General features: G+C 73.4%; 59 protein-coding genes and 1 tRNA gene (2 of these 60 cut by a window edge). 37 read left to right on the top strand and 23 right to left on the bottom strand.

Annotation, left to right across the window (positions count from 1 at the left end; all coding sequences use genetic code 11):
• The 6 genes from ACA361_RS28215 to ACA361_RS28240 form a co-directional block, all read right to left on the bottom strand.
• On the bottom strand, positions 1–725 hold the 5' portion of the coding sequence (locus ACA361_RS28215) for a PucR family transcriptional regulator (protein WP_375016772.1). It extends 457 nt beyond the left edge of the window; the window shows 725 of its 1,182 coding nt (coding positions 1–725); it begins with the start codon at positions 723–725; its stop codon lies off the left edge, out of view.
• Between the two features lie 110 nt (positions 726–835).
• Positions 836–1,858: an alpha/beta hydrolase gene (locus tag ACA361_RS28220; RefSeq protein ID WP_375016774.1), complete on the bottom strand. Its 1,023-nt coding sequence runs from the start codon at positions 1,856–1,858 to the stop codon at positions 836–838.
• Between the two features lie 87 nt (positions 1,859–1,945).
• The gene (locus tag ACA361_RS28225) at positions 1,946–3,118 is read right to left on the bottom strand and encodes an acyltransferase (RefSeq protein WP_375016775.1); all 1,173 of its coding nucleotides are present in this window, start codon (positions 3,116–3,118) and stop codon (positions 1,946–1,948) included.
• Positions 3,102–4,064 (bottom strand): alpha/beta hydrolase, encoded by a 963-nt coding sequence (locus ACA361_RS28230; protein WP_375016777.1) that lies wholly within the window; start codon positions 4,062–4,064, stop codon positions 3,102–3,104. Before ACA361_RS28230 ends, ACA361_RS28225 begins: the two co-directional genes overlap by 17 nt.
• A gap of 117 nt (positions 4,065–4,181) precedes the next feature.
• Positions 4,182–4,865: a response regulator gene (locus tag ACA361_RS28235; RefSeq protein ID WP_375016779.1), complete on the bottom strand. Its 684-nt coding sequence runs from the start codon at positions 4,863–4,865 to the stop codon at positions 4,182–4,184.
• Positions 4,862–6,202, bottom strand: coding sequence for a sensor histidine kinase (locus ACA361_RS28240; protein WP_375016781.1), 1,341 nt, complete (start codon positions 6,200–6,202; stop codon positions 4,862–4,864). The genes ACA361_RS28235 and ACA361_RS28240 overlap by 4 nt, the downstream gene beginning before the upstream one ends.
• Positions 6,203–6,284: 82 nt before the next feature.
• On the opposite strand from ACA361_RS28240, the gene ACA361_RS28245 reads away from it, so the two are divergent.
• From ACA361_RS28245 to ACA361_RS28255, 3 genes are all read left to right on the top strand, one after another.
• Positions 6,285–7,307: a PHP domain-containing protein gene (locus ACA361_RS28245; RefSeq protein ID WP_375016782.1), complete on the top strand. Its 1,023-nt coding sequence runs from the start codon at positions 6,285–6,287 to the stop codon at positions 7,305–7,307.
• Positions 7,308–7,426: 119 nt separating this feature from the next.
• The gene (locus ACA361_RS28250; protein ID WP_375016784.1) at positions 7,427–8,287 is read left to right on the top strand and encodes a sigma-70 family RNA polymerase sigma factor; all 861 of its coding nucleotides are present in this window, start codon (positions 7,427–7,429) and stop codon (positions 8,285–8,287) included.
• Between the two features lie 4 nt (positions 8,288–8,291).
• Complete coding sequence (locus ACA361_RS28255) at positions 8,292–8,642, top strand: DoxX family protein (RefSeq protein WP_375016786.1); 351 nt, start codon at positions 8,292–8,294, stop codon at positions 8,640–8,642.
• Between the two features lies 1 nt (position 8,643).
• Here the strand turns inward: ACA361_RS28255 and ACA361_RS28260 are convergent, their stop codons facing one another.
• Positions 8,644–10,539 carry a WD40 repeat domain-containing protein gene (locus ACA361_RS28260; RefSeq protein ID WP_375016788.1) on the bottom strand — a complete coding sequence of 632 codons (1,896 nt, stop codon included), beginning with the start codon at positions 10,537–10,539 and terminating at the stop codon, positions 8,644–8,646.
• A 149-nt stretch (positions 10,540–10,688) separates the two neighbouring features.
• Here ACA361_RS28260 and ACA361_RS28265 point away from each other — a divergent pair, with 149 nt between their 5' ends.
• Complete coding sequence (locus ACA361_RS28265) at positions 10,689–11,237, top strand: dihydrofolate reductase family protein (protein WP_375016789.1); 549 nt, start codon at positions 10,689–10,691, stop codon at positions 11,235–11,237.
• A 265-nt stretch (positions 11,238–11,502) separates the two neighbouring features.
• Positions 11,503–11,889: an alpha/beta fold hydrolase gene (locus tag ACA361_RS28270; protein WP_375016917.1), complete on the top strand. Its 387-nt coding sequence runs from the start codon at positions 11,503–11,505 to the stop codon at positions 11,887–11,889.
• Between the two features lie 101 nt (positions 11,890–11,990).
• Here the strand turns inward: ACA361_RS28270 and ACA361_RS28275 are convergent, their stop codons facing one another.
• Positions 11,991–13,322, bottom strand: a complete 1,332-nt coding sequence (locus tag ACA361_RS28275) for a tannase/feruloyl esterase family alpha/beta hydrolase (protein WP_375016791.1) — start codon at positions 13,320–13,322, stop codon at positions 11,991–11,993.
• Between the two features lie 299 nt (positions 13,323–13,621).
• Between ACA361_RS28275 and ACA361_RS28280 the strand changes: the two genes are divergently transcribed.
• The 5 genes from ACA361_RS28280 to ACA361_RS28300 are packed head-to-tail and all read left to right on the top strand — an operon-like array spanning position 13,622 to position 18,178.
• On the top strand, positions 13,622–14,389 hold the full coding sequence (locus ACA361_RS28280) for an ABC transporter ATP-binding protein (protein ID WP_375016919.1): 768 nt from the start codon (positions 13,622–13,624) through the stop codon (positions 14,387–14,389).
• Complete coding sequence (locus tag ACA361_RS28285) at positions 14,376–15,077, top strand: ABC transporter ATP-binding protein (RefSeq protein ID WP_375016793.1); 702 nt, start codon at positions 14,376–14,378, stop codon at positions 15,075–15,077. The genes ACA361_RS28280 and ACA361_RS28285 overlap by 14 nt, the downstream gene beginning before the upstream one ends.
• A gap of 13 nt (positions 15,078–15,090) precedes the next feature.
• Positions 15,091–16,326, top strand: a complete 1,236-nt coding sequence (locus ACA361_RS28290; RefSeq protein ID WP_375016795.1) for an ABC transporter substrate-binding protein — start codon at positions 15,091–15,093, stop codon at positions 16,324–16,326.
• Between the two features lie 11 nt (positions 16,327–16,337).
• The gene (locus ACA361_RS28295; protein WP_375016796.1) at positions 16,338–17,195 is read left to right on the top strand and encodes a branched-chain amino acid ABC transporter permease; all 858 of its coding nucleotides are present in this window, start codon (positions 16,338–16,340) and stop codon (positions 17,193–17,195) included.
• Positions 17,192–18,178, top strand: coding sequence for a branched-chain amino acid ABC transporter permease (locus ACA361_RS28300; RefSeq protein WP_375016797.1), 987 nt, complete (start codon positions 17,192–17,194; stop codon positions 18,176–18,178). The genes ACA361_RS28295 and ACA361_RS28300 overlap by 4 nt, the downstream gene beginning before the upstream one ends.
• Before the next feature lie 4 nt (positions 18,179–18,182).
• Here the strand turns inward: ACA361_RS28300 and ACA361_RS28305 are convergent, their stop codons facing one another.
• Complete coding sequence (locus tag ACA361_RS28305; RefSeq protein WP_375016799.1) at positions 18,183–18,794, bottom strand: hypothetical protein; 612 nt, start codon at positions 18,792–18,794, stop codon at positions 18,183–18,185.
• A 173-nt stretch (positions 18,795–18,967) separates the two neighbouring features.
• Here ACA361_RS28305 and ACA361_RS28310 point away from each other — a divergent pair, with 173 nt between their 5' ends.
• Together ACA361_RS28310 and ACA361_RS28315 are read left to right on the top strand one after the other, a co-directional pair.
• Positions 18,968–19,858 (top strand): helix-turn-helix domain-containing protein, encoded by an 891-nt coding sequence (locus ACA361_RS28310; protein WP_375016802.1) that lies wholly within the window; start codon positions 18,968–18,970, stop codon positions 19,856–19,858.
• A gap of 21 nt (positions 19,859–19,879) precedes the next feature.
• Positions 19,880–20,080, top strand: coding sequence for a DUF397 domain-containing protein (locus ACA361_RS28315; RefSeq protein ID WP_375016921.1), 201 nt, complete (start codon positions 19,880–19,882; stop codon positions 20,078–20,080).
• A gap of 16 nt (positions 20,081–20,096) precedes the next feature.
• Here the strand turns inward: ACA361_RS28315 and ACA361_RS28320 are convergent, their stop codons facing one another.
• Both ACA361_RS28320 and ACA361_RS28325 read right to left on the bottom strand, forming a co-directional pair.
• Positions 20,097–21,974, bottom strand: a complete 1,878-nt coding sequence (locus ACA361_RS28320; protein WP_375016804.1) for a helix-turn-helix domain-containing protein — start codon at positions 21,972–21,974, stop codon at positions 20,097–20,099.
• A gap of 22 nt (positions 21,975–21,996) precedes the next feature.
• Positions 21,997–22,746: a 3-hydroxybutyrate dehydrogenase gene (locus tag ACA361_RS28325; RefSeq protein ID WP_375016923.1), complete on the bottom strand. Its 750-nt coding sequence runs from the start codon at positions 22,744–22,746 to the stop codon at positions 21,997–21,999.
• Positions 22,747–22,973: 227 nt separating this feature from the next.
• On the opposite strand from ACA361_RS28325, the gene ACA361_RS28330 reads away from it, so the two are divergent.
• The 3 genes from ACA361_RS28330 (at position 22,974) to ACA361_RS28340 (ending at position 25,170) form a co-directional block, all read left to right on the top strand.
• The gene (locus ACA361_RS28330; protein ID WP_375016806.1) at positions 22,974–23,924 is read left to right on the top strand and encodes an alpha/beta fold hydrolase; all 951 of its coding nucleotides are present in this window, start codon (positions 22,974–22,976) and stop codon (positions 23,922–23,924) included.
• A gap of 60 nt (positions 23,925–23,984) precedes the next feature.
• Positions 23,985–24,689, top strand: a complete 705-nt coding sequence (locus ACA361_RS28335) for a helix-turn-helix transcriptional regulator (RefSeq protein ID WP_375016808.1) — start codon at positions 23,985–23,987, stop codon at positions 24,687–24,689.
• A gap of 100 nt (positions 24,690–24,789) precedes the next feature.
• A complete protein-coding gene (locus ACA361_RS28340; RefSeq protein WP_375016809.1) occupies positions 24,790–25,170 on the top strand; it encodes a VOC family protein in 381 nt (126 codons plus the stop codon).
• Between the two features lie 174 nt (positions 25,171–25,344).
• Here ACA361_RS28340 and aceE read toward each other — a convergent pair whose 3' ends face one another.
• Complete coding sequence (gene aceE / locus ACA361_RS28345; RefSeq protein ID WP_375016811.1) at positions 25,345–28,155, bottom strand: pyruvate dehydrogenase (acetyl-transferring), homodimeric type; 2,811 nt, start codon at positions 28,153–28,155, stop codon at positions 25,345–25,347.
• Between the two features lie 308 nt (positions 28,156–28,463).
• On the opposite strand from aceE, the gene ACA361_RS28350 reads away from it, so the two are divergent.
• The 6 genes from ACA361_RS28350 to ACA361_RS28375 all read left to right on the top strand — a co-directional run bounded on the left by ACA361_RS28350 (position 28,464) and on the right by ACA361_RS28375 (position 31,950).
• Positions 28,464–28,670 carry a DUF1918 domain-containing protein gene (locus ACA361_RS28350; protein WP_375016813.1) on the top strand — a complete coding sequence of 69 codons (207 nt, stop codon included), beginning with the start codon at positions 28,464–28,466 and terminating at the stop codon, positions 28,668–28,670.
• Positions 28,671–28,761: 91 nt separating this feature from the next.
• The gene (locus tag ACA361_RS28355; protein ID WP_375016815.1) at positions 28,762–29,169 is read left to right on the top strand and encodes a secondary thiamine-phosphate synthase enzyme YjbQ; all 408 of its coding nucleotides are present in this window, start codon (positions 28,762–28,764) and stop codon (positions 29,167–29,169) included.
• 190 nt (positions 29,170–29,359) lie between these two features.
• Positions 29,360–29,788 (top strand): DUF3052 domain-containing protein, encoded by a 429-nt coding sequence (locus ACA361_RS28360; protein ID WP_366619911.1) that lies wholly within the window; start codon positions 29,360–29,362, stop codon positions 29,786–29,788.
• A 151-nt stretch (positions 29,789–29,939) separates the two neighbouring features.
• A complete protein-coding gene (locus ACA361_RS28365) occupies positions 29,940–30,401 on the top strand; it encodes a peroxiredoxin (RefSeq protein ID WP_375016817.1) in 462 nt (153 codons plus the stop codon).
• 55 nt (positions 30,402–30,456) lie between these two features.
• Positions 30,457–30,804, top strand: coding sequence for a hypothetical protein (locus tag ACA361_RS28370; protein WP_375016819.1), 348 nt, complete (start codon positions 30,457–30,459; stop codon positions 30,802–30,804).
• Between the two features lie 84 nt (positions 30,805–30,888).
• Positions 30,889–31,950 (top strand): potassium channel family protein, encoded by a 1,062-nt coding sequence (locus ACA361_RS28375; protein WP_375016821.1) that lies wholly within the window; start codon positions 30,889–30,891, stop codon positions 31,948–31,950.
• A 146-nt stretch (positions 31,951–32,096) separates the two neighbouring features.
• Here ACA361_RS28375 and ACA361_RS28380 read toward each other — a convergent pair whose 3' ends face one another.
• Positions 32,097–33,089: a phosphoribulokinase gene (locus ACA361_RS28380; RefSeq protein ID WP_375016823.1), complete on the bottom strand. Its 993-nt coding sequence runs from the start codon at positions 33,087–33,089 to the stop codon at positions 32,097–32,099.
• Positions 33,090–33,251: 162 nt separating this feature from the next.
• Here ACA361_RS28380 and ACA361_RS28385 point away from each other — a divergent pair, with 162 nt between their 5' ends.
• Both ACA361_RS28385 and ACA361_RS28390 read left to right on the top strand, forming a co-directional pair.
• A complete protein-coding gene (locus ACA361_RS28385) occupies positions 33,252–33,908 on the top strand; it encodes a response regulator transcription factor (RefSeq protein WP_366619901.1) in 657 nt (218 codons plus the stop codon).
• On the top strand, positions 33,905–35,101 hold the full coding sequence (locus ACA361_RS28390; RefSeq protein ID WP_375016825.1) for a histidine kinase: 1,197 nt from the start codon (positions 33,905–33,907) through the stop codon (positions 35,099–35,101). Before ACA361_RS28385 ends, ACA361_RS28390 begins: the two co-directional genes overlap by 4 nt.
• An 11-nt stretch (positions 35,102–35,112) precedes the next feature.
• On the opposite strand, the gene ACA361_RS28395 is transcribed toward ACA361_RS28390, so the two are convergent.
• The gene (locus tag ACA361_RS28395) at positions 35,113–36,288 is read right to left on the bottom strand and encodes a saccharopine dehydrogenase family protein (RefSeq protein WP_375016827.1); all 1,176 of its coding nucleotides are present in this window, start codon (positions 36,286–36,288) and stop codon (positions 35,113–35,115) included.
• 98 nt (positions 36,289–36,386) lie between these two features.
• Here ACA361_RS28395 and ACA361_RS28400 point away from each other — a divergent pair, with 98 nt between their 5' ends.
• Entirely contained in the window at positions 36,387–36,554 is a 168-nt protein-coding gene (locus ACA361_RS28400) for a hypothetical protein (RefSeq protein WP_375016829.1), read from the top strand.
• A 68-nt stretch (positions 36,555–36,622) separates the two neighbouring features.
• Here the strand turns inward: ACA361_RS28400 and ACA361_RS28405 are convergent, their stop codons facing one another.
• A complete protein-coding gene (locus ACA361_RS28405) occupies positions 36,623–37,504 on the bottom strand; it encodes a LysR substrate-binding domain-containing protein (protein WP_375016831.1) in 882 nt (293 codons plus the stop codon).
• A gap of 111 nt (positions 37,505–37,615) precedes the next feature.
• Here ACA361_RS28405 and ACA361_RS28410 point away from each other — a divergent pair, with 111 nt between their 5' ends.
• From ACA361_RS28410 to ACA361_RS28425, 4 genes are all read left to right on the top strand, one after another.
• The gene (locus tag ACA361_RS28410; RefSeq protein ID WP_375016833.1) at positions 37,616–39,058 is read left to right on the top strand and encodes a form I ribulose bisphosphate carboxylase large subunit; all 1,443 of its coding nucleotides are present in this window, start codon (positions 37,616–37,618) and stop codon (positions 39,056–39,058) included.
• A 32-nt stretch (positions 39,059–39,090) separates the two neighbouring features.
• The gene (locus ACA361_RS28415; protein ID WP_375016835.1) at positions 39,091–39,510 is read left to right on the top strand and encodes a ribulose bisphosphate carboxylase small subunit; all 420 of its coding nucleotides are present in this window, start codon (positions 39,091–39,093) and stop codon (positions 39,508–39,510) included.
• Between the two features lie 53 nt (positions 39,511–39,563).
• Entirely contained in the window at positions 39,564–40,496 is a 933-nt protein-coding gene (cbbX, locus tag ACA361_RS28420) for a CbbX protein (protein ID WP_375016837.1), read from the top strand.
• 73 nt (positions 40,497–40,569) lie between these two features.
• A complete protein-coding gene (locus ACA361_RS28425) occupies positions 40,570–41,472 on the top strand; it encodes a proteasome assembly chaperone family protein (protein WP_375016838.1) in 903 nt (300 codons plus the stop codon).
• Here the strand turns inward: ACA361_RS28425 and fes are convergent.
• Positions 41,469–42,707: an enterochelin esterase gene (gene fes, locus ACA361_RS28430; protein WP_375016840.1), complete on the bottom strand. Its 1,239-nt coding sequence runs from the start codon at positions 42,705–42,707 to the stop codon at positions 41,469–41,471. The genes ACA361_RS28425 and fes overlap by 4 nt on opposite strands.
• A gap of 154 nt (positions 42,708–42,861) precedes the next feature.
• On the opposite strand from fes, the gene ACA361_RS28435 reads away from it, so the two are divergent.
• A tRNA-Val gene (locus tag ACA361_RS28435) sits at positions 42,862–42,933 on the top strand.
• 68 nt (positions 42,934–43,001) lie between these two features.
• Positions 43,002–43,193: a helix-turn-helix domain-containing protein gene (locus ACA361_RS28440; protein WP_375016842.1), complete on the top strand. Its 192-nt coding sequence runs from the start codon at positions 43,002–43,004 to the stop codon at positions 43,191–43,193.
• Positions 43,194–43,254: 61 nt separating this feature from the next.
• Here ACA361_RS28440 and ACA361_RS28445 read toward each other — a convergent pair whose 3' ends face one another.
• From ACA361_RS28445 to ACA361_RS28455, 3 genes are all read right to left on the bottom strand, one after another.
• A complete protein-coding gene (locus tag ACA361_RS28445) occupies positions 43,255–43,485 on the bottom strand; it encodes a hypothetical protein (RefSeq protein ID WP_375016844.1) in 231 nt (76 codons plus the stop codon).
• Positions 43,486–43,557: 72 nt separating this feature from the next.
• A complete protein-coding gene (locus ACA361_RS28450; protein ID WP_375016846.1) occupies positions 43,558–44,382 on the bottom strand; it encodes a hypothetical protein in 825 nt (274 codons plus the stop codon).
• A gap of 42 nt (positions 44,383–44,424) precedes the next feature.
• Positions 44,425–44,670, bottom strand: a complete 246-nt coding sequence (locus tag ACA361_RS28455; protein WP_375016848.1) for a hypothetical protein — start codon at positions 44,668–44,670, stop codon at positions 44,425–44,427.
• A gap of 189 nt (positions 44,671–44,859) precedes the next feature.
• Between ACA361_RS28455 and ACA361_RS28460 the strand changes: the two genes are divergently transcribed.
• The 4 genes from ACA361_RS28460 (at position 44,860) to glnII (ending at position 48,520) form a co-directional block, all read left to right on the top strand.
• Positions 44,860–45,015 (top strand): hypothetical protein, encoded by a 156-nt coding sequence (locus ACA361_RS28460; protein ID WP_375016851.1) that lies wholly within the window; start codon positions 44,860–44,862, stop codon positions 45,013–45,015.
• A gap of 2 nt (positions 45,016–45,017) precedes the next feature.
• Entirely contained in the window at positions 45,018–46,379 is a 1,362-nt protein-coding gene (locus ACA361_RS28465; protein WP_375016853.1) for a glycosyltransferase, read from the top strand.
• Positions 46,380–46,452: 73 nt separating this feature from the next.
• Positions 46,453–47,322 (top strand): endonuclease, encoded by an 870-nt coding sequence (locus tag ACA361_RS28470; protein WP_375016855.1) that lies wholly within the window; start codon positions 46,453–46,455, stop codon positions 47,320–47,322.
• A gap of 184 nt (positions 47,323–47,506) precedes the next feature.
• Positions 47,507–48,520, top strand: coding sequence for a glutamine synthetase (gene glnII / locus ACA361_RS28475; protein ID WP_375016857.1), 1,014 nt, complete (start codon positions 47,507–47,509; stop codon positions 48,518–48,520).
• Between the two features lie 66 nt (positions 48,521–48,586).
• Here the strand turns inward: glnII and ACA361_RS28480 are convergent, their stop codons facing one another.
• Positions 48,587–48,958 (bottom strand): DUF2203 domain-containing protein, encoded by a 372-nt coding sequence (locus tag ACA361_RS28480; RefSeq protein ID WP_375016859.1) that lies wholly within the window; start codon positions 48,956–48,958, stop codon positions 48,587–48,589.
• 190 nt (positions 48,959–49,148) lie between these two features.
• Between ACA361_RS28480 and ACA361_RS28485 the strand changes: the two genes are divergently transcribed.
• A complete protein-coding gene (locus tag ACA361_RS28485; protein WP_375016861.1) occupies positions 49,149–49,415 on the top strand; it encodes a hypothetical protein in 267 nt (88 codons plus the stop codon).
• Positions 49,416–49,480: 65 nt separating this feature from the next.
• Positions 49,481–50,110, top strand: coding sequence for a hypothetical protein (locus ACA361_RS28490; RefSeq protein WP_375016863.1), 630 nt, complete (start codon positions 49,481–49,483; stop codon positions 50,108–50,110).
• 3 nt (positions 50,111–50,113) lie between these two features.
• Here ACA361_RS28490 and ACA361_RS28495 read toward each other — a convergent pair whose 3' ends face one another.
• Genes ACA361_RS28495 through ACA361_RS28505 form a run of 3 tightly spaced genes read right to left on the bottom strand, consistent with a single transcriptional unit; the run spans position 50,114 to position 53,270 of the window.
• Positions 50,114–50,938 (bottom strand): hypothetical protein, encoded by an 825-nt coding sequence (locus ACA361_RS28495; protein ID WP_375016865.1) that lies wholly within the window; start codon positions 50,936–50,938, stop codon positions 50,114–50,116.
• 45 nt (positions 50,939–50,983) lie between these two features.
• Positions 50,984–51,481 (bottom strand): universal stress protein, encoded by a 498-nt coding sequence (locus ACA361_RS28500; RefSeq protein ID WP_375016866.1) that lies wholly within the window; start codon positions 51,479–51,481, stop codon positions 50,984–50,986.
• Positions 51,482–51,494: 13 nt separating this feature from the next.
• The gene (locus ACA361_RS28505; protein WP_375016868.1) at positions 51,495–53,270 is read right to left on the bottom strand and encodes a RelA/SpoT family protein; all 1,776 of its coding nucleotides are present in this window, start codon (positions 53,268–53,270) and stop codon (positions 51,495–51,497) included.
• Between the two features lie 320 nt (positions 53,271–53,590).
• On the opposite strand from ACA361_RS28505, the gene ACA361_RS28510 reads away from it, so the two are divergent.
• Positions 53,591–54,292: the 5' portion of an alpha/beta hydrolase gene (locus ACA361_RS28510; RefSeq protein ID WP_375016870.1), read on the top strand. Its footprint extends 348 nt past the window's final position; only the first 702 of its 1,050 coding nucleotides appear in the window; the start codon lies at positions 53,591–53,593; its stop codon lies off the right edge, out of view.

The raw sequence follows: 54,292 nt of genomic DNA on the forward strand, positions 1-54,292 counted from the left end.
CGGGCGGCCGCCAGCGGATCGTCGGCCCCGCCGACGATCACCACGACGCGGCGGCCCTGCACGCCGGCCAGCACGTCCACCCGGGCCCGCCGGGCGGCCAGCTGCATCTGGTCGATGGTGACCTCGGGCTCCTCCTCCTCGGGGGTGTACCCGGCGATCACGGTGACCGGCTTGGACGTCCAACCGAGCGCGGCGGCCCAGGAGTGCATGCCGTCGTCGACCTCGCCGCGCAGCACGGCGTTCACGACCAGGGCCTCCAGCCGGGCGTCCCAGGCGGCGCGGGTCTCGGCGGCGCGGGCGTAGACCTGGGCGGCGCCGAACGCCACGTCCCGGGTGTAGCGCAGGATCGCCTCGCGCAGCTGCGGCTCGCCGCCGGGGGCGGCCAGCTCGTCCAGCCGGGTCTCCACCACATCGATGATCACCCGGACCATGTCGATGGTGTGCTGGAGCTTGATCGCCCGCAGCAGCTCGCGGGGGGCGGTGCCGAACACCTCGCCGGCGATCGCGGGCCGGGTCCGCTCGGCGTTCTTGAACCACTCGACGAACGCGGCGATGCCCGCCTGCGCCACCAGCCCGATCCAGGACCGCTGGTCCGGCGGCATCCGCCGGAACCAGGGCAGCTGCTCCTCCATGCTGGCCAGCGCGGCGGTGCCGAACGTGCCCATCGCCTTCTCCAGGCGTTCGGTCGTCTGCTCCCGGATCTCGGCCTCGCTCGCGGTGTCCACGTCCCCAGAGTGCCACCATTCCGGGCGTGACCCGTCCCGAACCCCGAGAAGCTCCGGCGGAGAAACCCCTTGTGAGACGGGGGGTACGACAGATTCCGGACGGGCCGGAGTCACGCCCGGGTGACCTGGGTCACCTGATCCGGCCGGCCGAGCGCGATGCCGGCCAGATTGCGCAGCGACGGCGATCCGGGCGCCAGGTAGTCGCTGTGCCCGCCGCCCCCGGCCCGGAAGACGCGCGCGCCGAACTCCGGCGACACCGGGTCGGGCCCGAGGCCGAGGCCGAGGACGCGCACGTGCGGGACGTCCTCCGTCCAGTCGGACGCGCCGCGCCCGGCCCAGACGCGGGCGGCGCGGCCGAGCCCGTACGCCGACCGGGCGGCGGTGCCGGGGCTGCCGAACAGCGCGATGTCGGTGACCCGCCGCCGGCCGGCCGCCTCCGGGCCGCGCCCGTCGAGCCCGGCGCGGCCGCACACGACCGAGCCGTAGCTGTGGCACAGCAGGGCGACCGAGGCGCGCGGGCCGGCCTCGTGCAGGTCGCCGAGGAAGCGGCGCAGCTCGCGGCCCCCGCGGGCGGCGCGCTCGTCGGTGAGCACGTCGCCGCTGAACGTGCGCGGCGCCGCGTACCCGAGCCAGGCGACCACCGCGAGGCCGGGGCCCGGCTCGACCCCCGCCGCCTGCCGGTAGAGGGAGCGCGCGCCGCCGCCGGGCGTGGACCACGGCTTGCCCGCCCGGTCGTCGAACGTGGCCAGCGTGGTGTCGGCGCCGGGGACGAGCACGGCGATCCGGCGCGCCCGCGCCAGGTCGCCGACGACCTCGACCGCCCGGCCCCGGCCGCGCGGGTCGAAGTACAGGAAGCGCCGTCCCGGCCGGAGGAAGCCGCCGAGCGCCCGGGCCCGCTCCCGGTCGCCGATCTCGTGCGCGGTGCGCAGCGCCGCCTCGATGGCGCGGCGCTCGGCGGCGTACCGGGCGTCCAGCGTTGACGGGGCGAGTTCGGGTACGGGCGGCGGCGGGGCGTACGGGGCGGCGTGGCCCGTGCCCGCGGTGGCCAGCATGATCCCCGCGATCGTCGCGAGGCCGGCGAGGGCCCGTCGCAGCCGTCGGGCACGCTGGGGCGTCTGGCGGGGCGGCGGCATGGTCCGCCTTTCTACCGGATGCCCGGCGGTGGTCGGGGCATCCGGGGGTCGTCCTGCGTGTTCTCGGATGAGATGTACGGACCGCCCTCAAGGTTGGGATCGGGCCCCGCCGCGCGGCCGCTCGAAGCGGTGGGCGAGCGCCCAGAACGCGGCCAGCGCGGCGGCGAAGGCCGGCAGCCAGCCCAGCCGGGCCAGCGCCCAGCCGGCGTCGCCGGGCACCGAGTGCAGCCCCGGGACCGCGCCGAAGAGGAGCAGGCCGCCGACCGTGACGGCCATCATCGCGGTCTGGTGCCACAGGAAGACGGTCATGGCCGACATGTTGGCCAGCGCGACCGCGGCCCAGGGGCGCGGCCGCTCCATCCAGCGCCGCAGCGGCTCGCGGAGCAGCAGCGCCAGCCCGGCCTGCGCGATCCCGAACGCGACGGCCGCGAGCGTGGGCGGGTTGAGGTTGGAGACCTCGGCGCCCGGGACCCCGACCATGCTCGCCGGGTACCCCGCGTACAGGACGAGCGCGGCGGTGGCGGCGGCACCGCCGGCGAGCATGGCCGCGCCGGTGCGGCGCGCGGCCAGCGCCCCGTTCGCCCAGGCGATCCCGAGGTAGAAGGGGACGAGCCAGCCGGTGAGGAGGGTCGCCCAGCCGAGCCACTGCGGCCCGCCGAGGCCGAAGCGGGCGGCGTCGACGGCGGCGGTCGCGGCCAGCGGCAGCAGCACGCCGGCGACGCCGAGCCGGTTCCAGAGGGCGGTGAACAGCGGGGTGAGCGCCGTCAGCGCCCCGTACACGAGCAGGAACCACAGCGGGCTGAGCACCAGCTTCACCAGGACGCGCGCGGTGTCGCCGGAGAACCCGGCCCACAGCAGCGCGGCCGTCGCGGGGATCCAGGCCAGCAGCAGCACCGGCACGGGCCGCAGCAGCCGCGCGGCCCGGCGCCGCGCCCAGGGGCCCCACGGCTCGCCGGCCCGGTACCCCTTGGCCGCCGTGTAGCCGCCGACCAGGAAGAACACCGCGAGCGTCTGGAGCACCCAGGAGACGGGCGTGAAGCCGGGCATCGACTTCAGCGGGCTGGCGACCCGCAGGCCCTCGCCGCCGCCGGTGGCGACGAACGCCGTGACGAGCCAGTGCCCGAGGACGACGCCGAGGATCGCGAACGCGCGCAGGGCGTCCACCGCCCGGTCCCGGTTCGGGGGCGTGGCCGCGCCGATGCGGGCGGCCAGCCCCGGCCGGCCGGTCCGGCCGGTCCGGCGGTCAGGCGTTGCGAGCATGGGTGACCTCCGAGTCACGGCCGAGCGCGATCATGGTGAGGTTGCGCAGCGAGGGGGAGCCGGGCAGCAGGTACGAGCTGTGCGTGCCGCCGCCGGCGTCGAACCGCGCGGCGCCGACGGCCGCCGGGTCGGCGCCGAAGCCGAGCCCGAAGAGCCGGAACTTGGGGACGAACCGCGTCCAGTCGCCGCCCGCGCGGGCCGTCCACAGCCGCGCGGCGGGCCGGAACGCGGCGGCCGAGCGGGCGTCCACGCCGGGGCTGCCGTACAGCGCGACCTCGTCCACCTGGGAACGGGCGAGCCGCGGCGCCGCCTTGGCGCAGACCACCGAGCCGTAGCTGTGGCACAGCAGCGCGACCTCGGCGCCGGGGTTGACGCGGCGCAGCCCGGTCACGAAGCGGGCCAGCGCGCGGGCGGCGTCGTCGGCGCGGCCGTCGCTGACGACGGCCGTGCTGCGGGTGGACGGCGAGTCGTACCCGAGCCAGCCGACCGTCGCCAGCCGCACCTCCGGCGCGACCTCGGCGGCCCGCCGGTGCAGGGTGCGGGCGCCGCCGCCGGCCCACTTCTGCGACTCGAAGTTGGTGAGCAGGCCGTCCGCGCCCGGCACGACGACCGCGATCCGGCCGGCGCGCGCGAGGTCGCCGTTCACCTCGACGGCGCGGCCGCTCCCGCGCGGGTCGAACGCCAGGAACCGGCGGCCGGGCGCCAGGAAGCGGGTCATCGTCCCGGCCCGGTCGGTGTCGCCGGCCGCCACCGCGGTCGAGCGGGCCTTCCGGATGTTCCGCTCGACCGCCGCGTACAGGTCGGTGAGCGCGGACGCGGAGGTCGGCTCCGGGATGGAGGCGGGGGCGGCGTACGGCTCCCGGTACGTCACCGGCGCCGCGGTCGTCGCGAGCGCGGCCAGCGTCAGCGACGCTGCGATGCTCCTGTTGCGGGTCCTGCGGCGCACGGCGCGTCCTTCCTGCTCAGCGAGTGGTTCACTGAGTAGGAAGCTAGGAACCGCGGCCCGTAGCGGTGATCAACCCGAAGAGCCGTCTTCCCCCGTACGACCGGGGTACTACGCGGGTCAGTCGCCGGGGCGGACGAGGCCCGTCTCGTACGCGAAGACGATCGCCTGCGGGCGGTCGCGCAGGCCGAGCTTCATCAGGACGCGGCCGAAGTGGGTCTTCACGGTCTGCTCCGCGACGACCAGCTCGTCGGCGATCTCGCCGTTGGACAGCCCGCGCGCGACCAGGGTCAGCACCTCGGTCTCGCGCTCGGTCAGCTCGTCCAGCCGCTTGCGGGTGGGCGCGCGCGGGGCGCCCAGCCGGGAGAACTCGGCGATCAGCCGCTTGGTGATGGACGGGGACAGCAGCGCGTTGCCCTCGGCGACCACCCGGACGGCGTCCGACAGCTCGGCCGCGGAGGCGTCCTTGAGCAGGAACCCGCTGGCCCCGGCGCGCAGCGCCTCGTACACGTAGTCGTCGAGGTCGAAGGTGGTCAGCATCAGCACCTTCGGCCGGGCGGGATCGCCGGGCGCGCCGGCCGCGTCGCCGCCGAGGAGCCGGCGGGTGGCCTCCAGGCCGTCCATGACCGGCATCCGCACGTCCATCAGGACGACGTCGGGGCGCAGCTCCGCGATGACCCGCAGGCCCTCCTCACCGTTCACCGCCTCGCCGGCCACCTCGATGTCGGGCTGGGCGTTGAGGAGCACCCCGAACCCGGTGCGGACCATGCCCTGGTCGTCGACGATCACTACCCGGATCGTCATGCCCGCGGCTTCAGCGGCAGGGTGGCGGTCACGGCGAATCCTCCTTCGGGGGTGGCCTTGGCGGTCAGCCCGCCGTTCAGCATCGAGGCCCGCTCCCGCATGCCCACCAGCCCGTGCCCGCTGCCGGGCGGCGAGATCGTGGACTGCGCGCCGGACGGCGGGCCGTTGATGACGCTGAGGAGGAGTATGCCCTCTTTCTGGATCAGCTCGACGTCCACCCTGGACCCGGGCGCGTGCCGCATCGCGTTGCTGAGCGCCTCCTGGAGGATCCGGTACGCGGTGATGCTGACGCCCTGCGGCACCTCGTCCAGGTCGCCGACCACCTTGGTGTGCAGGGACAGCCCGCTGCCGTGGGTGCCGGAGATGAGCGTGTCGAGCCGTTCCAGGCCGGGCTGCGGGGCCCGCTCCATGCCGTCCTCCGAGCGGAGCACGCCCAGGATGCGGCGCATCTCGGTGAGCGCGTCCAGCGCGGTCGCGCGGATCTCCTTCAGGTCGGAGCGGATCTTGTCGGGCACCTCCGGCACCGTGTACGGCGCCGCCTCCGCCTGGATCGCGATCATCGACATGTGGTGGGCGACCACGTCGTGCAGCTCGCGGGCGATCCGCTGCCGCTCCTTCAGCACCGCCTCGGTGTCGCGGTGCCGCTTCTCCTGCTCGGCCAGCTCGCGCTGGGCGGCCTCGTCCCGCTCGACCAGCTCCCGGTACGCGAGGTGGCGCTGCCGGACGAGCGAGCCGGCGAGCAGCGGCAGCACGATCACCACCGCGGGCCCGGCCGGGTTCTGCTGGTCGACGAGGAACGTCACGACCCACAGCGCCAGCCCCGCGCCGATCGTGACGCCGCGCGGGCTGCGCACCGCGAGCGTGTACAGGACGAGGATGAGGACGAAGACGCCGCCGGGCACGTACGGCATGTCGTTCGCCGAGTCCAGCATCCAGCCGTGCATCGTGGTGACCAGCATCGCGAACGCCGACACCCGGAACGCCCCGACCGGATGCCGCTGCCGCAGCGCCAGCGGCACCGCCAGCGCGAACGAGCACGCGAACAGGTACCAGTGGGGGGCGTACGGCTCGGTGATCGCGGTCTGGTTCTGCAGCAGCGAGTACGTCCCGAACAGGGTGGCCACCGCGACGGCCACGTCGAGCAGCTGGGTCGCCCGGCCGTACGGCACCCGGTCGAGCCGCAACCGCCGCGTCCAGCCCAGCCAGGCGGGCCAGGGCCGGTCGGCGGGGAGCGGCGGGTCGGCCCGCCCGGTCACCAGCGCGGCCAGCGGCCAGGCGATGGGACGGGTCATGAGCCGCAGGGTCTCTCCGGCGCCGCCGGGGTTCTCGCTGGACATGCGCCCAGGCTAGAGCGGGTGCCGGGCACTCCGAATGCCACCACGGTGCCATGGCGGCGTAGTACCTGGGTACGGTCCCAGCGTGGAACCCGCCGAGGCCCTGCGCCGGATCGCCTTCCTGCTCGAACGCGCGCACGAGCCGACCTACCGCGTCCGGGCCTTCCGCAAGGCCGCCGGCGTCGCCGCGGAGCTGCCGCCCGCCGAGCTGGAGTCGCGCACCCGCGCGGGCACGCTCACCGATCTCGACGGGATCGGCAAGGTCACCGCGCTGGTGATCGAGGAGGCGCTGCGCGGCGAGACGCCCGTCTACCTGCGGCGCCTGGAGGCCACCGAGGGCGAGCCGCCGGACGAGGCGGCGGCGGCGCTGCGGTCCGCGCTCAAGGGCGATCTGCACACCCACAGCGACTGGTCCGACGGCGGCTCCCCGATCCGCGAGATGGCCGAGGCGGCGCGCTCCATCGGCCACGACTACCTCGCGCTGACCGACCACTCGCCCCGCCTCAAGGTCGCCAACGGCCTGTCCGCCGACCGGCTGCGCCGCCAGCTCGACGTGGTCGCGGAACTGAACGGGGAGCTGGCACCGTTCCGGATCCTGACCGGCATCGAGGCCGACATCCTGGACGACGGCACCCTCGACCAGGACCCGGACCTCCTCGACCGGCTGGACGTCGTCGTCGCCAGCGTCCACTCCAAGCTGCGGATGGACCGCGTCGCGATGACCGAGCGGATGGTCGCCGCCATCGCGAACCCGCGCGTGAACGTCCTCGGCCACTGCACCGGGCGCATCGTCAAGGCGGGCGGGAAGCGCGGCGGGCTGCGCCCGGAGTCGGAGTTCGACGCGGCCCTGGTCTTCGACGCCTGCGCCGCCTACGACGTCGCCGTGGAGATCAACTCCCGGCCGGAGCGGCTCGACCCGCCCAAGCGGCTGCTGCGCCTGGCGGTGGAGGCCGGCTGCCGGTTCTCGATCGACTCCGACGCGCACGCCCCCGGCCAGCTCGACTGGCAGCCGTACGGCTGCGAGCGCGCCGCCCGCTGCGGCGTCCCCGCCGGCCGGGTCGTCAACACCCTCCCCGTCGGCGACCTGCTCGCCTGGACCCGCGCCTGAGCCGAGACCGCACCGAGCGACCGCCGGCCGGCCTGCCAGCCGGAGTCACCTTCCGTGCCGCGGCCGCGTCAATACGGACGGATCTTCTCGGATCCTCAAGGGACGACAGGAGGCGACGCATGGACGGCGACGCGGACCGGGAGGCGGTCTACGCGCGGGAGCGGCCGCGGCTGCTGGCGGTGGCGTTCCGGATCCTCGGCTCGGACGCCGACGCCCAGGACGCGGTGCAGGAGGCGTGGCTCAGGTACGCCCGCGCCGATCCCGGAGAGATCCGGAACGTCCCGGCCTGGCTGACGACCGTGGTGACGCGCCTGTGCCTGGACGCGCTGCGCCGCACGCGCGAGTACCCGCGCGAGGAGCCCGCGCCGGCCCCGGGAGGGGATGGACCCGAGGGCCCCGAGGAGGTGGCGCTGCTGGCGAGCGAGCTGACCGAGGCGTTCACGGTCGTCCTGGACGAGCTGACGCCGCCGCAGCGGGTCGCGCTCGTCCTGCACGACGCGTTCGGGATCCCGTTCGACGAGATCGCGCACGTGCTCGGGACCACCCCCGGCTCGGCCAAGAAGCTGGCCAGCCGGGCCCGCGGCCGGGTCCGCCGGCCCGCGGACCCGCCCGGCGCCGATCCCGGCGAGGCCCGCCGGGTCGTGAGCGCGTTCCTGCGGGCGGCCCGCGAGGGCGACCTGGACGGCCTGGTCCGGCTGCTGGACCCGGCCGTCACCCGTACCGCCGACCCGCAGGCCCTGCCGGCCGGCGCCGCCCAGCGCGTCAGCGGGGCGCGGGCCGTGATCGCCGAGACCCGCGCGCTGCGCGCCACGGCCGGCCGCGCCCGCCCGGCCACGATCGACGGGCGGCCGGGGATCGCCGTCCGGTCCGGCCGCGACCTGGAGGCCGCGCTGGTCTTCCGGATCGCCTCCGGCCGCATCGTCCACTACGACGTGATCGCCGACCCGCGGCGGCTCGCCCTGCTGCGAATCGAGGACTGACACCATGTACGCCGCCTACGTCACCGTCGCCATCGCCACCATCATCGCGAACGCCGCGATCACCGTCGCCGACTTCGCGAAGGCGAGATTCGTCCTCGCCAACTCCGCCGAAGTGGGCCTGCCGCCCTCGTGGCTGCCGTACCTGGCCGCCCTGAAGGGCGCGGGCGCGGCCGGCCTCCTGGCCGGCCTCGTCGCCTACCCCGCGCTCGGCGTCGCCGCGGCCGCCGGCCTCGTGCTGTTCTTCCTGGGCGCCCTCATCGCCCACGTGCGCGCCCGCGTCTTCTACAACATCGCGTTCCCGGGCACCTACTTCGCCCTGGCCGCCGCCTCGCTGACCCTGGCCGTCGCGCACTGAGTCAGCCGGCCAGCAGGCCGCGGGCGGCCTCGCCGTCCTCCACGACGTCCAGGCTCCCCCAGCGGACGGGCCAGGCGAAGCGGCGGTCCACCACCCAGGCGAGCACCCCGTCGAGGTCGTCACGCCGCTCCTCCGGCGCGACGACCAGGGCCGCGCCGCGGCCCGCCGCCGGGCTCGCCAGCGCGCACCAGGTGTCGTCGTCGAGCGGGAAGACGTCCGCCTCGTGCACGCCGTGGAGATCCTCCTCCGCCACCACCGGGCACAGGCCCTCGTCGTCCCGGCCGATCACGAAGTCGCCGACGACCTCGCCGGTCAGCGCGCGAACGAACCGCAGACGCGTCCCGCCGACCGCGGCCAGCACCCCGCCGGCGCCCCACAGCACCGCCCCGATCTCCTCCGGGACGACGATCGACCGGACGAGCGCCGCCTCGTCCCCGAGCGACCACACCTCGATCCGCCCGTCCGACGTCAGGCACGCCGCGTGCTCGCCGGACGGCGCCCAGGCCCAGGGCCGCTCCGGGCCGTCCCAGTAGCCGGCGCCGATGCGCTCGGTCGTGTCGATGGGCAGGTGGTGGCGGTGCCGGCCGTCCTCGTCGTAGACGTCGGCGCCGCGGCCGCCCGCCGCCACGACCGCCAGCCGCGCCTCGTCCCCGCGCATGCCCCAGTGCAGGGTCCCGTCGAGCCGCCGGACCGGTTCGCCGACGGTCTCGCCCGTTCCGGCGTCGAAGACGGTCAGCAGGCCGTGCCCGCCCCCGGCGGCGGCGATCGCCGCGAACCGCCGGTCGTCCGGACTCCATTCGACGAACCCGCCGCCCGTACGCGCCAGCCAGCGCATCCGGCCGCCCGGCACGTCGATCGCGGCGGCCCACTCGCCGTTGAACCCGAGCAGCCGGGTGCCGTCCCGCGACCAGCGCACCCGCCGGAAGAACCACGCGTCGTGGCCGGTCCGCCGCTTGAACTCCGCCGGCAGCGGCTCGGGGAACGTCTCCGGCCGCGGGCCTTCGAGATGGCCGGAGTGGTCGACGTAGAAGACATGGCCCTGGTCCAGGCGGGCCACGCAGCCCATGACCTCGTGCCCGGTACGCATCGAGATGTAGGCGCGGCGCCCGTCGGGCGCCAGCGCGAAGTCGGGCGGGGAGTCCTTCCCGTCGGTCACGCTCGCGTCGCCGTAGGGGTTGACGCGCTCACCGAAGGGGTCCCAGAGGCCGACCATGTTCGTGTTGAACGCCACGGCCAGGCGGGTGCCGTCCGGCGACCACTGGAGGGTGTCGCGGTGCCCGGACCAGCCGGCGCCCTGCTCGCCCATGTCGATCTTGTTGACGAGGCGCCCGGCGGCCATCTCCCAGATCTGCAGCGGCCCCTCGTCGGGCCCCCACTGCCCGGTGGCCAGGTACCGGCCGCACGGGCTCAGCGCGTAGTCGTTGAACTCGCCCTCCCACCCGATGTACGGGTGGCGCAGCCGCGCGCCGCGCTCGCGCAGCCGTTCCGTCGCGTACCGGTGGGCCCCGGTGACGCCGTGCTCCCGCTCCAGCCCGGCCAGCCGTTCCCGCAGCGGCGGAAGGTCGCGTTCCGGGGAGAACGCCGTCCAGTCCGCGTCCCGCAGCAGGTCGAGCAGCTCCTGCGGCCCGGCCCGTTCCGGCACCTCGCTCAGGAAGACCCCGTCCTTGGAGGGGGCGGGCGCGCCGTCCAGCAGGGCCTCGTACAGGGCGGTCTCGGTCAGCACCGCGACGCGGTGCTCGCCGGCGTCGTCCGGCCAGCGGGTGAACAGCACGTCCGTGGCCTCGGTCACCGCGCCCTCGACCCGCGCCCCGAGGGTCTCCAGCCGCTCCCTCACCTCAGCGGGCGTCCACGCCCGCGGGCCGTCGTGCACCACCACCGTCGTGTCTCGAAGGTCCATGGCCGTGCACCTTAGTGATCACCTACGACGGCGCGGGCTGGTATGACGTGGCACACAGGTTTATAAATGAACGAGCATTTATAAACCTGGTAGTCTCGATCCCAGCGGGCGAGAGCCCGCGACCTCGAACGACCGCCCGGGAGGAACCCTTGACCTTCACCGCCACCGTCTTCATCGGCACCAGCCTCGACGGCTACATCGCCCGCCCCGACGACGACATCGAATGGCTGACCGCCCGCGGCGAGAAGGCCGGCGACCTGGGCTTCACCGACTTCTTCGACACGGTCGACGCCGTGGTCATGGGCCGCAACACCTACGAGAAGGTCGTCGGCTTCGGCGAGGAGAGCTGGCACTTCGGCGACCGCCATGTCGCCGTCCTGAGCACCACCCTGCCGCTGGACGCCGACCCGCGCGTCACCGTGTACCGCGACTTGGACGCGCTGATCGCCGACCTCGACGAGCGCGGGATCGAGCACGTCTACCCCGACGGCGGGCGACTCATCCAGAGCTTCGTTCGCGCCGGGCGCGTCGAGCGCTTCATCATCAGCGTCGCCCCGGTGCTGATCGGCTCCGGGCACCGGCTCTTCGGCGAGCTGGCCGAGGACGTCCCGCTGCGCCTGGACTCGGCCGCCGACGCCGGCGGCGGCTTCGCCCAGCTGCGCTACACCGTGGAGAAGCAGGGATCCGAGCACCGATGAATCCGCCCGATCACGTGGACGAGGTGTTCCGGCGCGTGCTGTCCTGCGAGATGGCCACCCCGGCCGCGGACGGCACCCCGGTCACCTGGCCGATGGTGTTCCTCTGGAAGCCCGAGGCCGCGGAGTTCGTCCTGAGCGGCCTTCGCCGGCGGCGGGCCCGCCGTCCTGGTCCAGGGACGGGCCGGGATCTCCGAGACCGTGCAAACCGCGACGGGGCTGGAGGACTTCTGGAGCGAACCCTTCCGCAAGGCTGTCGCGCAGCCCGCTGACCGGCCCGGCCGCCGACCAGAGCGTCGCGGACTTCGGCCGGGACGCCCACCTCCTGCTCGCCGCCCTGACCGGCGAGCCCGCCTACGTGCTCGGCATGAGCGGCGGCGCGCTCACCGCCCTGGACCTGGCGGCCCGCCACCCCGGCCAGGTCCGCGCCCTGATCGCGCACGAACCGCCGATCCCCGAGATCCTGGACGACGCCGCGCACTGGCGGGCGGCGTTCCAGGACGTCCGCGACACCTACCGCGAGCAGGGCCGCGGCGCGGCGATGGGCAGGTTCGCCGCCACCTTCAACGGCGACGGCGCCGCCCCCCGGTCGACGCCGCACTTCGTCACCGTGCACAGCGCCTCGTGCAGGTGGACGTTCATCCCGTACTCGTAGTCGCTCGCGGCCGAGGCGAGCACCCGGTCGCGGGCCGCGTCCGCCGCCGCTTTCCCTTTCAGATGTCACGGAGGGTGAGATCGTGGACGCGGAATGAGAGATCAGCTGTTCAGGGTGCAGTCGTTCGCCAGGTCGCCGGTCGCGGGGCGGGGGAGCGTGGTGCTGGGCGGGGGCGTTTCGCCGTTGAGGGACGTCCAGCGTTCGAGGGCCGTGAAGGCCGCGCGCATGCAGGGGAGGAGCGGGCGGAGCTTGCCGGGGTACGCGCCGTACAGGCCGTCGACGTGGTTGCCTCCTTCGAGCCTGTAGTAGCGGTGCATGCGGCTCTTTCCTTGGGCGCGGACCATTGACGCGTACAGGTCGGAGTTCTTGGTGATGGGCAGGAGGGCGTCGTACGTTCCGTGCAATGTGAGCATCGGTTTGCGAATGCGGCCGGTGAGGGAGATGCGGGCGACGGCCTGGCGCACCTGCTTGGGGCGGGACGCGTAGTCGTAATCGGTTTCGTCGCCCTCGTACGCCGGGTCCAGCTCTTCGCGGTAGATGCGCTGAGTGAGGCCCCAGTAGACGTTGAAGTGGTAATCCCAGAGGAATTCGGAACCGGGCGTGTAACCGGCGTCGACGATCCGCGCGTGGGCCTCGGGGGAGCCGGTGGAGGCGTACGCCGGGTACGCGCGGAGGGCGGGCGGCAGGTAGGTGAGCAGGTGCGGGCCGTCCGGGCGCCATAGCGTGCCCTCGGCGTCGATGCCGCCGTCGTAGAGGCCGGGACGGTTCTCCAGCTGCCAGCGGACGAGGTAGCCGCCGTTGGAGATGCCCGCCGCGTACGTGCGGCGCGGGGCCCGCCCGTAGCGCTGCGCGACCGCGGCCTTCGCGGCGCGGGCCAGCTGGGTGGTGCGGTCGTTCCATTCGGCGATGGCGTCGCCGGGACGGCGGCCGTCACGGTGGAAGTCCGCGCCGCCGTTGCCCTTGTCGGTGGACGCGAACGCGTAGCCCTTGGCGAGCACCCAGTCGGAGACGGTGACGTCGTTCGCGTACTGGCGGCGGGTGCCCGGGGAGCCGGAGACGACGAGGCCGCCGTTCCACCTCTCGGGCAGGCGGATCACGAACTGGGAGTCGTGGTTCCAGCCGTGGTGGGTGTTGAACGCGGAGTCGTCCGGGAAGTAGCCGTCGATCTGCATCCCGGGCACGCCGCGCGGGTTGCGCGTGCCGGCCGGGTGCAGGCCGGCCCAGTCGGCGGGAACGGTGTGGCCCGACGCGACCGTGCCCGCGGTGGTGAGGTCGTCCAGGCAGGCGGCGACCTGGCGTTCCGCGCCGGGGACCGCGGGCGGGCGGGCGCAGCCGGCCACGGGGTTGGCGTGCATGGCGTGGGCGGGTGCGGCGGGCGCCAGCAAGGCGGGCAGTGCCGCCAGGGCGGCCGTTGAGCGGCGGACGGTGGACATGGCGCCTCCCGGAACGTCGGCGGACGCGCGCCATGCTGCCGACCGGCCGGGGGACGGGACCACGTCGGCGCGGCCCACTCTTTCCGTTGCCCGGATGGGGGTCGCCGCCACGTCGGGCCGGACGTACCGCGAAGGGCCTCCACATGTCCGCAGGTCAGCGCATGTCTTCCCAGGCTCCGCAGCGTGTGGTGTGGGTCACACCCTTATCGGGCCGTCCGAATGTGTGGTCCGGTCACATGGCTCGGCTCCGGAGCGCGACTTAGCGTTCACGGTCACATCGTGTGGACGTGAGGAGCGTTATGGAAGGCCGCTCGCCCGTACTCCAGGCGCGGGGACTGGTCAGGGAATTCCGCGGGTTCCGCGCCGTGGACGGCGTCGACCTGGACGTCGCCGAGGGCGGCGTGCACGCGCTGGTCGGCCCGAACGGCGCCGGCAAGACGACGCTGTTCAACCTGCTCACCGGCTTCCTGAAGCCCACCTCGGGCAGCGTGCTGCTGGACGGCCGGCGCGAGCTGGCCGGGAAGCCGCCCGAGGCCGTCGCCCGGCTCGGGGTGGCGCGGTCGTTCCAGATCACGAGCCTGTTCGCGGAGCTGAGCCCGCGCCGGCACGTGGAGCTGGCGCTGGCGAGCCGGACCGGCCTCGGCTGGCGGTTCTGGCGTTCCGACCGGACCCTCGGCCGCTTCGCGGACCGCGCGGACGAACTGCTCGGCGAGGTCGGGCTGGACGGGCACGGCGACGTCCCCGCGGGGGCGCTGTCCTACGGCCGCAAGCGCGCGCTGGAACTGGCGCTGGCCCTCGCGCTCGATCCCAAGGTGCTGCTCCTGGACGAGCCGACCGCCGGGATGGGCGTCGAGGACGTCGACCGCACGATCGAGCTGGTCCGGCGGATCCGGGCCGGCCGGACGATCGTGCTGGTCGAGCACAACATGAACGTCGTCGCCAGCCTCGCCGACCGGGTGACCGTGCTCCAGCACGGCGCCGTGCTGGCCGAGGGGCCGTACGCCGACATCCGGCACGATCCGCGCGTCATCACCGCCTACCTCGGAGACTCCCATGCTGCGCGTTGACGGACTGTCGGCCTGGTACGGCGAGGCGCGGGCGCTGCGCGAGGTGTCGATGGAGGTCGGCGAGGGCGAGATCGTCACCCTCGTCGGCCGCAACGGCGCCGGGAAGACGACGCTGCTGCGCTGCCTGATGGGCCTGCACGGCGCGCACGGCCGTACCGAGGGGACCGTGACGTTCCTCGGCGCGGACGTCACCGGGCTCGGCCCGCACCGGCGGGCGCGGCGCGGCCTCGGTTACGTGCCGGACGACCGCGGTATCTTCGCGACCCTGTCGGTCGAGGAGAACCTGCTGCTCCCGCCCGTGTCGGGGCCGGAGCCCTGGTCGCTGGAACGCGTGTACGAGACGTTCCCGAGACTCCGGGAACGCCGCCGCTTCCCCGGCACGAGGCTGTCCGGCGGCGAGCAGCAGATGCTCGCGCTCGCCCGCGTCCTGCGCACCGGCGCGCGGCTGCTGCTGTGCGACGAGCCCACCGAGGGCCTGTCGCCGCTGATCGTCGGCCGGATCGGCGAGATCCTCCGCGAGGTCAAGGCCGCGGGCGTGACCGTCCTGCTGATCGAGCAGAACGTGCACTTCGCCGCCACCGTCGCCGACCGCCACTACCTGCTCGCCGAGGGCCGGATCGTCGAGTCGCTCGGCAACGACGAGGTCCAGGAACGCGAGCACGAGCTGCTCGAATATCTCGGCATCTAGAGGGAGAACCCCGATGAGACTCATGGGATGGGGCGGCCTCGCGGCCGCGGCGCTGCTCGCTGCCGGCTGCGCGGGGGGACCCGGCGGCGGAGGCAAGATCAGTGACGGCAGGGTGGTGCTGGGCGTGCTGAACGACCAGTCCGCCATCTACGCCGACCTGTCGGGCCGGAACAGCATCGAGGCGGTCAGGCTGGCCGTCGCCGACTACAAGGCGAAATACGGCGACAAGGCGGCCGCGAAGGAGATCGAGGTCGTCGCCGCCGACCACCAGAACAAGCCCGACGTCGCCAACACCAAGGCCCAGGAGCTGTACGACCGGCAGCGCGCCGACGTCATCCTGGACGTGCCCACCTCCTCGGCCGCGCTCGCCGTCGCCAACGTCGCGAAGAACAAGAAGAAGATCTTCATCGACGTCGGCGCCGCGACGACCGAGCTGGAGGGGAAGCAGTGCAACAAGTACACCTTCCACTACGGCTACAACTCGTACATGCTGGCCCACGGCACCGGCACGGCGCTGACCAAGGACGGCGCCAGGAACTGGTACGTCGTCTACCCGGACTACGCGTTCGGGCAGGACATGAACAAGACGTTCACCGCCGCCGTCCAGGCCGCCGGCGGCAGGGTCGTCAAGTCGGACCCGGCGCCGTTCCCGAACGACAACTTCTCCACGTTCCTGCTGAAGGCGCCCGGCCTGAACCCCAAGCCGCAGGTGCTCGGCACCATGCAGGCCGGCGGTGACCTGGTCAACCTCGTGAAGCAGTACAACGAGTACAAGCTGCGCGACAAGGGCGTCGGCCTCGCCGCCGGGCTCCTCTTCCTCACCGACATCCACTCGCTCGGGCCGGACGCGATGGCCGGGACGCGCTTCACCGACTCCTGGTACTGGAACTTCGACGCGACCAACCGCGCCTGGGCCGACAGGTTCCAGGCGAAGACCGGCAAGCGGCCGACGTCGGTGCACGCGTCCAACTACTCGGCCGCGCTCCAGTACCTGGAGGCCGTCCAGCGCGGCGGCACCGACAAGCCCGACACCATCGTCACCCAGCTCGAAGGCCGGCAGGTCAACGACGTCTACTCGCGCAACGGCACGATCCGCGCCGAGGACCACCTCCTCCTGCACGACGTCTACCTCGCCCAGGTGAAGCCGAAGGCCGACGTCAAGGAGCCCTGGGACTACGAGAGGATCCTCAAGACCATCCCGGCGGCCGAGGCGTTCCAGCCCCGGCCCGACCCGGCCTGCAAGCTGTAGGCGGGCGCGACGTGCTGCAACAAGCGTTCAACGGCCTGGTGGGCGGGGCGTTCTACGCCCTGCTCGCCCTCGGCCTCGCGGTCATCTTCGGCATGCTCGGCGTCGTCAACTTCGCCCACGGCGCCTTCTACATGCTGGGCGCGTTCGGGGCGTTCGTCCTGCTCGACTCGTTCGGGGTGAACTTCTGGCTCGCCCTGGTCCTCGTCCCGATCGTCCTCGGCCTCGCCGGGGTCGTCCTCGAACGGCTCTTCATCCGGCGCCTCGCGCCGCTCGACCCGCTCTACAACTTCCTGTTCACGTTCGGCCTGGCGCTGATCCTCCAGGACCTGGTGAAGCGGCAGTACGGGGTGCAGTCCCAGCCGTACCCGCGGCCCATGAACGGCTCGGTCGACCTGGGACCGTTCACCTACCCGGCGTACCAGGTGTTCGTCCTCGCCGTCTCCGCGGTCCTCTGCCTGGCCGTGTGGGCGGTCCTCACCCGCACCCGCGTCGGCATGATCGTCCGCGCCGCGACCGAGCGCCCCGAGCTGACCCGCGCCCTCGGCATCGACGTCGGCCGCTGGGTCACCCCCGTCTTCGGCTTCGGCATCGCCCTGGCCGGCCTCGCCGGCGTCCTCGCCGCGCCGATGCGCGCGGTCAACCCGCTGATGGGCGCCGACCTCATCATCACGGTCTTCGCCGTCGTCGTGATCGGCGGCCTCGGCTCGGTGTTCGGCTCCGTCGCCGCCGGCTTCGCCGTGGGCCTCGTCTCCGCCCTCGGCAACCTCTACGTCCCCGCCCTCTCCCAGACCCTCGTCTTCATCCTGATGGCCGCCGTCCTGCTGTGGCGCCCGGCCGGCCTGTTCGGCCGCGAGGAGGCCCTCACATGATCCTCTCCCGCCTGGCCGCGCGACCCGCCCTCCTCGCGATCGGCCTGCTCGCCGCCCTGGCCCTGCCCTGGGCCATCTACCCGCCGGTCGCGCTCGACATCGCCTGCTGGGCCCTGTTCGCCGTGGCCGTCGACCTGCTCCTCGGCTTCACCGGGCTGCTGTCGTTCGGGCACGCCGCGTTCTGGGGCGGCGCCGCGTACTGCACCGGCCTCATCGCCCTGCACACCGGCCTGCCGTTCCCGCTGGCGATCCTCGGCGGCGCCGCGTTCGCCGCCCTCCTCGCCGTGCCCATCGGCTACCTGTCCGTACGGCTCCGCGGCATCTACTTCGCGATGGTCACGCTCGCGTTCGCGCAGATGGTCTACTTCGTCGCCAACCAGTGGCGGGACGTGACCGGCGGCGAGAACGGCCTCCAGGGCATCCCGCGCGAACTCTTCGGGATGGACCTGTCCGACCCGTTCGTCTTCTACTACGCGGGCCTGCCGTTCGTCCTCCTCGGCCTGCTCATCGCCTGGCGCATCGTGCGCTCGCCGTTCGGCCGCGTGCTGATGTCCATCCGCGACAATCCGTCACGCGCCCGCGCGCTGGGCTACCCGGTCGACCGCTACAAGCTCCTCGCGTTCGTCCTGTCCGCCGCGCTCTCCGGCATCGCCGGCGGGCTCTTCGCCATCGGCCACGGCTTCGCCTCCCTTCAGGAGGTCTACTGGACCACCTCCGGGCAGGCCGTGATGATGGTCGTCCTCGGCGGGATCGGCACCCTCTGGGGAGGCGTCCTGGGGGCGGCCCTCATCGTCCAGCTCCACGACTACCTCGCCACCGCCGGATTCCAGGAGACGGGCATCGTCACCGGCTCCATCTTCATCCTGGTCGTCCTCCTGTTCCGCAAGGGCGTCTGGGGAACGGCCCGCGCCCTCCTGTCCCGCCGGACGGCCCCCGCCGAGGGCCCCGCACCCGCCAAGACCCCGGTGGACGCCCGTACCTGACGCCTCAGAGAGGACCCCGGCGGATGTACGCGGGATAGGTGACGCCCTTCGCGCGGATGTCGACGGGGCGGAAGTCGCTGGGGTCCAGGCCGCCGAACTCGGTCTCGACGACATCGGCGTACAGGGAGCCGGAGACGATCAGGACCAGGTCGAGCTCCGGGTTGCCGCGCAGCTCCTCGCGCAGGACCTCGGCGTCCACGAGCCGCGACACGACGATCGGCGCCCGGCCGACGGCGCCGAACACGCCGTCCGACAGCGGCCCGTGGTGCATGGACAGGCGAATGCGGAGGCGCCGGCCCCGCCGCTCGTTGAGCCGCGCGATCGCCGCGGCCAGCTCGCGGGGGTAGGCGACCAGCAGGCGCAGCCCGTCGGTCGCCGAGGGAAGGATGGCCAGCTCGCCGTCCCCGCCGACCTGCCGCAGCCAGCCGCCCCGGTCGAGGCCCGCCGCCCCGGCCGCCTCCTCCAGGGCACCGTGCAGATCGGCCTGCGTGCGCTTCTGCTCCGCGGCGCTCAACCGGCTGAACCCCTCGATGTCGACCGCCACCAGGAAGTGGTAGGTCAGCCGGTCGAGAGCAGGCTCGGCCGTGGCCGTGGAGTCGAATCCCGCGATGCTCATCGGCTACCCCGATGGAGTGCGCGACGGCCGCCCGATGGGAGTCCGCATGGGCACCCCCGCCTTTCGCTCGTGGTCGTTCATCCCCCTATGTCGTATCTTCGGCCCTCGACTGTCGATGTGCAAGCTTGCATGTAGAATTCCACGCAAGGAATCATGTATGTATCCACGCAGGTGTGCATGAAAGCCTGCACAGGCGCTGGGAGGTCGGCATGGCCGTTCGCCGGACGCCCTCGGTTCGTGCCCGCCAGCTCGCCCGTGAGCTGCGCGAACTCCGTACGAACGCGGGCCTGACGATGGACCAGGTGGCCGACGGGCTCGGCTGGTCGAGCGCGAAGGTCTCGCGGCTGGAGACCGCCTACACGCTCATCACCGTCGCGGACCTGAACCGGCTCCTGGCCTTCTACGAGATCTCCGGCGAGGTCGCCGACCGTTTCGTCCGGCTGGCCCGGGCCGCCCGGGAGCGCGGCTGGTGGGAGACCTACAGCGACAAGATCAGTGAGAAGTACGCGGCGTTCATCGGTCTCGAGGCCGATGCGCAGAAGATCCAGACCTACCGGGTGGGAGTGATCGACGGCCTCCTGCAAACGCCGGGTTATGCGCGCGCCATCGTCGAGGCGGGCGTTCCGCTGATTCCGCCCAGTGAAGTCAATCGGGTCGTGGAGATCCGGATGAAGCGGCAGAGTAGACTGAGATCACTCGACGCTCTCGACCTTCATATGGTGGTGGACGAGGGTGTTCTGCGGCGCAGGATCGCCGGTGCCGAAGTGATGCGCGAGCAGTTGGAGCATCTGTTGCGGATGGCGGACCTGCCGAATGTCAGGATCCAGGTCGTGCCCTTCGCGGACGGCTACCCTACGGGTGCGACCTTCAGCGTCCTGAAGTTCCAGGAGCCGCAATACCCGGAGGTCGTGTATATCGAGCAGATGAGCGGCAGCCTCATCATTGAGGACGAAGACGAGGTTTTCAAGTACGTCAATGTCTTCCGCGGCGTGTGCGGCAAGGCGTTGGATGATGCTGATTCGCGCGCACTGATCGCTCAGATCGCCGCGCAATTCTCTGACTAGAAGTATCGGACATCCTGGATGATGACATCGAACGGCCTTGCGTTGACTTGGCGCAAGGGCTCGCGCAGCGAAATGCAGGACTGCGTCGAGCTGGCCGGCGCCCCGGGCGCCGAGGTGCTGCTCCGTGACTCCAAGGATCCCTCGGCCGGGATGTTCCGGTTCGGGGGAGCGGAGTTCGCCGCGTTCGTGGCGCGGGTGAAGAGCGGGGAGCTGGATCTCTAGCCGTCTCCGGCGGCCTCTAGCGGAGGCGGTGGAGGCGGAGGGCCAGCTGGATCTCCAGGGCGCGGTCGGGGGACTGCCAGCCGTCGCCCAGCAGGCGGCCGATGCGGTCGAGGCGCTGCGTGACCGTGTTGACGTGGATGTGCAGGCGCTCGGCCGTCCGGGAGAGGCTGCAGCCCGTCCCGAAATAGTCCTCCAGGGTGCGGACGAGGGTCGTCCCGCGGCGGGCGTCGTAGTCCAGGACCGGGCCGAGGGCGGTGGCCAGGAAGCCGTCGACGTCGCGGGCCTCGCCGATCAGGAGGCCGACGAAGCCGAGGTCGGCGGCGTCCGCGCCGTCGCCGCGGCGGCCCAGGGCGAGCAGGGCGCCGGCGGTCCGCTCGGCCTCGCGGTACGCGGCGGCGACGCCGGGCGCGCCGCGGACGGGGCCCGCCGCGCCCACCGTGACGGGGGCGTCCAGGGAGGCGCCGAGTTCCTTGGCGACCCTGCGGGCGGTGTCGCCGGGGCGTTCGCCTGGTAGCAGCAGGGCGATGTCCTCGCCTCTGGGCGCGGCCAGGCCCTGCTCCACGGCGGCGTGCGAGGCGGCCCAGAACGCGGCGCGGCGGCGGTGGTCGGGCGACGGGCAGCGCGCGGTGAGCACGATGTGCGGGGCGTCGAGGTCCACGTTCACGCGGCGGGCACGGGCCTTGAGGGCCTCCGCGTCGGCCGGGCGGTCGCCGAGCAGGTCGTCCAGCAGCTCGCCGCGGACCCGGCCCTCGGCCTCGGTCACGCTGCGCCGCAGCAGGACGAGCAGCGCGGTCACGAGCGCGGCGCGCTCCAGGATGCGCCGGTCGGCGCCGGAGACGTCGCCGGGGGTGCGCAGCACGAGCGTGCCCAGCGTCTCCTCTCCGGTGGAGACCGACGCGATCCACAGGTCGCCGCGCCGGACCGTGCGGCCCTGGTTGCGTGCCGACAACGCCGCGGCGAGCACGCCGGCCCGCTCCTCGTCGCTGAGCGGTGCGGGCGGGCCCGAGGCGGCGAGCGGGCGGCCCTCGGCGTCGAGCATGTGCAGGGTGCCGCCGAGAATCTCGGTCACCACGGCGGCCACGTCCTCCGCGCCGCCGCCCCGGACGACCAGCGCCGTCATCCGGTCGTGCGCGTGCGCCGCGCGTTCCACGGCGGCGCTGCGGGCCCGGACGACCTCGTTCGCGGCGCTGAGCTCCTCCAGAGCGGACCTGGTCTCCTGGAGCAGGCGGGCGTTGTCGATGGCGATGGCCGCGTGCGCCGCCAGGGAGCCGAGGAGGACGACCTCCTCCTGCTCGAAGGGACGCTCGCTGCGGTTGGCCGCGTACAGGACGCCGATGACGCGGCTGCCCAGCTTCATGGGGACGCCGAGGATCGCCACCAGCGCCTCCTCCGCGACCGCGCCGTCGATGAAGTCGTGGTGCTGGAACCGCGGGTCGTCCAGGTAGTACGCGCTGGTGTACGGCATCGCGCTCTGCGCGACGAGCCCGCCGAGACCGGCGCCCATGGGGAGCCGCAGGCGGCGGAACGCGGCCGACACCGAGCCGTCGGTCACCCGCATGTAGGTGTCGCCGCGCTCGTCGTCGTTCAGCGTCATGTACGCGATGTCGGCGTTGAGGAGGCGGCGGGCGCGGCGCACGATCGCCTCCAGGACCGCGTCGTGGTCGCGCAGCCCGGCCAGGTCCCCGGCGGTCTCGAACAGCGCGGCCAGCTCGGCCTCGCGGCGGGCGTGCCGGCGCATGATCGTGCGGACCCGGAGGGCGGCGAGCTTGGCGGACTCCAGCTCCGCGAGCGCCTCGGGGGAGGCACCGGCGGCCCGCGCCTCGACCAGCGGGCCCTCGAACTCGACGGGGGATGCCTCCCGGGCCAGCAGCTCCAGGAAGACGGTGCAGGTCATGCGGTTCATTGTCGGGGCACCGTCATTGGGCGGTCCACCCTCCGTCGAGCGACAGGGACGCGCCGGTGACCATGGCCGCCTGGGGCGTGCAGAGGTAGGCGACCAGTCCCGCGACGTCGTCCGGGTCGATCAGGCGCTTGACGGCGGCCTTCGCCAGGAGGACGTCCGAGGTGACCTGTTCGGGGGACAGGCCGTGGACGCGTGCCTGGTCGTCGATCTGGCCCTCGACCAGTGGGGTGCGGACATAGGCGGGGCACACGCAGTTGGAGGTGACGCCATGTGGGCCGCCCTCCAGGGCGACGACCTTCGAGAGCCCCTCCAGGGCGTGCTTGGCCGCCACGTACGCCGCCTTGTAGGGGGAGGCGCGCAGCCCGTGTACGGAGGAGATGTTGACGACGCGTCCCCAGCCCTGCTCGTACATGCCGGGCAGGGCCTCCCGTACCAGGCGGAACGGGGCCTCGACCATCAGCCGCATCATGTGCGCGAACGTGCCGGGCGGGAACTCGTGGAGCGGCGCCACGTGCTGCACGCCCGCGTTGTTGACCAGGATGTCGACCGCGCCGCCCAGCTCCTCCAGCGAGGGCAACTCGGCGAGGTCGGCCGTGACGGCGGTCCCGCCGCACTCCCCGGCGGCGCGCGCGGCGGCCCGCCCGTCGATGTCGGCCACCACGACCTTGGCGCCGTACGCGGCCAGCCGCCGGGCGCAGGCGCGCCCGATGCCCCTGCCGCCGCCCGTCACCAGGGCCCGCCGGCCGGTCAGGTCCGGAGTCATGTCGGTCATGGGCAGAACCTACGGAGCGGTGCCGCGCGCGCCCATGTGGATCGGGGACATAATCCGGGCCGGTTCGATGTGGCCCCGCCCGCGGTCCTGCCCGTGATCCCGGACGGTGCGGCGGCGGGGGTGTTCATCCGGCGGACGGTCCCCGGTGCGGCGGGCGTAGGCAGCGGCGGTTAGCGTTCGGGACGACCGCCGACCGGCCGGAGACGCGAGGGGCGCCCATGGAGATCCAGCACCGTTTCGTCGAGTCCACCAGCGGGCTGCGCATGCACGTCGCCGAGGCCGGGTCCGGCCCGCTGGTGCTGCTGCTGCACGGCTTCCCCGAATGCTGGTACTCCTGGCGGCACCAGCTGGTCGCCCTGGCGGAGGCCGGCTACCGCGCCGTCGCGCCCGACCAGCGCGGGTACGCCCGCACGGGCGGGCCCGCGGCGGTCGACCAGTACACGATCCACCACCTGGTGGGCGACGCGGTCGGGCTGATCGACGCGCTGGGGGAGGAGACGGCGGTCGTCGCCGGCCACGACTGGGGCGCCCCGGTCGCGTGGCACGCGGCGCAGTTCCGTCCCGAACGGGTGCGCGGCGTCATCGGCCTGTCGGTGCCGCACCGGCCGCGCAGCTCGCGGCCGCCCGTGCAGGCCATGCGGGAGATGTTCGGCGAGGACTTCTACATGGTGCACTTCCAGCAGCGGGACGTGCCGGAGGCGAGCTTCGAGGCCGATCCGGAGGGCGCGTTCAGGCGGACGCTGTACGGCGCGTCGGGGGACGGCCCCGCGGCGCTCCCGCCCGTGCCGGAGGGCGGCGGCTTCGCGGACGCGGCACCCGAGCCGGAGGCGCTGCCCGGCTGGCTCACCCGGGAGGACATCGCGACGTACGTCGCCGAGTACGCGGAGTCCGGCTTCTCCGGGCCGATCAACTGGTACCGCAACCTGGACCGCAACTGGGAGCTGACCGCCGCCTGGCACCGGGCCCCGGTCACGCCGCCCGCGCTCTACATCGGCGGCGACCGCGACCCGGTCGTGGCGGGCGGTGCGCGCAAGGCCGTCGACCGGCTGGCGGACTTCGTCCCGAACCTGCGCGGCACGGTCTGGCTGTCCGGTTGCGGCCACTGGACCCAGCAGGAGCGGCCCGCCGAGGTCGGCGACGCCATGATCGCCTTCCTCCGCACGCTCTGATCCCGTTCCCGGCCGGGGCCGCTCCGGGAAATGTCGGTGGCGGGCCGTACGGTCGGCGGGGTGAACCGCACCGACCGGTTGTACGCCCTGGTGGAGGAGCTGCGGGCGTGCGCCCCGCGCCGGGTGAGCGCCCGCGAGCTGGCCGCGCGCTACGAGGTCAGCGTCCGCACGGTCGAGCGCGACATCGGCGCGCTCCAGCAGGCCGGGGTGCCGATCTTCGCCGAGGTGGGCCGGACCGGCGGCTACACGCTCGACCCGAGCCGCACGCTGCCGCCGGTCAACTTCACCCCGGCCGAGGCGGTGGCCATCGCGATCATGCTGGGCCGGGCCGGCGGCACCCCGTTCTCGCGGGCCGCCCGCACCGCGCTGCACAAGATCCTCACCGCGATGCCGGCCGCCGACGGCGCCACCGCCCGCGACCTGGCCGGCCGCATCCGCTTCCTGGCCGACCCGGCGCGCGGGGAGCCCGCCTCGGTCCCCGCCGTCCTGGAGGAGGCGGTGGCGGCCCGCCGCGTCGTCCGGCTGACCTACGTCGACAAGGCCGGCGCCGAGACCGAGCGCGACGTCGAGCCGGTCGCCTTCAGCGGGGGCTCCAGCAGCTGGTACCTGATCGGCTGGTGCCGGCTGCGCGGCACGTTCCGCGTCTTCCGCACCGACCGCGTCCGCCGCGCGGCGCTGCTTGACGAGACCGCCCCGGAGCGCCGCGTCGAGGAGTTCGATGAGGAGCCGCGCGACTTCGTGATGCGCCCGCTGGAATTCCTCTAGAAACACCGACAGGGGGTTGTCGCCAGTATGTTCGATCGTGGTCCCCGTTGAAGGACGCGAACGACGCGAACGAGCACTGACGCGACGGAGGACGACGACCATGAACGCGCCCGCGTACGACACCGTGAGCTGGTTCCAGATCGGCACCGACGACTCGGAGGGGGCCCGGAGCTTCTACGGCGACCTGTTCGGCTGGAAGTTCACCCTCGATCCCGACGGCGACGGCTACGACCTGATCAGCTACCCCGGCGCGGAGGCGCCGAGCGGCGGGATCGCGCACGGTGCGGGCCCCGAGGAGAACCACGCGACGTTCCTGGTGGTGGTGCGGGACGTGCCGGCGGCCTGCGAGCGGGCCGCGAAGCTCGGCGGCAAGGTCGCGCTGGAGCCGACCACCTCGCCGAGCGGCCTGGTCTTCGCCTACCTGGACGACCCGTCCGGCAACCGCTTCGGTGTCTTCACCCCGCCCCCGGGACCCGCCTGACGGGCACTGGCGGGCACTGACGGGCACTGACGGGCACTGAACGGCCCGGAGGGCCCTCGCGGGCGGGCGAGGGCCTCCGGGACCGTTGGGGAGCCCCGGAAGCCCCCACGTGCGGCTGGGGCGCGATCACGGCCTACACCTCCGTGATCGCCGCCCCGCCGGCGGTGCCCGCCGTCAGGCGTCGCCGCCGGTGTTGCTCTCGGCGGTCTGCACGCCGCCCGCGAAGACCGCGCTGACGTCGGCGTTCAGGCGGTAGCGCTCGATCGCCTGCTGGAGGGTCTCGGGCTTGACCTCGCCCTGCCGGGCGAGCCGGGTCAGCACCGCGAGCACGATCGACGCCGAGTCGACGTGGAACGCGCGGCGCGCCGCGGCGCGGGTGTCGGAGAACCCGAACCCGTCGGTCCCCAGCGAGGAGTAGTCGCCCGGCACCCACGGCGCGATCTGGTCGGGCACGGCCTTCATGAAGTCCGACACCGACACGATCGGCCCGGCGGCGCCCTCCAGCGCGCGGGTGACGTACGGGACGCGCTGCTCCGCGTCGGGGTGCAGCAGGTTCCAGTCGTCGCACGCGCGGGCCTCGCGGGCCAGCTCGTTCCACGAGGTCGCCGACCACACGTCGGCGGCCACGCCCCACTCCTCGGCCAGCAGCCGCTGCGCCTCCAGCGCCCAGCGCCCGGCCACGCCCGACGCCATGATCTGTGCCTTGGGCGCCTGCCCGTTGCCGACCTCCGTACCCGCTCCCGCCTCAACCCGCCCAGGAGCCGCCTTGAGCCGGTACAGCCCCTTGAGCAGGCCGTCGACATCCAGGCCCTCGGGCTCCACGGGCTGCTGGTACGGCTCGTTGTAGACGGTCAGGTAGTAGAAGACGTTCTCGCCCTCGGGGTGCTCCTCGGACGAGCCGTACATCCGGCGCAGCGCGTCCTGCACGATGTGCGCCAGCTCGAACGCCCAGGTCGGGTCGTAGTGCACGCACGCCGGGTTGGTCGCCGCGATCAGCGGCGAGTGCCCGTCGGCGTGCTGGAGGCCCTCGCCGGTGAGCGTGGTGCGGCCCGCGGTGGCGCCCAGCAGGAAGCCCCGCCCCATCTGGTCGCCCAGCGCCCACATCTGGTCGCCGGTCCGCTGGAACCCGAACATCGAGTAGAAGATGTACACCGGGATCATGTGCTCGCCGTGCGTGGCGTACGCCGTGCCCGCGGCGATCGCGGAGGCCATCGAGCCGGCCTCGCTGATGCCCTCGTGCAGCATCTGGCCGGATTCGGACTCCTTGTAGGCCAGCAGCAGCTTGCGGTCGACGCCCTCGTACGTCTGCCCGTGCGGGGCGTAGATCTTGGACGTCGGGAAGAGCGAGTCCATGCCGAACGTGCGGTACTCGTCCGGAGCGATCGGGACGAACCGGGCTCCGATGTTCTCGTCCTTGATCAGGTCCTTGAGCAGCCGGACGAAGGCCATGGTGGTGGCCACGTTCTGCTTGCCCGAGCCCTTCTTCAGCTCCGCGTACACCGGGTCGCCGGGCAGCTTGAGCGGCTTGGCCCGCACGACGCGCTTGGGCAGGAACCCGCCCAGCGCCGCGCGCCGCTCGCGCATGTACTCGATCTCGTCGGAGTCCTCGCCCGGGTGGTAGTACGGCGGCAGCTCGCCTTCCAGCGCCGAGTCCGGGATGTCGAGGTAGAGCCGGTCCCGGAACTCCTTGAGCTCGGCCTTGGTCAGCTTCTTCATCTGGTGGGTGGCGTTGCGGGCCTCGAAGTCCGGCCCCAGCGTCCAGCCCTTGATCGTGTGCGCCAGGATGACGGTCGGCTGGCCGACGTGCTCGCGGGCGGCCTTGAACGCCGCGTACACCTTGCGGTAGTCGTGCCCGCCGCGCGACAGCCGCCGCAGGTCGTCGTCGGACAGGTGCTCGACCATCTTGCGCAGCCGCGGGTCGTCGCCGAAGAAGTGGTCGCGGATGTACGCGCCGGTCTCGACGGTGTAGGTCTGGAACTGCCCGTCCGGCGTGGTGTTCATCTTGTTGACCAGCACGCCGTCGGCGTCCTGGGCGAGCAGCGGGTCCCAGTCGCGGCCCCACACCACCTTGATCACGTTCCAGCCGGCGCCGCGGAAGTACGACTCCAGCTCCTGGATGATCTTGCCGTTGCCGCGGACCGGGCCGTCCAGCTGCTGCAGGTTGCAGTTGATCACGAAGGTGAGGTTGTCGAGCTCCTCGCGGGCGGCCAGCCCGATCGCGCCCAGCGACTCCGGCTCGCCCATCTCGCCGTCGCCGAGGAACGCCCACACGTGCGACCGCGAGGTGTCCTTGATCTTGCGGTTGTAGAGGTACCGGTTGAACCGCGCCTGGTAGATCGAGTCGATCGCGGTGAGCCCCATCGAGACGGTGGGGAACTCCCAGAAGTCGGGCATCAGCCGCGGGTGCGGGTACGACGACAGGCCGCCGCCCGGATGCGAGATCTCCTGCCGGAAGCCGTCCAGCTTCTCCTGCGGCAGCCGTCCCTCCAGGAACGCGCGCGCGTACACGCCGGGGGCCGCGTGGCCCTGGAAGAAGACCTGGTCGCCGGACTCGCCGTGGTCCTTGCCGCGGAAGAAGTGGTTGTAGCCGACCTCGTAGAGCGAGGCGGCCGAGGCGTAGGTCGCGATGTGCCCGCCGACGCCGAGCTCCGGCCGGTTGGACCGGGACACCATGATCGCGGCGTTCCACCGGATGTAGGCGCGGATCCGGCGCTCGATGTGCTCGTCGCCGGGGAACCACGGCTCGTGCTCCGGCGGGATGGTGTTGATGAAGTCGGTGCTGCGCAGGCCGGGCACGCCCACCTGCTGCTCGCGGGCCCGCTCCAGCAGGCGCAGCATCACGTACCGCGCCCGGCTGCGGCCCTCGGTCTTGATCACCGTGTCGAGCGATTCCAGCCACTCCCGGGTCTCGTCCGGGTTGATGTCCGGGAGCTGGCTCGGCAGGCCGTCACTGATGATCGAATAACGCTGACGTCCGGAAGCCACGGGGTCCCCTCTGTGCTCACGGTCCTGGGTGAGGCGCGCGCCCGCCCGGGTGAGCCGGCGTCGGCCTCCGCGACGACGGTCCGCCGTCGTGGGTTCGTGATCCATCGTCGCCGTTTATGACGGCTAACGCATCTCTACCAACCAGTAACCATTCTGGCCGGTCACAAGGGGTGCGCGGGACGTTCCGGGCAGGGTTTGGGCCCCCTCTCGACGAGGCAGGGAAGTCGTACGAAGGTGGAGGGACGACGCCGTACCGGCGACCACACCGAACGGCCGCGGGAGCGCGGCCGCCGCGCGCTGGGGGAGTGATGAACGCTTCGGTCGGAGATCGACTGCACATGCACGGCAACATCGTCGGCCAGTCCGACAGGATCGGCGAGATCGTGGAGGTACGCGGCCATGACGGCGGGCCGCCCTACGTGGTCCGCTTCGAGGACGGCCACACCCGCCTGGTCTTCCCGGGCCCCGACGCCGTCGTGGAGGTGCCCGGACAGCGGTCCGGCACGGACCGCTGACCTCTCTTCGGGCGGCGCCCCCGGGGGCCGGGGCGCCCCCGGGAACGGCGCCGATCCGCGTTCCGGGGTCCCGATGGGGTAGACCTGGGGCATGAAGAGCACCGTGGTCAGGGTGACCACCGGAAACCGGGAGGTCGTGCACGACATCACGGCCGAGTGCGAGCGCTTCGCCGCCGAGGCCGGGGAGGACGGGCTGCTGCACGTCTTCGTGCCGCACGCCACCGCCGGGATCGCGATCATCGAGCTGGGCGCGGGCAGCGACGACGACCTGCTCGCGGCGCTGGGCGAGCTGCTGCCCGCCGACGACCGCTGGCGGCACCGGCACGGCTCCCCGGGCCACGGCCGGTCGCACGTCTCGCCCGCGCTCGTGCCGCCGTACGCGACCGTCCCCGTGATCGGCGGCCGGCTCGCGCTCGGCACCTGGCAGTCGGTCGCGCTGGTCGACCTCAATGTCGACAATCCGGATCGCCAGGTGCGATTGTCGTTTCTTGCGGGATGAGCGTGCGTTGTTACGCTCGACGCGTGTCCAGGGACGACCGTGGCCGTTTTCGGGCCCATGAGGCCACCAAAAGCCGTGCAGACACTTGCGCTGGGACCCCTTACTTGTGTGGACTGTCCCGCAAAACTCGAACCGGAGCGGAAGGGCCGCCGGCATGGCGGCCCGCAATGACGACCATGGGAGGACTTTCGTGAGCGCGACCGCGGGTCAGGCGCAGTCTGAGCGCAGCCTGGCCGAACGGCTCGGCCTGAAGGCGGGCCAGGTGGTGCAGGAGATCGGCTTCGATGACGACGTCGACGAGGAGCTCCGCGACTCCGTCGAGGCCGTCACGGGGAACGAGCTGGTCGACGAGGACTACGAGGACGTGGTCGACGTCGTGCTGCTGTGGTGGCGTGAAGAGGACGGCGACCTCTTCGACGAGCTGACCAACGCGATGGTCCCCCTGACCGGTGGCGGCCACATCTGGCTGCTGACCCCCAAGGCGGGCCGCGACGGCCATGTGGAGCCGAGCGACATCGGCGAGGCCGCCCAGACCGCGGGCCTGGCGCAGACGAGCAGCGTCAGCGCCGCCAAGGAATGGTCGGGCACCCGCCTGGTGGCCCCCAAGGGCCACAAGTAGCCGCGGCCGGCCGTACGCTGGCCCGAGGCGGTCCCCGCCGCGCCGCGCGCGGGCGTGGCCGCTCCGGCGCGCGGCCGCGCGCCGTCCCCCCATGACCGTGGGGGCACGCATTCCCCCGCCGCGCGGCGGGGGACGATCCGCGGGAGAGGCATTGGCGGTTGAGGTAGGCGACCTCGCACCCGACTTCGAGCTGAAGGACCAGCACGGCACGCCGGTCCGGCTGTCGGACTTCAAGGGGAAGAAGAACGTCGTCCTGGTGTTCTTTCCCCTGGCGTTCAGCGGGGTCTGCACGGGCGAGCTGTGCGCGATCCGGGACGAGCTGCCGTCCCTGGGCGACGCCGAGGACGTCCAGGTGCTGGCGGTCTCGGTCGACTCGATGTTCGCGCTGCGGGCGTGGGCCGACCAGGAGAAGTACGGGTTCCCGCTGCTCGCCGACTTCTGGCCGCACGGCGGCACGGCGCGGCTGTACGGCGTGTTCGACGAGGAGAAGGGCCTGGCGGTCCGCGGCACGTTCGTGATCGACCGCGAGGGCACCGTCCGCTGGAAGGTCGTGAACGCCATCCCCGACGCGCGGGACCTCGACGAGTACCGCAAGGCGCTCGCCGGCCTCTGAGTGATCCGGGCCGGATCCGCCGACCGGATCCGGCCCCCGCACCCCTGGAGGTGTGATGCCCTGCTTCCGGTGCGGGGCCCGGCAGACCGATCCCGCCCGCGGCGCGAGCCCGTGGCGGCGCGGGGTACGGGCGGACCGGCAGGTTCTGATCTGCCCGCGCTGCCAGCACGCCCACGACGGCGCCGCCGCGCTCGACCGCTGCGCGGCCTGCGGTTCCGCGGCGCTGATCTGCCGCCTCGGGGAGATCGAGTGCCGCGACTGCGGGCACACCCGCGAGGCGGCCCCGGCCGACGCGGCGCCCGGCGGCCTGGTGCCGTCCGGCGCCCAGCAGGCCGACAGCGGCCTGTCCGAGGAGGTCGCGGCGGCGCTGACCAGGTTCTTCCGGCGCGGCCCGGGCTCTTGACCTTCTTTTCGCAGGCTGGGACGCTGCCACGCAGCGTTTCGCGAGGCCGCGGGGCGTGAGGGGAGGGAGAGAGGGGAGGCGCCGATGCCGTTCATCATCTTCCGGGTGGCGCAGCGGCTCACCGCGCGCGCCTGGCGCGCCCCGGCCCTCGTCCTGCTGCTGGCCGCGGTGCTCGGCTGGGTGCTGATCGCCGCGTTCGAGAAGCCGGGCGCGGAGATCCGGGACCCGGTGCACTACCTCTGGTACTTCTTCGTCAGCGGGACGACGACCGGCTACGGCGACTTCTACCCGGAGACGGCCGGCGGCCGGCTCGGCGGCGCGATCGTGATCGTGGCGGGGCTGACGGCGGGCCTGATGCTGTTCGCCGAGCTGACCCTCTGGATGGCGAAGGGCAGGACCATGAAGGCCAACGGGCTGGCCCGGCTGCACCACCGCCGGCATCTGGTGATCATCGGGTACGAGCGGGACGGGCTGCGCGCGATCATCGGCCAGCTGCGCGCCGACCCCGAGTACGCGAAGACGCCGGTGGCCGCGGTGTTCTGGCCCGAGCAGCTGCCCGGCGAGAACCCCGACCCCGAGCTGTACGACGTGGTGGCCTTCGACGACACCGCGTACGACCGGGTCCGGCTCGCCGACGCCCGCACGGTGCTGGTGATCGGCCGCAACGACGACGAGACCGTCCGGGTGATGCTCGGGGTGAACGCGTACCTGCGGCGGCACGGGAGCCCGGCGGCGCACCTGCTGGCCGGGGTGCACGACGGCGGCCGGCGGGCCGAGATCAACGAGGCGCTGGCGCTGATCGGCGAGGACATCGAGCCGGTCGACGTGGACGACCCCGCCGTGGTGGCGGTCGCGATCCGCAACCCCGGGGTGGCGGCGATCTACCACAACCTCGCCAGCACGCTGGACGCCGACTCCACGCTGTACCGGGTGGACGTGCCCGAGGGCGCGGGGGAGTGGCCGCGGCTGGATCTGGCGATCTTCCTGCTGCGGCGCGGCAGCACGCTGCTGGCGGTGGGCGAGTCGCACCGGCCCAACGCCCGGTTCCGGCTGGCGGCGGTGCCGGACGAGGTCGTCCGGGGCGGGCAGTCGCTGGCCGTCGTGGCCGCCGACCGTCCCGAGATCCCGTGGCACGAGGTGGCCTGAGCCGGCCTGCGCGAGCCTGATCGGGAGTGAGCCAGGAAGGCACCTCCAGCGCCCAACCGAGGTGCCCTCCTGGCTCGCCGCGGCGGCGCGGCCCGGAACGGCTGGTCGAGCGCGTTCCGGGGCCTCCCCGCGCGTGCCGCGGAGTCTCAGGCGGCCTGGCGGCGGTCGGCGTCCAGCAGGTGGTAGAGCAGCAGGAGCTGCGTGATCGCGAGCGGGTCGCTGGTGCCGCCGTCGCCGAAGCGGCCGAGCGCGCCGGGGTCGAGCCCGCCGTCGCCGGCCCGGGGGCCGAGCCGTTCCCAGATGGCCTTCTTCACGATCCGTGACTCCTCGGGCGACACGTACCCGTGGACGTGCAGCGCGTCGACGGGGCGGCCGTCGGTGTCGCGGTGCAGCCGCAGGTGCATGGCGGTCTCGGCGCCCGGCGGCGGGACGGGCGGCAGGGCGGCGGACTCGCCGATCACGGTGCCGAGCTCGGGGTGGTCGATGGTGGGCCGCAGCAGCAGCTCGGCCGACAGGGGCGTGCCCGGCGGGTCCTGCCGGCCGGCGACGGGCGCGAACCTGACCACGATGTCGGCCCACCGGCGCTGCGGCCGGATGTAGGCGGCGCTCTCCGGTTCCCGCCGGTCCAGCTCGGCCCTGACCTGCGCGGGCGTGTAGCCGCGCTTGTCGCAGTCGCGGCGGACCTTCCAGGCGTGCCGCAGGTCCTCGGGCGGGTCGAGGTAGACGGTGATGTCGAAGCAGGCCCGGGCGAGCCGGGTGTGCAGCGGCAGCAGGCCCTCGACGATCACGAACTCGCGGGGCTCGACCAGCTCGGGGCGGACCAGCTCGCCGGTCGCGTGGTCGTACACGGGCTTGAGGATCGGCTCTCCCATGGACAGCAGCTGGAGGTGCTGTTCCATCACGTCGATGTGGTTGCAGTCGGGGTGCAGCGCCGTGAACGGCTTCCCCTTGCGTTCGGAACGGTCGTAGCGGTGGTAGTCGTCCACGCAGACCGCGGTCATGCGGTCCGCCCCCAGGCACTGCACCAGCCCCCTGGTCAGTGTCGTCTTGCCCGCGGCGCTGTCCCCGGCGATGGCGAGCATGACGGGGCGCCGGCCCGATTCGCGCGCCCGGAGCATGTGCACGATCCGATGGGGCACCTGTGTCCTCCGTCCCGGCGGTGTTCTGTTGTCGCCGGAGACGGTAGGCGGGGGTCGCGGTCGGGTCGTCCCCCAATCAGGGGAGATGGGGGGTGAAAAGCGCGAAACCTTCGCTCCCGCGGGGGCTACTGGCGGGTAGCTTGCGGTTGTTATCGTGCCGGAGTGAACCCCCCTGTGCGCGTCGTCCTGGTGGACGATCACGAGATGATCCTCGCCGGGCTGCAGGCGATGCTGGCCGGTTTCGCGGGGCGCGTGCGCGTCGTGGGCCAGGCCGGCACGTCCGGCGAGGCGACCCGGCTGGTGACCACGCTGCGCCCGGACGTCGTGCTGCTGGACGTGCGGCTCGGCCCCGAGAGCGGCCTCGACCTGTGCCGGGTGATCACCACCCGGGTGCCGGAGTCGCGGGTGGTGTTCCTGTCGGTGTACGACGACGAGCAGTACGTCTTCGAGGCCCTGCGCGCCGGCGCCGGCGGCTACCTGCTCAAGCGGGTCGACGGCGCCGAGCTGGTGCGGCGGCTGGAGGAGGTCACCCAGGGGGAGACGGTCGTCGATCCGACCCTGGCGGGACGGATGGCGGTCACCGCCGCCCGGCTCACCCGCGGCGAGTTCTGGCCCGGCGCCAACCGGGGGCTCACGCAGCGCGAGAGCGAGGTGCTGTCGCTGCTGGTCGGCGGGCTGTCGAACAAGGCCATCGCGGCCCGGCTCGTGGTCGGCGAGGAGACCGTGAAGAGCCATCTGCGGGCGCTCTACCGCAAGCTGGAGGTCACCGACCGCTCCGCGGCCATCGCGGTGGCGCTGCGCGAGGGGCTGTTCCGGTGACGGCCGCGCCGCCGCGGCCGGGGCCGCCCGGAGCGCTGGACCTGCTGGCCGCGCGCGGGCACGACCTGCTCGTCCGGATCGTGACCGCCGCGTGCTCCGACCGGACCCTGCCGGAGACGGCCGACGAGCTGGCCGGGCTCGTCGTACGGTCGGCGCGGGAGATCGCGTTCTGCGACGTGTACCTGCTCGACGGCGACGAGCGGGCGCTGCGCCGCTCCGGGACCGGGCCGCCCGTACCGCTGGGCGAGGGCGACGTCGGCCGGGCGGCCGCGCACGGCCGGCCGCGCGAGCACGCCGACGGCCGCGGCGTGGCGGTGCCGATGCGCAGCGGCCGGACGACCATCGCGGTCCTGGACGCGCGGTCGGCGGGCCGCTGCGCGCCCGAGGACGCGGCGCTGGTGACCGCGCTGGCCGAGCTGTTCGCGCCGGTCCTCTGCGCGTGCCGCCGGCTGCGGGCCGCCGAGGAGCGCGAGCGCGCGGCCGAGCGGTTCGCCGAGCGCGCCGTCGAGGTGCAGGAGGCCGAGCGGTCCCGGCTGAGCCGCGAGATCCACGACGGCATCGCGCAGCGGCTGGCCGGGCTGGGCTTCCACCTGTCGGCGGCCGAGGGCGCGCTGCCCGCCCACCACCCCGAGGCGCGCGAGCAGATCCGGCACGCGCGCGGGCTGTGCGAGCTGGCCGCCGCCGAGACCCGCGCCGCCATCGGCGGGCTGCGGCCGCCCGTCCTGGACGATCTGGGCCTGTCGGCAGCGCTGGCCACGCTCGCCCGCGAGGCCGCCGGCTCCCTGCGCGGCGACGCCGCCCCCGCCTCGGCCCGCCCCGGACTGGACGTGACCGTGGCCGTGACCGGCGAGTTGGAGGCCGCGCTGCCCGACCACGTCCAGACGGCGCTCTACCGCATCGCGCAGGAGGCCGTCGGCAACTGCCTGCGGCACGCGTCGGCGTCGTACGTGGACCTGCTGCTGGAGCACGACCGCGACCGGGTCCGGCTCCGGGTGCGCGACGACGGCGTGGGGTTCTCGCTCCCGGACGTGCTGGCCCCCGCGGGCCGCGACCGGCCGGGCCGCCGCGCCGAGTCGTACGGCCTGCGCGGCATGGCCGAGCGCGCCGAGCTGCTGGGCGGCCGGTTCAGCGTGACCAGCAGGCTCGGCGCCGGCACGACCGTCGAGGCGGTGATCCCCGTTCCGGGCGCCTAGCCGCCCGCCGGTCAGCCCCGCAGCGTGCGGAACGTGATCCCGGCGCGGTCGAGCCGCTCGATGAGCGCGTTCCCCATGGCGACCGCCGTGGTGACCTGGCCCGCGGTCGGGGGCAGGTCGTCGTGCGCCAGGCACAGCGCCGACTCCGACAGCATCTTGGCCGTCTCGCCGTAGCCGGGGTCGCCGCCCCTGACCTCGGTGACGACCTTCGCGCCGCCGCCCTCGCCCGCGAACTTCACGCTGAACCAGCTCCGCGCGCGCCGCTCCGCCGACGGGCCCTCGCCGGGCGTGCCCAGCCGCTCCAGCAGCGACCTGGCCGGCGGAAGCTGGGTCAGCGGCACCAGCGCCGCCGCGCCCGCGGCGACGCCCAGCGCGGCGGGCAGCCGCCTGACCGCGAGGTACTCGCCGTACGAGAAGTCGGGCCCGTACCGGTCGAGCGCCATCGCCGAACGCTCCACGACCAGCGGGTCCAGCGTCGGCATCGGCAGCAGGTAACCGCCGGCGACCCGGGTCCGCGGGACGGGGCGGCGCGAGATCCGGACCCGCCGGTCCGCCGGGCGCGGCTCCGCCCGCCGCCGCTCCCGCTCGGCGCGCACCATGCCGGCCGGGTCCGCGAAGATGCCCAGCGCCGAGTGCAGCGTCCCGCCGGAGAACTGCGCCGACACCCGCAGGAACGCCTCCACGTGCAGCGGCACGCCCTCCGGCAGCCGCTGCACCGTGTAGTAGGCGCCCAGGTCGTACGGGATGGAGTCGAACCCGCAGGCGTGCACGATGCGGGCGCCGCTGCGCGCGGCCTCGTCGTGGTACTTCACGTACATCCGGTCGACGAACGTCGGCTCCCCGGTCAGGTCGACGTAGTCGGTCCCGTTCCGGGCGCACGCCGCGACCAGCGGCTCGCCGTACCGCACGTACGGGCCCACCGTGGTGATCACGACGCGGGCGGCGCGGGCGACCTCCTCCAGCGAGGCGGGGTCGGTGCTGTCGGCGTGCAGCAGCGGCAGGTCCTTGCAGGCGGGCTCCACCTGGGCGAGCCGCTCGCGCACCGCCTCCAGCTTCGCCTGGTTGCGGCCGGCCAGCGCCCACCGGGTGCCGGTCCCGGCGCGCTGGGCCAGGTACTCGGCGGTGAGCCCGCCGGTGAACCCGGTGGCGCCGAACAGGACGATGTCGTACGAGCGGTCGGCGGTCATGGCTGCCCTCCCGGAAGCGTGCGGTACGGTCCCGGACCGAACGCTACTCGGATGCCGCCCGCACGCGCGAAGCGCCGCGGCGCGCCTACGCTGAGACGATGATCGCACTGGCCCTGACGATGGACGTCATCGCCCTGCTGGTCCTCGGTGCCGCGGCGCTCCCGCCCCGCGGCGGCCGGAGCCGCACCGGCCTGATCATGATCGCGGCCAGCCTGGCGCTCCTGTCGATCGCCCTCTGGCTAGCCGCCGCCGGCGACGCCGGCTAGCCCCGGCCCGGTCGACTCGTGGCGTGTCCCCGCCCGGCCGACGGCCTCCAGGGCCGACACGCCACGAGTCAACGCGAGGCGGGGCCCGCGGCGGTCCAGCCGGGGGCGTCCAGCAGGTGGTCGACGAACAGGCGGGTCGTCGGGGTGGGGGCGGTGCCGGCGACCGCGTGCCAGGGGCGGTCCAGCGGCATCCCGGGCGCGTCCACCACCACCAGCCGGCCGGCCGCCAGCTCGGCGCCGACCGCGTCCCGGGAGACCAGCGCCACGCCCAGCCCGGCCGCCGCGCCCGCGATCACCGCGCCGTTGGAGCCGAGGACCAGCCGCGGCGGGGCCACGCCCCGTTCCGCCAGGTAGGACTCGGCGGCCGCGCGCACGCCCGAGCCCGGCTCGCGCATCACCCACGGCGCCGTGGCGAGCGAGAACGCGGCGGCCTGCGCGGGGGCGCCCACGACGACCAGCTCGTTGGGGCGGCGCGCGAGCACCGTCGCGGCGGTCCCGGCGGGCGGCCGGCCGGCCAGGACGAGGTCCGCCTCGTGCGCGGCCAGGCTCGCCCAGACCCGGCGGCTCGGGCCGACCTCCAGCGCCAGCCGCACCTCCGGGAACCGGGCCCGGAAGCCCGCCAGCAGCTCCGGCAGCACCTGGTCGGCGGCCGTGGTGACGGCGGCCAGCCGCAGCGGCCCGCGCGCCGGGTCGGCCGCGCCGCGCGCCGCCGCCCGGCCCTGCTCCAGCAGCCCGAGGACCTGCCGGGCGTACGCGGCGTACACCGACCCGGCCGGGGTCAGCGCCAGCCCGCGCCCGGCCCGCTCGACCAGCGGGACGCCCAGCTCGCGCGCCAGCGCCGCGACCGCCGCCGACACCGCCGACTCGGTCACGTACAGGCGCCGCGCCGCCTCCCGTACCGAACCGGTGTCCGCCAGCGCCACGAACGTCCGCAGCCGTGCCTCGGTCATGCCGCCCGCCTCTCACTTGAGTGATCGGTTGATTGTCGGCCCGGAACACTTGATGGACAAGGCAAGTGTCGCGGCGGCAGGCTCAAGGCAACCCCACGGAGGAGGAACGCGATGAGCGGTGGCCGTTGGTCGGCGGGCGTGATCCCGTACGCGGAGATGGGCTACTGGCGCCCGGACTACCAGCCGAAGGGCAGCGACATCCTGGCCGCCTTCCGGATCACCCCGCAGCCGGGCGTGCCGCCGGAGGAGGCGGGCGCCGCCGTCGCGGGCGAGTCGTCCACCGCCACCTGGACGGTCGTGTGGACCGACCGGCTCACCGCGTACGAGAACTACCAGGCCAAGTGCTACCGGGTGGAGCCGGTGCCGGGCTCGGAGGGGCAGTTCATCGCGTACATCGCCTACGACCTGGACCTCTTCGAGGAAGGGTCGATCGCCAACCTGACCTCCTCCATCATCGGGAACGTCTTCGGCTTCAAGGCCCTCAAGGCGCTGCGGCTGGAGGACATGCGGATCCCGGCGCACTACGTGAAGACGTTCCAGGGCCCGGCGCACGGCATCGTCATGGAACGCGAGTACCTCGGCAAGTTCGGCCGCCCCCTCCTCGGCGCCACGGTGAAGCCCAAGCTCGGCCTGTCGGCCCGCAACTACGGCCGCGTCGTGTACGAGGCGCTGCGCGGCGGCCTGGACTTCACCAAGGACGACGAGAACATCAACTCCCAGCCGTTCATGCGCTGGCGCGACCGCTTCCTGTACTGCATGGAGGGCGTCAACAAGGCGCAGGCCGCCACCGGCGAGGTCAAGGGCCACTACCTCAACGTCACCGCCGGGACCATGGAGGCGATGTACGAGCGCGCCGAGCTCGCCAAGGAGATCGGCAGCGTCATCGTCATGATCGACCTGACGGTCGGCTACACCGCCATCCAGTCGATGGCGCACTGGGCGCGGCGCAACGGCGTCCTGCTGCACCTGCACCGCGCCGGGCACTCCACGTACACCCGGCAGAAGAACCACGGCGTGAACTTCCGCGTGATCGCCAAGTGGATGCGGCTGGCCGGCGTCGACCACATCCACGCCGGGACGGTCGTCGGCAAGCTGGAGGGCGACCCCAACAGCGTCGCCGGGTACTACGACACCCTCCGCCAGGACCGCACCGCCGCCGACCCGGTCAAGGGCCTGTACTTCGACCAGGAGTGGGCGTCGCTGCCCGGCTGCATGCCGGTCGCCTCCGGCGGCATCCACGCCGGGCAGATGCACCAGCTGCTGCACTACCTGGACGAGGACGTGATCCTCCAGTTCGGCGGCGGCACGATCGGCCACCCGATGGGCATCGCCGCCGGCGCCGCCGCCAACCGGGTCGCGCTGGAGGCGATGATCAAGGCGCGGAACGAGGGCCGCGACTACCTCGCCGACGGCCCCGCCATCCTCCGGTCGGCCGCCAAGCACAGCCGCGAGCTGGACGTCGCCCTGTCGACCTGGGGCGACATCACCTTCACTTATGAGTCCACCGACACCCCCGACGTCGTCGAGACCCCTGTGTTCTCTCCAACCCCCTGAAGGGGGGCCCACCCCCAACCTCGGAGCGTCTGATGCGAATCACCCAAGGCACCTTCTCGTACCTGCCCGACCTCACCGACGAGGAGATCACCGCCCAGATCGCCTACGCCCTCGGGCAGGGCTGGCCGTGCTCGGTCGAGTTCACCGACGACCCGCACCCGCGCAACTCGTACTGGGAGATGTGGGGGCTGCCGATGTTCGACCTCGCCGACCCCGCCGGCGTCCTGTACGAGCTCAACGAGTGCCGCAAGGCGTACCCGGGCCACTACGTGCGCCTCAACGCCTACGACGCCCGCTACGGCCGCCAGACCACGGCCCTGTCGTTCATCGTCCAGCGCCCGGACGCCGAGCCCGGCTTCCGGCTGGAGCGGGAGGAGACCACGGACCGCCGCGTCCGGGTACGGATCCACCCGTACGCCCTCGACCGGCCCCAGGGTGAGCGCTACCCATGAGCGAGGAACGACCCGGTTTCGGCATGAGGCCGTCCCAGAACGGCGGTTCTCCGGTGCCTTCCCCGAACCCCCCCTCCGGCGCCGGGGAACCGCTCGCGGACGAGCCGCCGCGGCTCCCGCCGCACGCCCGCGTCGACCTCGCCCGCGAGCACGCCGACTCGCACGCCGGCGAGGTCCTGGACGCCCTGGACGCCGAGCTGGTCGGCCTCGCCCCGGTCAAGACCCGGATCCGGGAGATCGCCGCCCTGCTCCTCGTCGACCGCGTCCGCGCCCGCTACGGCATCGACTCCGGCCGCCCCAACCTGCACATGTGCTTCACCGGCAGCCCCGGCACGGGCAAGACGACCGTCGCGACCCGGCTCGCCGAACTCCTGCACCGCCTCGGCTACGTCCGCCAGGGCCACCTCGTCCCGGTCACCCGCGACGACCTCGTCGGCCAGTACGTCGGCCACACCGCCCCCAAGACCAAGGAGGTCCTGAAACGGGCGATGGGCGGCGTGCTGTTCATCGACGAGGCGTACTACCTGTACCGGGCCGAGAACGAGCGCGACTACGGCCAGGAGGCCATCGAGATCCTCCTCCAGGTCATGGAGAACCGGCGGGACGACCTGGTCGTCGTCCTGGCCGGCTACAAGGACCGGATGGACGCGTTCTTCTCGTCCAACCCCGGCATGAGCTCCCGCATCGCCCACCACATCGACTTCCCCGACTACGAGCCCGCCGAACTGGAGGAGATCGGCCGCCTGATGACGTCCCGCGAGGGCTACCGGCTGGCCCCGGAGACCGAACCCGTCTTCCGCGACTACCTGGAACGGCGCCGCGCGCAGCCCCGTTTCGCCAACGCCCGTTCCGTGCGGAACGCCATCGAGCGGGCCCGGCTGCGGCACGCGAACCGGCTGGTCGCGGCGGCCGGCGAGGTCGGCCTGGAGGACCTCACGACCCTGCGCCCGGAGGACTTCCAGGGGAGCCGCGTCTTCGCGCGATAGCGCCCCGCAGGAATCGGACGGCGGATCCCAGGCTTTAATCTGGAGACTGTCCGATGAAGATGTGGGGGAGACGGTGCTGAACCCTGAGGATCTGTACGAGCTGGACGCCGGGCTCCCGGAGATGGCGGGGCCGGTGCTGCTGCACAGCCTCGACGGCTTCGTGGACGCCGGTTCCACCGGCCAGCTGGTCCGCGACCACCTCCTCGAGCACCTGGACCACCGCGTCGTCGCGCGCTTCGACGTCGACTCCCTGATCGACTACCGGGCCCGGCGGCCGCTGATGACCTACGACCGCGACCACTGGGCGTCCTACGACGCCCCGGAGCTCGCCGTCCACCTGGTCAAGGACGAGGTCGGCAGCCCGTTCCTCTTCCTGACCGGACCCGAGCCCGACCGCCTCTGGGAGGGCTTCGTCGCGGCCGTCCGGGACCTGGTCGAGCGGCTCGGCGTCAGCCTGGTGGTGGGCTTCCACGGCATCCCGATGGGCGTGCCGCACACCCGGCCGGTCGGGCTGACCTCGCACGCCACCCGGCCGGAGCTGGTCACCAAGACGTCCTGGTTCGACAAGGTCCAGGTCCCCGGCAGCGCCGCCGGCCTGCTGGAGTACCGGCTGGGCGAGGCGGGCCACGACGCGCTCGGCTTCGCCGTGCACGTCCCGCACTACCTCTCCCAGTCCGCGTACCCGGCCGCCGCCCTGGCCGCCCTGGAGGCCGTCATCACGGCGACCGGCCTGGTCCTCCCGACCGGCGCGCTGCGCGAGGCCGCCGCGAAGACCGACACCGAGATCGCCGAGCAGGTCGCCGGGAACGACGAGGTCGAGAAGGTCGTGCGGGCCCTGGAGCAGCAGTACGACGCGTTCGCGGGCGCCGCGGAGCGCGACAGCCTCCTCGCCGAGTCCCAGGACATGCCGACCGCCGAGGAACTGGGCGCCCAGTTCGAACGCTTCCTGGCCGAACAGGACGGCCCCGACGCCTAGCCGCCGAGCAGATCGGCGAGGCCGGCGGCCAGGCCGCCGGCCCAGCAGACGTAGTCGTGGCCGCCGTTGTACTCGGTGTAGGCGACCGGATGGCCCTTGGCGCGCAGCGTGCGGTCCAGCTCCCTGTGCCGGTCGAGCACGGCCCACTCGTGCCGGCCGACCCGCACGTGGAGGCGCGGGCCCTCGCGGCGCGCGCGGGCGGCGTACCGGGCGGTGATCCAGGAATCGGCGTCCCGGTCGCCGTCCGGGTTCCACCACAGCGACGAGGACTGCGCGAGGACCCTGCCGAAGACGCCGGGCGCCTCAAGACCGAGATGCAAGGCGGTCAGCCCGCCGAGGCTCTCCCCGGCGATCACGGTCCGCGCCGGGTCCGCGGTGAGCGGAAGGCGCGCGCGGGCCCAGGGGAGCAGCTCGTCCGCGAGGTACCGGGTGTGGGCGGGGTTCCCGCCGTACTCGGCCATCCGGTTCGCGTTGCCGACCGCGTGCGGCGCCAGGACGGCGAGCGGCGGGACCGTGCCGTCCGCGACGAGCCGGTCGAACAGCGCCCGCACGCCGCACTTGCCGAACCACATGTCGCCGTCCAGCAGGACGAGCGTGTCGAGCGGCCCGCTCCGCGGCCCCGGCGGGCGGTAGACCCACACGTCCCGCTCGTCCCCGAGCGCGGCGCTGCGGACCCGCTCCCGCGTGACCGCACCCTCGGGGACACCGGCGCGCGGCGCGTCCCAGGGGCGCCACGGCGGCACGGGCGCGCCGGGAAGCTCGAAGACCGACGCGCGCCCCTCACCCCACCGGACCGGGACCGTGCGCCCGTTGAACGGATCGTGCCCCGCCCGCGCGGCCACCTCCCGGAGATCCTCGTCCCCCTCGCCCGCGGCCAGGCGGTACGAGCCGGCGTGGTCGGGCGCCATCCGGTACGTGATCGCCCAGACCCGGGTGCCGGGCACCCGCCGCATCAGGCAGCCCTCCAGGTCGAGCGGATCCATGAGCCGGTTGACCAGCGAGAGAACCCGCCGGGTGGCGCCCGTACCCCGCCACAGGAACGTGACGGCCAGATGCTCCGGGTCGTCCGGAACGGCCTCGACCAGCGGTGTCCCCCGCTCCTCGACCTCGGCCCAGAACTCCTCCTCGGCCCTGGGCTGGCCATCCCGTACGGCGCTCTCCAGCCCATCGACCCGCGCGCTCCGCGCCCGCTCCGGAGCAACGGGCCGAGGCACCCGCGGCGGCCCGACGATCATCAGTTCCTCCCGAGACCCACCAGCGACTTAGGCAAGCCTAAGTAACCATACGGTGAGAACAAGCCCATCCCCGCCCCTGGCTCGTCTCAGGAAACCGTTTCGCGGTAACCCGCCTGGACCCGATACGCTTGGCGGGGCCACAGTGCGTGGACCGGGGCGCATAGCTCAGTGGAAGAGCACTCCGCTTACAACGGAGGGGTCGCAAGTTCGATCCTTGCTGCGCCCACCCGGATCGTTCTCGTTCTGCGTCGTCGGCACCGCAACCGGGTGCCATAGACCAGAATTCGCCCTGCCATGCCGAAGGGGCCTGCTGGCTTTCCTTGCGTGTGGTTGCGATACAACTACCGCCTGTATCCGACGGCTGGGCAACGAGACGCGCTCGCCCGGGCCTTCGGATGCGCTCGCACCGTCTGGCTCGAAACCTGCCGCGCCCACCATTCCCGAGACCCTGTTCTCGATCAAGGAAACGCGGGTTTCGTGCCGTAGCCCGCCTGGAGCGGCAATCCCGCGGTATGGCTCGTCCGCTCCACCGGGTGACATGACGGGGTCAGCGGCGCCAGCGGTCCTGGAAGTCCTTTCTCAGCGCCCGCTCGGTGAGCACTTCGGCGAGCCGGCGGTAGCCCGCCCCGCCCGCGATGAGGCCCGCGCCGACTAGCATCACGATCCACTCCAGGGTGACCGCGCCCGCGACGAGTAGCAGGAGCCCCCCGCCCATCAGGACCCAGGCGAACACGGCCATCTGCTCCAGGAAGTACTGACTGCCCCCATACCGGCTCACAACGACCTCCTCGCGAATAGGACGCAACACCCGTCCGCCAGGCTCCCCCGAGCCGAGAGACGCGGTCCGAGGTCAGGAGCGCGATCTCCGGGGCGGGTTGCGAGAGACGCGGTAGGGGCCCTCATCGTGTCCGCCGTCGGGCAGGGCGAACCGCATTTCCTCGGCCTGGACGCAGACCTCCCACAGCTGCTCGGCGGACAGGCGACGGACGTCCCAGAGCAGGGCGGCCGCGTCGGCGGCCGCGGGGTCCTCGGCGGGGGAGTCCTCCGGCAGCGGGACGCCGGTGATCGCGGCGAGCTCGCCGGCCGGCATGTCGATCATGGTGGACACGTCGAGCAGCCAGTCCGGGGTCAGTTCGAGGCCGCCCTTCCCGACCATCGCGATCGTGGACTCGGACACGTACCTGCGGCCGGAGAGCTCCAGCAGGACCGGTGCCGCTCTGGTGGAGCCCAGATTCCGGTTCGTGTACAGCATGTTGCCGATCAGGGCACCGATCCCCGCCTCGCGCGGGTCGTACCATCGCTTGGGAACGTACGGTTCGCGGCGCTCCTCCTGCGGCATTTCTCGTACGAGTCTGCGCAATTCGCAGCGCTGATCCGCCGGCAGGCGGCGCGCATAGCGCACCAGGCGGCCGATGTACTGTCCGCAGTAGAAAGACCCGTCCAAGGGGGTCAGGTCTTCCGGAACCCGCCGGCCGGCCATCACGAACAGGTCCGCGGCGTGCAGATCCAGTGCCGGAGCAAGTGCCCTGAGCAGCCCGGGACCTGGCTGGACGCCCTCGACGACATTCCTTAGCCCGGTTTCCGAGACGCCGGCGCCCCGCGAAAGTGAACCTGTGTCCGAACGCCGATGATCGAGCAGCCGTTCCAGGATCACGCCGAACGAGGGGAATTCCACCCTTCCAGGCTAGGTGCTCATTAGAGGAGGAAAAGGTCCTCGCTATCGGCGCGTCCGCTTTCGGCCGGGCGGGGGCTGACGAGTACGTCGATCGCCGCAGTACGGGGACGCGGTCATGAGGAGGTCCCAGCCTTCGCGGTCCTCGCCGGTCAGCGGTGAGACGAGCGAGGCGGTGGTGTGCCATCCGGAGTCGTCGGCGGTGACCGTGACGCGGACGTCGACGGAGGCGAGGCAGGTGTGCCTGTTCGCCCACCACTCCAGACGGGCCGGTCCCTCGCAGCGGTCCATGTCGCGATTATGGCGGCGGGCGCTGGAAATGCGGGTGACGTGGTGGAGGCGGGGGCCGGGGAGTGGCTGAGTCCGCAGTACGTTCTTCTGGCGGGCGGCGCCGATTTGATCTTCTGTGGGGAGAAGTTTGGGACGACGGATGATCGCAGCGGGTAATCATCCAGAGGTCGTCTCAGATGAGGAGTTCCCATGTCGTACGGCACCGTTCCCGGCGGCGCGCTCGCGGTCACCGGCCTGGCGGCGGGGCATGTCTGGCTGGCCGTGGCGAGCGTGGGGCTCGTGGTGGCGGGGGCGCTGCTGGTGCGGCTGAGCTTCCGGCGGGGCCGTTCGCCGATGTCCGGCTGACCGTGGAGGAGGCGCCGTCCGCCCGGTACGCCCGGTCCCGGACGCTGTTCGTGGTCGGTTCGCTGCCGCTGATCGCGTTCGCGGTGTGGGGCGGGTACCACCTGGCCACCGTGGTGGGGGCGTTCGGGCGGCTGGACACCACGAGCCTGGCGGCCGCGTGGCTGATGTCGTTCCTGGCGCAGTGGTGGGTGCCGCTGGCCTGGCTGGAGCGGCCGTTCCCGGTACGGCCGGAGTCGCTGGTGGTGACCGTCCAGATCCCTGTCTACAACGAGGATCCCGCGACGCTGCGCGCGTGCCTGCGGTCGGTGCTCGCGCAGAGCAGGCGGCCCGACCGCGTGCGGGTGGTGAACGACGGGTCGGTGGAGCGCGGTGTCCCGGTCAAGTACGCGCGGATCCGCAAGGAGTTCCTGCGCGAGGCCAGGGCGCTCGGTGTCCGGGTGACCTGGGATCGTACGGAGAACCGGGGCAAGCGGTTCGCCCAGATGCACGTGCTCGCCGATGACGACGCCGACATCTTCGTGACCCTGGACAGCGACTCGGTCCTCGACCGGCACGCGATCCGGGAGGGGCTGGCGCCGTTCGCCGATCCGAAGGTGCGGTCGGTGGCGGGCCAGGTGCTGGTGCTGAACCGCACGGCCAATCCGCTGACCCGGCTGACCGGCGTGCTGTACCTGCCGTTCACGCGGGGCCTGCGCAGCGCGCAGTCGGTGCTGCGCCGGGTCACGATCAACTCGGGGACGCTCGCGTTCTACCGGGGGGACGTGGTGCGGCGGTACGCGGGCGTGTACGAGAACGAGCGGTTCGCCGGCCGCCCCATGCAGATGAACGACGACTCGATGCTGACGTTCTACGCCCTGCTGGAGGGCGACACCGTCCACCAGCCGTCGGCGCTGGTGTTCACGCTCGTCCCGGAGCGGTTCGGGCACTACTTCAACCAGCAGCTGCGCTGGATGCGCGGCACGACGGTCAGGCATCTGTGGTGGCTGCGCTACATGCCGCTGACCGGGGTGGTGTTCTGGACGACGGTCGCCGAGTACGCGCACCTGGTGCTGGCGATCGTGCTGCCGGTGACGCTGGTGATGCACGACGGCCACCGCGGGGATCTGGGGGCGATCGGGGCGGCGGCGCTCCAGATCGGGCTGGCGATGAACTACCTGGTGGCGCTGCGGCTGTTCACCGTGCGGCGGTCGGACGAGCCGTTGGCGTCGCTGGTGCTGGCGTACGTGCTGTCGCCGGTGGCCTCGCTGTGGCGGCTGCTGGTGCTGCGGCCGCTGTACCTGTACGCGATGGTGACCTGCCGCCGGATCGGGCGGTGGGGGACGCGGGACGGGGTCGAGGTCGCGCTGGCGGGCCGCGGCGCCTGATTTATCAGTTTCCGGTCTTTTCTCGGCGGGCCGGACGGTGTTGATTGCGAGGAGGTCGGCGAAAGGACGGATCATGCGGATCTCCCTCGTGCTCGCGGCGGCGGCGGTGGCCGGGAGCCTGGCGGTCCCGGCGGCGCGGGCGGAGATCGGGGGGACGCTGTCGCTCCTGACGTACAACGTGGCGGGCCTGCCCGAGCCGATCTCCGGCGGGGACCCCGCGAACAACACCGGGCCCATCGGCGAGCGCGTCAACGCGTACGGCGTCGTCAACGTCCAGGAGGACTTCAACTACCACGCCGCCCTATACCGGACCGACCGCCATCCGTACCGGACGCCGACGAGCGGGGGTGTGCTGTTCGGGAGCGGGCTCAACACGATGTCCGACCATCCGTACGGCGACCTGCGGCGGATCAGGTGGAACCGGTGCAACGGGTTCGACTGCCTGACGCCCAAGGGGTTCACGTTCAAGCGGATCACCCTGGCGGAGGGCGTCTCCGTCGATCTCTACAACCTGCACGCGAACGCGGGGACGACCGCTGCCGATCTCGCGGCGCGGCGGGACAACGTCACCCAGCTGGCGGCGTACATCACGGCCAACTCGGCGGGCAACGCGGTGATCGTGATGGGCGACACGAACACGCGGTACACGCGGGCGGAGGACAACATCCGGGCGCTGGTGAGCGCGGCCGGGCTCACCGACGCCTGGGTGGAGGCGGAACGGGGCGGGACGCCCCCGGCGGCGGGCAGCCCCGCGCTCACCTGCGACGACGCCCAGGTCACCGATGCCTGCGAGGTCGTCGACAAGATCCTCTTCAGGGGGAGCGGCCGGGTGGCGCTGCGGCTCACCGGCTACTCCAACGAGAACGCGCGGTTCCGCACGGCCGCGGACGAGATGATGTCCGACCACTATCCGATCGCGGCCACGCTGGCCTGGAGCGGCTGACGCCGGGCGCGGCGGTACGGTGGGCCCGCCGGGTCCGTGACCGGGCGGGTGTGACCGGGGTCTCATTCATGTTCGGGCAGCTCAGAAGGCATTTAACACGCCGTTCACATATGGGCAACAGGTCCGAAATGGCGAATTGTCAACCTCGTTCTGGCCCGAAACATGGAGCGAAGGGGACCCGACGTTGAGCTACAAGGCCGAGTACATCTGGATCGACGGCACCGAGCCCACCGCCCGGCTCCGTTCCAAGACCAGGATCCTTGCCGATGGTGCCGAGCTGCCGGACTGGGGCTTCGACGGCTCCAGCACCAACCAGGCGCCGGGTGACAAGTCGGACTGCGTGCTCAAGCCGGTCTTCAGCTGCCCGGACCCGATCCGCGGCGGCGACAACAAGCTGGTGCTGTGCGAGGTCTTCCTCGTGGACGGCACGCCGCACGCCACCAACACGCGGGCGCAGCTGCGGCCGGTCGCCGAGAAGTACGCCGCGCAGGACTCCTGGTACGGCATCGAGCAGGAGTACACGTTCTTCAAGGACGGCCGCCCGCTGGGCTTCCCCGAGCGCGGCTACCCGGCGCCGCAGGGCTTCTACTACTGCGGCGTGGGCGCCGACGAGGTGTTCGGCCGCGAGATCGTCGAGCGGCACATGGACGCCTGCCTGGAGGCCGGGCTGAAGATCTCCGGCATCAACGCCGAGGTCATGCCCGGCCAGTGGGAGTTCCAGATCGGCCCGGCCGGTCCGCTGGAGGTCGGCGACCACATGTGGGTGGCCCGCTGGCTGCTCTACCGGATCGCCGAGGAGTTCGACGTGTCCGCCACCCTCGACCCCAAGCCGGTCGAGGGCGACTGGAACGGCGCCGGCGCGCACACCAACTTCTCCACCAAGGCCATGCGCGAGGGCTACGACCCGATCATCACCGCCTGCGAGGCGCTCGCCAAGAAGGCGCAGGAGCACGTGCAGGGGTACGGCGCCGACATCGAGCGCCGCCTGACCGGCATGCACGAGACCGCGCCGTGGAGCGAGTTCAGCTACGGCGTGTCGAACCGCGGCGCCTCGGTGCGGATCCCGTGGCAGGTCGAGGTGGACAAGAAGGGCTACATCGAGGACCGCCGCCCGAACGCCAACGTCGACCCGTACGTGGTGGCCCGGCTGATCACCGGCACCTGCTGCGAGGCGCTGGAGGCCGCCGGCCAGGTCTGATCCGGTCGCGAGACCCAGGGGATCCCGGAGCGGGCGCTTCCGGGATCCCCTGTTCCATGCCCGGGCCTAGGGGAGCGGGCGGCGGCCGGCGAAGCCGAGGTCGGTGCGGTGGTACCAGGCGAGCTCGGTGTCGCCTTCGAGCCAGCAGAGACGCACCGAGCGGCCGTCCAGGACGGCGGGGAAGTCGATCAGGAGCGGGGAGAGGTTCTTGACCTCGATGCCCTGCCCGGTGAACCAGGCGATCTCCTCGTCCAGGCGGGCCTCGGCGGCCTTGACCTCCGGGATGCCGCCGCGGCCGGAGGCGCCGTGGACGCGCAGGTCGAGGGTCAGCTCGGCGAGGTCGGCCCGCTGCCGGACGATCTCCGCGGCGCGGGCCCGCACCTCGGGGATCAGCGCGCGCGCCTCGTCCACGGTGAACTCGCGTTCCGTGGTCTCCATCGTCACTCCCGGGGTCGTCGGTCCCGCCACGTTACCCAGGGGTGCCCTGTCCGTTGCCGGACGGTGTCTCTCTTGTCCGTGATTTCCCGGATATGCGTGGACCGTTCCCGGGAAGATGGTGGACGGTAGGGCGGGAACGGGGGCAGCGGCCGCCGCCCGCGGTGGTTCCCCGCCCGGAGGGAGGCGCGCGATGACGGACGCACTGACCGTGCCCGATCGCGCCAGGGCACTGTTCGCCTCGCGGCTTCAGGAGTCGGGACGGCCCACGTCCCAGCAGGTCAGAGCCGTCGTCGAGGCCGCCCTGGCGGCCGGTGCCGGGGACTGCCTGGCGCTGGTGGCGCAGGAGGCCGGCGACCATCCGGAGATCTACCTGCCGCGCATGCGGTGGGCGCTGAGCGCGGTGCACGAGGCGTACGCGGGCGAGCCGGCCGGAGGGGCCGACCTCGCCCTAGCGTGACAAAAAGTCCACAAACATCAGAAGCGGCGTGGAGTCCCCCCAACAGGACCGGGTAGCAGTCCTGCATGGGGGAGACGCCGTTCGAGTCGTTCTTCCACGATCCTCGCCGGCGGGGCCAGGCGCGCGGATCGCGTGCACGGCGGCGGCCGCTGGAACGGTCGTTCCGGTGCCGCGCGTCGCTGCGCGGTCCCGCGGTCGCACCGCTGGCCCAGTACGAGGAGTTCGTCCGCCTGCACGAGGAGATCTCGGCCAGGCCGGGCGTGTACGCGCGGCGGCTCTGGCTGTGCGGGCTGGGCGCGGCGACGATCGTGGCCGCGCTGATGTTCGGGGGCGTGGGGCTGATCCGCGGCATGCTGGACGTCCAGGTGCCGGTGTTCATCGGGCGGGATGTCGGTGCCGAATCGGCCGCGCTCGCCTACTCGCTGTGCGCGATCACCGCGGCGCTCCAGGCCACGGCGCTGCTGCACCTGCTGATCGGGGTGGCCGAACGGCCCGTGCGGGCGTTCGTCTGGATCGGCGGCACGGCCGTGGCCCTGGTGACGCTGCTGCCGCTGACGCTGCGGGTGCCCGCCGCGGCGGCGCTGGTGACCGCCGGGCTCAACCTGATCGGCGGCACGGCCCTGGTCGGCCTGCTGGCGGCGATCGCGCCCGCCTGCGTGCGCCGGTCCAGGACCCGCCGGCGCCGCAGACCCTAGCGCTCAGGAGCGCTCGCGGCCGACGGTGATCGTGAGCGGCTCCGGGGCGCGCGTCGTGCCGAACCGCACCGGGACGAGCCGCCGCCGCACCCGCCGCCCGACCGGCCGGTCCGGCGCCATCAGCCGCAGCTCCCGGTGCATTCCGGAGAAGCCGAGGACGAGGAACGCCTCCCAGGAGCCGCGCGGCAGCGGGTCGTCCACGAACGCCCGCGTCATCGGGACGGCCGCCGCGTACCGCACCCGCCCGCCCGCGTCCTGGAGCGCCGCGATGACCTCGTAGACCCGGCGGGTACGGCGCTCGCACAGCGTCAGCGTGGCCGACAGCGGCCGCGCCAGGGACTCCAGCGCCAGCCGGCCGGTCACCACCAGCTCCTCGTCGTGCCCGTTCCAGGCCAGCTCGTCCGCCTGGACGGGGTCGCCGGGATGGGCCGCGCCGCCGACGTCGATCGCCAGCGGCCCGTACACGCTGAAGTACGCGGTGACCGCGGTGTCGTCGGGCCGGAACCGGCGCTGCGGATCGAGGTCCGGGCCGGTGCCGCCCGCGCGGCCCAGCGGCCGCGGCGGCCCGTCCCCGGCGGCCAGCTCCAGCTCCCACAGGCCGGTGGGCAGCGGCCCGCCGCCCGCCGCCGCGGCCGTGTCGATCTCCGCGCTGAACGCGCCCGCGCCGGCACGGGCCGCCGGGACCCGCAGCCGCCGGTCGCCGTCGCGCTCGCGCAGCACGATCGACGGCTCGTCCCCGGCGCCGCCGGAGCCGAGCCGGCCCTCGACGCGCAGGACGCTCCCGCTCCAGCGCACGTCGGTCAGGATGGGTTCCGCCGGTTCCTCCATGGCCGTGACCTTCCCCGCCGCGGGCCCCGGAACCGGCCGGGCCGCCTACGGCACGACGGTCACCGGCCAGCGGCCGCTCCGCACGAGCCGTACCGCCACCGACCCGACCAGCCGGTGCCCGGCCTGCGCGGACGCGCCCACCACCACGACGTCGGCCCGGACCCGGTCGGCGATCCGGGCGAGCGCGCCGGCCGCGTCGCCCTGCTCGACCACGAACTCGTAACGCACCGGCGGCCGGCTCCGCGCGACGGCGCGCTCGACCTCCTCGCGCAGCTCGCGGGCGGTCTCCTCGGCGGCCTCGCGCATGACGGCGGCGCCGCCCGGGGTGAGGCTGGACAGCGAGGTCAGCGGCGAGACGTGGACCAGCAGCAGCCGGGAGTCGTTGCGGCGGGCCAGGCCCCACGCGTACGCGGTGGCGCGCATCGAGGTGGCCGAGCCGTCCACCCCGGCCACGATCATGCGCGGCCCGTCGCCGCGGATCTCGAACCCGTCCTCCCCGAAGGAATCGGCGGAGCCTTCGCCCGGCGGCGCTTCCTCGCTCACGCGGCCAGCCTAGTCACGCCCGCGCGAACCGGGCCAGGAGGTCCTCCACGGTGAGCGAGCCGGCCGCGAGGGCCGCGTACATGTCGTCGGCCTCGCCGTACCCGAGGTCGCGCGCCACGGCCAGCGAGACGCCGCGGGCCTCGGCGGCCAGCAGGTCGGCGCCGCGGCCGGCCAGCGCGCGGCGCAGCCGGGCGCGGCCCCCGGCGGCGGCCTCCTCGGCGCGGCGGCGCTCCAGCGACCGCCGGATGTGCACCCGGGCCGGGGCGGTCACCGCGAACCGCAGCCAGTCCTCGGACGGTGCCGCGCCCGGCTCGGTGAGGATCTCCACCACGTTCCCGCCGCGCAGCTCGGCCGACAGCGCCGCCAGCCGCCCGTTGACGAGCGCGCCGATGCACAGGTCGCCGGTCTCGGGGCCGAGCGCGTACGCCAGGTCGAGCGCCGTCGCCCCCGACGGCAGCGCCACCACCTCCCCGGCCGGGGTGAACACCGCGACGTCGCCGGCGGCCAGGTCGGCGCGCAGGCTGTCGAGGAACGCCGCGGACGGGGCGTCGGGCTCCCAGGCCAGCAGCCGGCTCAGCCACACCAGGTCGCGGCGGCCCGCGACCGCGCCGGGCCCGGCCTCGCGCAGGTGGGCGACGATGCCGTACTCGGCCACCGGGTGCATGGCCCGGCTGCGGATGATCACGTCCAGCAGGTCGCCGTCCGGGCTGATCACCCGGGTGTGCAGGGACCGGTACATGTTGAACTTGGGCAGCGCGATGAAGTCCTTGACCCGGCCCGCGATCGGGTGCATGGCCGCGTGCACGGCGCCGAGCGCGACGTAGCAGTCCTGCTCCCCGCCGTCGATCAGCACCAGCAGCCGGGCCGCGTCGCACGGCCGCAGCCCGGCCAGCTCGCCCTCGCGCTCCTGGTGCACCGCGTACAGGTGGCGCGGCCGGATCGCCACCCGGGCGCGGACGCGGTGCGCGGCCAGCGAGGCGCGCAGCCGGCCCAGCGCGGCGCCGAAGGCGGGCTCGGCGCCGCGCAGGGCCGCCCGGACGGCGCGCGCGGTGGCCGCGTGCCCGCCGGGGTCCCGGGCGGCGAACGCCAGGTCGTCCATCTCCCGCTTGAGCATGTGGATGCCGAGCCGCTCGGCGAACGGCACCAGCAGCTCCTGCGAGGCGGCGGCGTACCTCGCCCGCTTGTGCGCCGGCTGGAAGCCCAGCGTGCGCAGGTTGTGCAGCCGGTCGGCCAGCTTGATCACCAGCACCCGCAGGTCGGCCGCCGCGGCCAGCACGATCTTGCGCAGCGTCTCGGCCTCGGCGCGGTCGCCCCACCGCTCGCCGTCGAGCTTGGTGACCCCGTCGACCAGCACCGCGACCTGCTCGCCGAAGTCGGCCCGCACCTCGCCGACGGTGTACGGGGTGTCCTCGACGGTGTCGTGCAGGAGGGCCGCGACGAGCGTGGTGGTGTCCATGCCCATCCCGGCCAGGATCATCGCCACCGCGAGCGGGTGGGTGATGTACGGGGCGCCGGACTTGCGCAGCTGGCCCCGGTGCAGCCGCTCGGCGACCTCGTACCCGCGCAGCAGCTCGCCCTCGTCGGCGTCGGGGTAGGCGGCCCGGTGCGCGGCCAGCAGCGGCGCCACGGCGGGCAGCGCGCCGCCGCCGGCCGCGGCGCGCCGCCGCCTCCTCGCGGGCCGCCCGCGAACGGGCAGCCGGGGCGTGACCGGCCGCGGCACGGCACCGCCGAGCCCCGCGGCGAAGGCCGCCGGCAGGGTGGTCGGCCGGACCGGATCGAGCGCCGTCATCGCACACCCCGCCCTGGTGGCGTGGCCCGCGCGGGACCGCTACGGGCTGTGATCGACATTATGCGCGACGTCGCGGCCGCGAGGCGAGGAGGGGGCCGGTCCGCGCGCGGCGGCCCGGTGCCGCCCGCCTGCCCGGCCGGTCGTTTTACGCGGTCCCATTCCAGGTGCTCGCGGCCGCCCTGTCAAGCCGAATTAACGTGCGCTTCACAGGCCGGCGATATCTGCGGTGCGAAGTCCGGTGTAAGAATGCGGGAAGCGAGCATGAACCCGACCGATCCGTTTTTCCCCGGGGCCCTGCCGAACGGAGCTGGATTCCCGCCATGATGCCGTCCCCCCGCAGCGTGCGCGCCGCGGCGTCCAATCTCGCCCGCAAGCTCGCCGACGGCCGGCTGGCCGATCTGCGCCCGACGCCCGGGGAGGTGATCGCCGACGGGCCCGGCGGGGCCGCGGTGCGCCGCTACCGCGGGCCGCGCGGGCTGATCGCGGCCGGTCCGCCGGTGCTGTTCGTCCCGCCCCCGGCCGTCCCGGTGCGCTGCTACGACCTGCGCCGCGGGTGCAGCCTGGCCGAGCATCTGGTGAACGCGGGACGCCGCAGCTACCTGCTGGAACAGGGGCCGGGCGGGGCCGCGGGAGCGGCGTTGCCGGAGGCGATCGAGACGGTCAGCCGGGACGCGGGGGGCCAGCCGGTGCAACTGGTCGGCTGGTCGCTGGGCGGGGTACGGGCGCTGCTGGCCGCCGCCGAGCCGGCGCCGCCGATCGCGTCCGTGGCGCTCGTCGCGGCGCCCGCCGACCCGGCCGCGGTGCCCGTGCCGGTGCCCGGCGGGGCCGCCTCGCGGCTGGAGGAGACGGTCGCCGGAACGCTGTTCGGCGGCCCTGCGATCCCGCCGTCCGACCCCGCCCGCGGGCTGCTGGGCGTCGAGAAATACCTGGTTCGCCCTTACCGAATATTGACCCATCTTGACGATGCCGAATTTCTGGCGCAGGCCGAGGCGCTCGATCATTTCGCGAACGCGATGATGGCC

It is taken from the genome of Actinomadura sp. 21ATH, from assembly GCF_041951345.1.
GTDB lineage: Bacteria > Actinomycetota > Actinomycetes > Streptosporangiales > Streptosporangiaceae > Spirillospora.

What these genes read in the sequence shown, in the direction of transcription:
- ACA361_RS28235 (WP_375016779.1), bottom strand. Translation starts at nt 4,865, where the DNA reads ATGACGATCCGGGTAGTGATCGTCGACGACCAGGGCATGGTCCGCACC.
- ACA361_RS28225 (WP_375016775.1), bottom strand. Translation starts at nt 3,118, where the DNA reads ATGCTCGCAACGCCTGACCGCCGGACCGGCCGGACCGGCCGGCCGGGG.
- ACA361_RS28325 (WP_375016923.1), bottom strand. Translation starts at nt 22,746, where the DNA reads ATGACTCCGGACCTGACCGGCCGGCGGGCCCTGGTGACGGGCGGCGGC.
- ACA361_RS28400 (WP_375016829.1), top strand. Translation starts at nt 36,387, where the DNA reads ATGATCGCACTGGCCCTGACGATGGACGTCATCGCCCTGCTGGTCCTC.
- ACA361_RS28370 (WP_375016819.1), top strand. Translation starts at nt 30,457, where the DNA reads ATGCCCTGCTTCCGGTGCGGGGCCCGGCAGACCGATCCCGCCCGCGGC.
- ACA361_RS28455 (WP_375016848.1), bottom strand. Translation starts at nt 44,670, where the DNA reads ATGGACCGCTGCGAGGGACCGGCCCGTCTGGAGTGGTGGGCGAACAGG.
- ACA361_RS28320 (WP_375016804.1), bottom strand. Translation starts at nt 21,974, where the DNA reads ATGACCTGCACCGTCTTCCTGGAGCTGCTGGCCCGGGAGGCATCCCCC.
- ACA361_RS28285 (WP_375016793.1), top strand. Translation starts at nt 14,376, where the DNA reads ATGCTGCGCGTTGACGGACTGTCGGCCTGGTACGGCGAGGCGCGGGCG.
- ACA361_RS28240 (WP_375016781.1), bottom strand. Translation starts at nt 6,202, where the DNA reads ATGTCCAGCGAGAACCCCGGCGGCGCCGGAGAGACCCTGCGGCTCATG.
- ACA361_RS28355 (WP_375016815.1), top strand. Translation starts at nt 28,762, where the DNA reads ATGAAGAGCACCGTGGTCAGGGTGACCACCGGAAACCGGGAGGTCGTG.
- ACA361_RS28260 (WP_375016788.1), bottom strand. Translation starts at nt 10,539, where the DNA reads ATGGACCTTCGAGACACGACGGTGGTGGTGCACGACGGCCCGCGGGCG.
- ACA361_RS28275 (WP_375016791.1), bottom strand. Translation starts at nt 13,322, where the DNA reads ATGTCCACCGTCCGCCGCTCAACGGCCGCCCTGGCGGCACTGCCCGCC.
- ACA361_RS28330 (WP_375016806.1), top strand. Translation starts at nt 22,974, where the DNA reads ATGGAGATCCAGCACCGTTTCGTCGAGTCCACCAGCGGGCTGCGCATG.
- ACA361_RS28220 (WP_375016774.1), bottom strand. Translation starts at nt 1,858, where the DNA reads ATGCCGCCGCCCCGCCAGACGCCCCAGCGTGCCCGACGGCTGCGACGG.
- ACA361_RS28415 (WP_375016835.1), top strand. Translation starts at nt 39,091, where the DNA reads ATGCGAATCACCCAAGGCACCTTCTCGTACCTGCCCGACCTCACCGAC.
- ACA361_RS28315 (WP_375016921.1), top strand. Translation starts at nt 19,880, where the DNA reads ATGACATCGAACGGCCTTGCGTTGACTTGGCGCAAGGGCTCGCGCAGC.
- fes (WP_375016840.1), bottom strand. Translation starts at nt 42,707, where the DNA reads ATGATCGTCGGGCCGCCGCGGGTGCCTCGGCCCGTTGCTCCGGAGCGG.
- ACA361_RS28490 (WP_375016863.1), top strand. Translation starts at nt 49,481, where the DNA reads ATGGGGGAGACGCCGTTCGAGTCGTTCTTCCACGATCCTCGCCGGCGG.
- ACA361_RS28480 (WP_375016859.1), bottom strand. Translation starts at nt 48,958, where the DNA reads ATGGAGACCACGGAACGCGAGTTCACCGTGGACGAGGCGCGCGCGCTG.
- ACA361_RS28305 (WP_375016799.1), bottom strand. Translation starts at nt 18,794, where the DNA reads ATGAGCATCGCGGGATTCGACTCCACGGCCACGGCCGAGCCTGCTCTC.
- ACA361_RS28460 (WP_375016851.1), top strand. Translation starts at nt 44,860, where the DNA reads ATGTCGTACGGCACCGTTCCCGGCGGCGCGCTCGCGGTCACCGGCCTG.
- ACA361_RS28280 (WP_375016919.1), top strand. Translation starts at nt 13,622, where the DNA reads ATGGAAGGCCGCTCGCCCGTACTCCAGGCGCGGGGACTGGTCAGGGAA.
- ACA361_RS28375 (WP_375016821.1), top strand. Translation starts at nt 30,889, where the DNA reads ATGCCGTTCATCATCTTCCGGGTGGCGCAGCGGCTCACCGCGCGCGCC.
- ACA361_RS28440 (WP_375016842.1), top strand. Translation starts at nt 43,002, where the DNA reads ATGCCGAAGGGGCCTGCTGGCTTTCCTTGCGTGTGGTTGCGATACAAC.
- ACA361_RS28505 (WP_375016868.1), bottom strand. Translation starts at nt 53,270, where the DNA reads ATGACGGCGCTCGATCCGGTCCGGCCGACCACCCTGCCGGCGGCCTTC.
- ACA361_RS28250 (WP_375016784.1), top strand. Translation starts at nt 7,427, where the DNA reads ATGGACGGCGACGCGGACCGGGAGGCGGTCTACGCGCGGGAGCGGCCG.
- ACA361_RS28255 (WP_375016786.1), top strand. Translation starts at nt 8,292, where the DNA reads ATGTACGCCGCCTACGTCACCGTCGCCATCGCCACCATCATCGCGAAC.
- ACA361_RS28340 (WP_375016809.1), top strand. Translation starts at nt 24,790, where the DNA reads ATGAACGCGCCCGCGTACGACACCGTGAGCTGGTTCCAGATCGGCACC.
- ACA361_RS28405 (WP_375016831.1), bottom strand. Translation starts at nt 37,504, where the DNA reads ATGACCGAGGCACGGCTGCGGACGTTCGTGGCGCTGGCGGACACCGGT.
- ACA361_RS28485 (WP_375016861.1), top strand. Translation starts at nt 49,149, where the DNA reads ATGACGGACGCACTGACCGTGCCCGATCGCGCCAGGGCACTGTTCGCC.
- ACA361_RS28350 (WP_375016813.1), top strand. Translation starts at nt 28,464, where the DNA reads ATGAACGCTTCGGTCGGAGATCGACTGCACATGCACGGCAACATCGTC.
- ACA361_RS28290 (WP_375016795.1), top strand. Translation starts at nt 15,091, where the DNA reads ATGAGACTCATGGGATGGGGCGGCCTCGCGGCCGCGGCGCTGCTCGCT.
- ACA361_RS28410 (WP_375016833.1), top strand. Translation starts at nt 37,616, where the DNA reads ATGAGCGGTGGCCGTTGGTCGGCGGGCGTGATCCCGTACGCGGAGATG.
- ACA361_RS28495 (WP_375016865.1), bottom strand. Translation starts at nt 50,938, where the DNA reads ATGGAGGAACCGGCGGAACCCATCCTGACCGACGTGCGCTGGAGCGGG.
- ACA361_RS28300 (WP_375016797.1), top strand. Translation starts at nt 17,192, where the DNA reads ATGATCCTCTCCCGCCTGGCCGCGCGACCCGCCCTCCTCGCGATCGGC.
- ACA361_RS28395 (WP_375016827.1), bottom strand. Translation starts at nt 36,288, where the DNA reads ATGACCGCCGACCGCTCGTACGACATCGTCCTGTTCGGCGCCACCGGG.
- ACA361_RS28470 (WP_375016855.1), top strand. Translation starts at nt 46,453, where the DNA reads ATGCGGATCTCCCTCGTGCTCGCGGCGGCGGCGGTGGCCGGGAGCCTG.